Annotated in this window: 56 protein-coding genes and 1 tRNA gene (2 of these 57 only partly in view); 30 read left to right on the top strand and 27 right to left on the bottom strand. The window is 43.6% G+C overall.

Annotation, left to right across the window (positions count from 1 at the left end; genetic code table 11):
- The 13 genes from ABIC84_RS09635 to ABIC84_RS09575 all read left to right on the top strand — a co-directional run.
- Window positions 1–898, top strand: partial view of a glycosyltransferase family 2 protein gene (locus tag ABIC84_RS09635; protein ID WP_426584503.1) — the 3' portion only. Its footprint begins 23 nt before the window's first position; only the last 898 of its 921 coding nucleotides appear in the window; its start codon lies off the left edge, out of view; the stop codon is at window positions 896–898.
- 7 nt (window positions 899–905) lie between these two features.
- Window positions 906–2,066, top strand: a complete 1,161-nt coding sequence (locus ABIC84_RS09630) for a glycosyltransferase family protein (protein ID WP_426584501.1) — start codon at window positions 906–908, stop codon at window positions 2,064–2,066.
- Window positions 2,067–2,102: 36 nt separating this feature from the next.
- Entirely contained in the window at window positions 2,103–3,131 is a 1,029-nt protein-coding gene (locus ABIC84_RS09625) for a glycosyltransferase family 4 protein (protein ID WP_426584499.1), read from the top strand.
- Window positions 3,128–4,345 (top strand): hypothetical protein, encoded by a 1,218-nt coding sequence (locus tag ABIC84_RS09620; protein WP_426584497.1) that lies wholly within the window; start codon window positions 3,128–3,130, stop codon window positions 4,343–4,345. Before ABIC84_RS09625 ends, ABIC84_RS09620 begins: the two co-directional genes overlap by 4 nt.
- Window positions 4,346–4,348: 3 nt before the next feature.
- Window positions 4,349–5,632, top strand: a complete 1,284-nt coding sequence (locus tag ABIC84_RS09615; RefSeq protein ID WP_429263448.1) for a glycosyltransferase — start codon at window positions 4,349–4,351, stop codon at window positions 5,630–5,632.
- Window positions 5,619–6,509, top strand: a complete 891-nt coding sequence (locus ABIC84_RS09610) for an FkbM family methyltransferase (protein WP_426584493.1) — start codon at window positions 5,619–5,621, stop codon at window positions 6,507–6,509. Before ABIC84_RS09615 ends, ABIC84_RS09610 begins: the two co-directional genes overlap by 14 nt.
- A complete protein-coding gene (locus tag ABIC84_RS09605; protein WP_426584491.1) occupies window positions 6,510–7,664 on the top strand; it encodes a glycosyltransferase family 4 protein in 1,155 nt (384 codons plus the stop codon).
- A 102-nt stretch (window positions 7,665–7,766) separates the two neighbouring features.
- Entirely contained in the window at window positions 7,767–9,176 is a 1,410-nt protein-coding gene (locus ABIC84_RS09600) for an exosortase Y-associated Wzy-like protein (protein ID WP_426584489.1), read from the top strand.
- 81 nt (window positions 9,177–9,257) lie between these two features.
- On the top strand, window positions 9,258–9,881 hold the full coding sequence (locus tag ABIC84_RS09595) for a class I SAM-dependent methyltransferase (RefSeq protein ID WP_429263447.1): 624 nt from the start codon (window positions 9,258–9,260) through the stop codon (window positions 9,879–9,881).
- A complete protein-coding gene (locus ABIC84_RS09590) occupies window positions 9,878–10,741 on the top strand; it encodes a glycosyltransferase family 2 protein (protein ID WP_429263446.1) in 864 nt (287 codons plus the stop codon). Before ABIC84_RS09595 ends, ABIC84_RS09590 begins: the two co-directional genes overlap by 4 nt.
- On the top strand, window positions 10,738–11,304 hold the full coding sequence (xrtY, locus tag ABIC84_RS09585; protein ID WP_429263445.1) for an exosortase Y: 567 nt from the start codon (window positions 10,738–10,740) through the stop codon (window positions 11,302–11,304). The genes ABIC84_RS09590 and xrtY overlap by 4 nt, the downstream gene beginning before the upstream one ends.
- On the top strand, window positions 11,270–11,842 hold the full coding sequence (locus ABIC84_RS09580) for a WcaF family extracellular polysaccharide biosynthesis acetyltransferase (protein WP_429263444.1): 573 nt from the start codon (window positions 11,270–11,272) through the stop codon (window positions 11,840–11,842). Before xrtY ends, ABIC84_RS09580 begins: the two co-directional genes overlap by 35 nt.
- Window positions 11,843–11,873: 31 nt before the next feature.
- A complete protein-coding gene (locus ABIC84_RS09575) occupies window positions 11,874–13,445 on the top strand; it encodes a hypothetical protein (RefSeq protein ID WP_429263443.1) in 1,572 nt (523 codons plus the stop codon).
- Here ABIC84_RS09575 and obgE read toward each other — a convergent pair.
- The 4 genes from obgE to ABIC84_RS09555 all read right to left on the bottom strand — a co-directional run bounded on the left by obgE (window position 13,438) and on the right by ABIC84_RS09555 (window position 15,829).
- The gene (gene obgE, locus ABIC84_RS09570) at window positions 13,438–14,445 is read right to left on the bottom strand and encodes a GTPase ObgE (RefSeq protein WP_429263442.1); all 1,008 of its coding nucleotides are present in this window, start codon (window positions 14,443–14,445) and stop codon (window positions 13,438–13,440) included. The two genes, ABIC84_RS09575 and obgE, sit on opposite strands and share 8 nt — an antisense overlap.
- Before the next feature lie 115 nt (window positions 14,446–14,560).
- Window positions 14,561–15,136, bottom strand: coding sequence for an adenylate kinase (locus ABIC84_RS09565; protein ID WP_429263441.1), 576 nt, complete (start codon window positions 15,134–15,136; stop codon window positions 14,561–14,563).
- A gap of 98 nt (window positions 15,137–15,234) precedes the next feature.
- Window positions 15,235–15,308: transfer RNA gene (locus ABIC84_RS09560), tRNA-Arg, on the bottom strand.
- Window positions 15,309–15,367: 59 nt separating this feature from the next.
- Window positions 15,368–15,829, bottom strand: coding sequence for a redoxin domain-containing protein (locus ABIC84_RS09555; RefSeq protein ID WP_429263440.1), 462 nt, complete (start codon window positions 15,827–15,829; stop codon window positions 15,368–15,370).
- Between the two features lie 178 nt (window positions 15,830–16,007).
- On the opposite strand from ABIC84_RS09555, the gene ABIC84_RS09550 reads away from it, so the two are divergent.
- The 13 genes from ABIC84_RS09550 (at window position 16,008) to leuB (ending at window position 32,139) form a co-directional block, all read left to right on the top strand.
- Entirely contained in the window at window positions 16,008–18,410 is a 2,403-nt protein-coding gene (locus tag ABIC84_RS09550; RefSeq protein WP_429263439.1) for an ABC transporter permease, read from the top strand.
- 178 nt (window positions 18,411–18,588) lie between these two features.
- Complete coding sequence (locus tag ABIC84_RS09545; RefSeq protein WP_429263438.1) at window positions 18,589–19,575, top strand: NAD(P)H-quinone oxidoreductase; 987 nt, start codon at window positions 18,589–18,591, stop codon at window positions 19,573–19,575.
- 174 nt (window positions 19,576–19,749) lie between these two features.
- On the top strand, window positions 19,750–21,255 hold the full coding sequence (gene atpD / locus ABIC84_RS09540; protein ID WP_429263437.1) for a F0F1 ATP synthase subunit beta: 1,506 nt from the start codon (window positions 19,750–19,752) through the stop codon (window positions 21,253–21,255).
- 83 nt (window positions 21,256–21,338) lie between these two features.
- The gene (gene atpC, locus ABIC84_RS09535) at window positions 21,339–21,590 is read left to right on the top strand and encodes an ATP synthase F1 subunit epsilon (RefSeq protein ID WP_091174059.1); all 252 of its coding nucleotides are present in this window, start codon (window positions 21,339–21,341) and stop codon (window positions 21,588–21,590) included.
- Between the two features lie 454 nt (window positions 21,591–22,044).
- Window positions 22,045–23,751: a dihydroxy-acid dehydratase gene (gene ilvD / locus ABIC84_RS09530; RefSeq protein ID WP_429263436.1), complete on the top strand. Its 1,707-nt coding sequence runs from the start codon at window positions 22,045–22,047 to the stop codon at window positions 23,749–23,751.
- Between the two features lie 142 nt (window positions 23,752–23,893).
- Window positions 23,894–25,630, top strand: a complete 1,737-nt coding sequence (gene ilvB / locus ABIC84_RS09525; RefSeq protein WP_429263435.1) for a biosynthetic-type acetolactate synthase large subunit — start codon at window positions 23,894–23,896, stop codon at window positions 25,628–25,630.
- 21 nt (window positions 25,631–25,651) lie between these two features.
- Window positions 25,652–26,254, top strand: coding sequence for an acetolactate synthase small subunit (ilvN, locus tag ABIC84_RS09520; RefSeq protein WP_426584463.1), 603 nt, complete (start codon window positions 25,652–25,654; stop codon window positions 26,252–26,254).
- A 207-nt stretch (window positions 26,255–26,461) separates the two neighbouring features.
- On the top strand, window positions 26,462–27,520 hold the full coding sequence (gene ilvC, locus ABIC84_RS09515; protein ID WP_090531289.1) for a ketol-acid reductoisomerase: 1,059 nt from the start codon (window positions 26,462–26,464) through the stop codon (window positions 27,518–27,520).
- Window positions 27,521–27,695: 175 nt separating this feature from the next.
- Entirely contained in the window at window positions 27,696–29,111 is a 1,416-nt protein-coding gene (leuC, locus tag ABIC84_RS09510; RefSeq protein WP_426584460.1) for a 3-isopropylmalate dehydratase large subunit, read from the top strand.
- Between the two features lie 91 nt (window positions 29,112–29,202).
- Window positions 29,203–29,493: an antibiotic biosynthesis monooxygenase family protein gene (locus tag ABIC84_RS09505; protein ID WP_429263434.1), complete on the top strand. Its 291-nt coding sequence runs from the start codon at window positions 29,203–29,205 to the stop codon at window positions 29,491–29,493.
- A 50-nt stretch (window positions 29,494–29,543) separates the two neighbouring features.
- On the top strand, window positions 29,544–30,134 hold the full coding sequence (leuD, locus tag ABIC84_RS09500) for a 3-isopropylmalate dehydratase small subunit (protein ID WP_426584456.1): 591 nt from the start codon (window positions 29,544–29,546) through the stop codon (window positions 30,132–30,134).
- A gap of 79 nt (window positions 30,135–30,213) precedes the next feature.
- Complete coding sequence (locus tag ABIC84_RS09495) at window positions 30,214–31,011, top strand: methyltransferase domain-containing protein (protein ID WP_426584454.1); 798 nt, start codon at window positions 30,214–30,216, stop codon at window positions 31,009–31,011.
- Window positions 31,012–31,068: 57 nt separating this feature from the next.
- The gene (gene leuB, locus ABIC84_RS09490) at window positions 31,069–32,139 is read left to right on the top strand and encodes a 3-isopropylmalate dehydrogenase (protein ID WP_426589773.1); all 1,071 of its coding nucleotides are present in this window, start codon (window positions 31,069–31,071) and stop codon (window positions 32,137–32,139) included.
- A 1-nt stretch (window position 32,140) separates the two neighbouring features.
- Here the strand turns inward: leuB and ABIC84_RS09485 are convergent, their stop codons facing one another.
- The gene (locus tag ABIC84_RS09485) at window positions 32,141–32,389 is read right to left on the bottom strand and encodes a hypothetical protein (protein WP_429263433.1); all 249 of its coding nucleotides are present in this window, start codon (window positions 32,387–32,389) and stop codon (window positions 32,141–32,143) included.
- Between the two features lie 165 nt (window positions 32,390–32,554).
- Between ABIC84_RS09485 and ABIC84_RS09480 the strand changes: the two genes are divergently transcribed.
- From ABIC84_RS09480 to ilvA, 4 genes are all read left to right on the top strand, one after another.
- Entirely contained in the window at window positions 32,555–32,935 is a 381-nt protein-coding gene (locus ABIC84_RS09480) for a hypothetical protein (RefSeq protein WP_426584450.1), read from the top strand.
- Window positions 32,936–33,188: 253 nt separating this feature from the next.
- Window positions 33,189–33,944 (top strand): class I SAM-dependent methyltransferase, encoded by a 756-nt coding sequence (locus tag ABIC84_RS09475; RefSeq protein WP_426584448.1) that lies wholly within the window; start codon window positions 33,189–33,191, stop codon window positions 33,942–33,944.
- A 213-nt stretch (window positions 33,945–34,157) separates the two neighbouring features.
- Window positions 34,158–35,324: a 2-isopropylmalate synthase gene (locus ABIC84_RS09470; RefSeq protein ID WP_110585567.1), complete on the top strand. Its 1,167-nt coding sequence runs from the start codon at window positions 34,158–34,160 to the stop codon at window positions 35,322–35,324.
- A 2-nt stretch (window positions 35,325–35,326) separates the two neighbouring features.
- Entirely contained in the window at window positions 35,327–36,577 is a 1,251-nt protein-coding gene (ilvA, locus tag ABIC84_RS09465) for a threonine ammonia-lyase IlvA (RefSeq protein WP_426584445.1), read from the top strand.
- Between the two features lie 118 nt (window positions 36,578–36,695).
- Here the strand turns inward: ilvA and ftcD are convergent, their stop codons facing one another.
- The 22 genes from ftcD to nrfD all read right to left on the bottom strand — a co-directional run.
- Window positions 36,696–38,384 (bottom strand): glutamate formimidoyltransferase, encoded by a 1,689-nt coding sequence (gene ftcD, locus ABIC84_RS09460; RefSeq protein WP_426584443.1) that lies wholly within the window; start codon window positions 38,382–38,384, stop codon window positions 36,696–36,698.
- Between the two features lie 74 nt (window positions 38,385–38,458).
- On the bottom strand, window positions 38,459–39,679 hold the full coding sequence (gene hutI, locus ABIC84_RS09455) for an imidazolonepropionase (protein WP_426584441.1): 1,221 nt from the start codon (window positions 39,677–39,679) through the stop codon (window positions 38,459–38,461).
- A 190-nt stretch (window positions 39,680–39,869) separates the two neighbouring features.
- Window positions 39,870–41,543, bottom strand: a complete 1,674-nt coding sequence (gene hutU, locus ABIC84_RS09450) for a urocanate hydratase (RefSeq protein ID WP_426584439.1) — start codon at window positions 41,541–41,543, stop codon at window positions 39,870–39,872.
- Complete coding sequence (hutH, locus tag ABIC84_RS09445) at window positions 41,521–43,080, bottom strand: histidine ammonia-lyase (RefSeq protein ID WP_429263432.1); 1,560 nt, start codon at window positions 43,078–43,080, stop codon at window positions 41,521–41,523. The genes hutU and hutH overlap by 23 nt, the downstream gene beginning before the upstream one ends.
- On the bottom strand, window positions 43,073–43,582 hold the full coding sequence (locus tag ABIC84_RS09440) for a MarR family winged helix-turn-helix transcriptional regulator (RefSeq protein WP_426584435.1): 510 nt from the start codon (window positions 43,580–43,582) through the stop codon (window positions 43,073–43,075). The genes hutH and ABIC84_RS09440 overlap by 8 nt, the downstream gene beginning before the upstream one ends.
- Window positions 43,583–43,698: 116 nt before the next feature.
- Window positions 43,699–44,526, bottom strand: coding sequence for an OmpA family protein (locus tag ABIC84_RS09435; protein ID WP_229701752.1), 828 nt, complete (start codon window positions 44,524–44,526; stop codon window positions 43,699–43,701).
- A 24-nt stretch (window positions 44,527–44,550) separates the two neighbouring features.
- Entirely contained in the window at window positions 44,551–45,213 is a 663-nt protein-coding gene (locus ABIC84_RS09430) for a DUF2461 domain-containing protein (RefSeq protein ID WP_429263431.1), read from the bottom strand.
- On the bottom strand, window positions 45,191–45,595 hold the full coding sequence (locus ABIC84_RS09425) for a DUF983 domain-containing protein (protein WP_176844416.1): 405 nt from the start codon (window positions 45,593–45,595) through the stop codon (window positions 45,191–45,193). Before ABIC84_RS09425 ends, ABIC84_RS09430 begins: the two co-directional genes overlap by 23 nt.
- A gap of 53 nt (window positions 45,596–45,648) precedes the next feature.
- On the bottom strand, window positions 45,649–45,927 hold the full coding sequence (locus ABIC84_RS09420; RefSeq protein WP_091165046.1) for a hypothetical protein: 279 nt from the start codon (window positions 45,925–45,927) through the stop codon (window positions 45,649–45,651).
- 25 nt (window positions 45,928–45,952) lie between these two features.
- Window positions 45,953–46,528 (bottom strand): DUF420 domain-containing protein, encoded by a 576-nt coding sequence (locus ABIC84_RS09415; protein ID WP_429263430.1) that lies wholly within the window; start codon window positions 46,526–46,528, stop codon window positions 45,953–45,955.
- A 6-nt stretch (window positions 46,529–46,534) separates the two neighbouring features.
- Window positions 46,535–47,233, bottom strand: coding sequence for an SCO family protein (locus ABIC84_RS09410; RefSeq protein WP_429263429.1), 699 nt, complete (start codon window positions 47,231–47,233; stop codon window positions 46,535–46,537).
- The gene (locus ABIC84_RS09405) at window positions 47,233–47,571 is read right to left on the bottom strand and encodes a cytochrome C oxidase subunit IV family protein (RefSeq protein WP_090530131.1); all 339 of its coding nucleotides are present in this window, start codon (window positions 47,569–47,571) and stop codon (window positions 47,233–47,235) included. The genes ABIC84_RS09410 and ABIC84_RS09405 overlap by 1 nt, the downstream gene beginning before the upstream one ends.
- A gap of 13 nt (window positions 47,572–47,584) precedes the next feature.
- Window positions 47,585–48,304, bottom strand: coding sequence for a cytochrome c oxidase subunit 3 (locus ABIC84_RS09400; protein ID WP_090530134.1), 720 nt, complete (start codon window positions 48,302–48,304; stop codon window positions 47,585–47,587).
- A 21-nt stretch (window positions 48,305–48,325) separates the two neighbouring features.
- A complete protein-coding gene (locus ABIC84_RS09395; protein ID WP_426584423.1) occupies window positions 48,326–48,910 on the bottom strand; it encodes a cytochrome c oxidase subunit 3 in 585 nt (194 codons plus the stop codon).
- A 1-nt stretch (window position 48,911) separates the two neighbouring features.
- A complete protein-coding gene (gene cyoE / locus ABIC84_RS09390) occupies window positions 48,912–49,775 on the bottom strand; it encodes a heme o synthase (protein ID WP_429263428.1) in 864 nt (287 codons plus the stop codon).
- Entirely contained in the window at window positions 49,772–50,830 is a 1,059-nt protein-coding gene (locus ABIC84_RS09385; protein WP_429263427.1) for a COX15/CtaA family protein, read from the bottom strand. Before ABIC84_RS09385 ends, cyoE begins: the two co-directional genes overlap by 4 nt.
- Before the next feature lie 136 nt (window positions 50,831–50,966).
- On the bottom strand, window positions 50,967–52,856 hold the full coding sequence (locus ABIC84_RS09380; RefSeq protein WP_321555514.1) for a cytochrome c oxidase subunit I: 1,890 nt from the start codon (window positions 52,854–52,856) through the stop codon (window positions 50,967–50,969).
- Window positions 52,857–52,876: 20 nt separating this feature from the next.
- Entirely contained in the window at window positions 52,877–54,067 is a 1,191-nt protein-coding gene (locus tag ABIC84_RS09375; protein WP_426584416.1) for a cytochrome c oxidase subunit II, read from the bottom strand.
- Window positions 54,068–54,116: 49 nt separating this feature from the next.
- Window positions 54,117–55,385: a quinol:cytochrome C oxidoreductase gene (locus tag ABIC84_RS09370; protein ID WP_426584414.1), complete on the bottom strand. Its 1,269-nt coding sequence runs from the start codon at window positions 55,383–55,385 to the stop codon at window positions 54,117–54,119.
- Between the two features lie 13 nt (window positions 55,386–55,398).
- Window positions 55,399–55,983 carry a c-type cytochrome gene (locus ABIC84_RS09365; protein ID WP_090530154.1) on the bottom strand — a complete coding sequence of 195 codons (585 nt, stop codon included), beginning with the start codon at window positions 55,981–55,983 and terminating at the stop codon, window positions 55,399–55,401.
- Window positions 55,967–56,503, bottom strand: coding sequence for a DUF3341 domain-containing protein (locus ABIC84_RS09360; protein WP_321555517.1), 537 nt, complete (start codon window positions 56,501–56,503; stop codon window positions 55,967–55,969). Before ABIC84_RS09360 ends, ABIC84_RS09365 begins: the two co-directional genes overlap by 17 nt.
- A gap of 5 nt (window positions 56,504–56,508) precedes the next feature.
- On the bottom strand, window positions 56,509–57,671 hold the 3' portion of the coding sequence (gene nrfD, locus ABIC84_RS09355; protein ID WP_426584410.1) for an NrfD/PsrC family molybdoenzyme membrane anchor subunit. The gene runs 310 nt beyond the window's last position; only the last 1,163 of its 1,473 coding nucleotides appear in the window; the start codon falls outside the window, past its right edge — the gene reads right to left on this strand; it ends in the stop codon at window positions 56,509–56,511.

Raw genomic sequence — 57,671 nt, 5'->3', positions numbered from 1 at the left:
ATATATTGCCGAAGCCGTTCGGTCTATAGCCGAACAAACCTACACTAATTGGGAGCTTATTATTGTTAACGATGGTTCTACAGATGATACATCCTTTGTACTCAAGCAACTTACAAATCCCCGCATCGGCATTTACCACCAGGAAAACAACGGGCAATGCGCGGCTGCGAATAAAGCCTTCAGCCTTTCAAAAGGCAGGCTTATTAAGTTTATGGATGCTGATGATGTTATCTCGCCCGGTTATATTGCAGAACAGGTTAAACGGATTGGAGATAATGATGATGTAGTAGCTTCAGCTGCCTGGGGCCGTTTTTATCACAATGACGTTAGCACCTTTAAAGTAAATGAAGATCTCATTAGGGGGGATTGTAAACCCATTGACTGGCTGGTATCGTCCATGGATGGCAAACAAGCCATGATGCAATGCGCTCTGTGGCTAATTCCAAGGGCCGTGCTTGAAAAATCGGGTTTATGGGACGAACGGTTAAGCCTTGTAAATGATTTTGAATTTATTACACGCGTGTTGTTACAAGCAAGTGAGATTCGCTTTGCTCAAAACGCCGTGTTGCATTACCGGAGCGGTATAAGCAATTCGTTGTCTGCGTTAACTTCCAGGCCAGGAATTGAGTCGGCCTTTACTTCTATTTATGAAGGTACAACATACATGCTTAAGCATGAAAATAGCCCAAGAGTAAGAACTGCCGTTGCCGATTGCCTGCAAAACTTTGTTTATGCGTATTATCCTCATTATCCCGATATTATAAACAAAGCCCAACAACGTATTGATGAGTTAGGCGGTTCAGCAGCTAAATATCCGGCAGGCGGTTACACAAAAATGCTAAACCGGATTATCGGCTGGAAATTAACACAAAAATTTAAAGCCTTACTTGGCCGATAGTTTTTCCATGCGCATACTTCTTTCATTTTTACAGGATCAAGTAAGCAAGCCCCACCCCGTGCCCTCCTACCGTTTTTGGCAGCATTACATTAAAAACGGTATTGCTGAGGCAGGGATGAGCTATATTGAAGTACCGGAGGTTGACTGGGCCGAAGGACTGGTTTATGAGGAAGGTTCGGTTGCTTTGCAAAACTGGCAGGAACGGAGCTGGCAGGCAACAATCAATTATATCAAAGTCAACCGGCAAAATATAGACATTTTTTTAAGCTACCTGTATCCCAAACAAATACTTGCAAAAGCAATAGAACAAATCAGGAAAATGGGCATTCCATGTGTTAATTTTTATTGCGATAGCGTGCGGGAATTTAAAACAGTACCGGCAAAGTTCAGGATCTTTGATCTGATCTGGGTGCCTGAGTATGAGGCTTTACCTCTGTACAGGAAGGCAAGGGTCAAACATATCAACTTACCGATGCCGATGTGGGTTGAACCCCAATTAAGATGTCGTACCCTGCTTCATGAAATACCAGGGGTATCATTTATCGGTTCAAAAGACATCCTGCGGGAAAACCTGTTAGGCCAGGCCATTCAAAAAGGTTTGCCGGTAAGCGTTCGTGGAGCCGGATGGTTAGCACAGAGTGCAGCTCCGGTATTTGTTCCTGGTTCTGCTTATCAAAAACTTATTAACCAGGTTAACTTTGTAAAACAGCAGGGGGTTTCCGCATTGGCAATTAAAGGTCTTCAGCAATTAAATAAACTTCCGTTTATCCCGGTTAACGACGATCATATATTCCTGAGCCCGGATTTTGATGAGTACATCAACATCACTCAACATAGTATGGTTACTTTAGGTATTAATCGGGTACCAACGTTTAAACGTACACATAATAACCCACTAACCTACTCACGCTTGCGGGATATAGAAGCGCCCATGCTTGGCGCCTGCTACCTTACCGAATATTGCGAAGGCATTGAGCAGCTTTATGATACCGAGAACGAAATTAACGTTTACCGCACGGTTGATGAACTGGTACAAAAAGGTACAGAGCTGCTCGGCAATAAAGAAAAAAGGGATAAACTAAGGATCAACGGGCAGCAAAGAGTCTTGAACGACCACGCCATTCCGTCATCGCTAAAAAAAATAAAGAAGGCCATTTTTGGCACCTAAGCTTACAGTTAGGTCGGTGTACCCAACAAATTGAAATTGAAAATAGCCGTTATAGTAAATCCGCTGATCCCTGTGCCTCCCGAGCAATACGGCGGCATCGAACGCATTGTTTTTATGCTGATCCAGGAGCTTAAAAAAAAAGGCCACGATATTACCCTGTATGCCAATGAACATTCGCAGCCGGGCTGTAAACTCATCGGTTACCGTGAATCGGCTCATTATGGCGTAAAAGATCTGGTAAAAATTAACCGGCTTACGTCAAAAATTGCTTTTCAGCATTTTGATATTGTACATACCTTCGGTCGTATGAGCAATATTGCTTTGTTGATGCTAAGCCGTATTCCAAAAATCGTATCTTACCAGTTGCCCCCTACCGTATCGCAGGTAAAAAAAGCAGTAAGCATCGCTCATAAAAGCTCGTTGCGGTTTACGGCATGTAGCAATTACATAGCCAATCAAATCAATGCGTTTGCTGATGTAACTACTATTTATAACGGTGTTGATATTAACGATTATCATTTCAACGCTAATGTTGCCGATGACGCCCCTCTTACTTTTTTAGGCCGAATTCAACAGGAAAAAGGGACAGCTATTGCCATACACACTGCAAAACAAACAAATCAAAAACTGGTGATAGCAGGTAATGTACCCAACGAGCCAATACACCAGCAATATTTTAATGAACAGGTAAAACCCCATATTGATGGCAAGCAGATCAAATACATAGGCCCGGTTAATAACAGTCAGAAAAATCACTTGCTCCGTAACTCAAAAGCTTTCCTGATGCCGGTAACCTGGGATGAGCCCTTTGGTATTGTAATGGCCGAAGCCCTGGCCTGCGGTACACCCGTTATCGGTTTTAATCGCGGCGCCATACCTGAGATAGTCATTGACGGGTCAAATGGCTTTGTATGCGCCACAGAAGCCGACATGATAACGGCGATTAACAGCATTGACTCAATCAGCAGGGCCATCTGCCGGAAGGTAGCGGAACAAAAATTTAGTGCCGGTGTACTGGCCAAACAATACGAAGAATTATACCAACTGGCACGGGACAAAGATTGAAGAACGTTACTTTTATAACTACCGGCCAGCCAACTACTAACCCTCGCCTCGTGAAGGAAGCCGAAACTTTGCACAAGCTTGGTTATAGTGTTAAAGTGATCTGCTGTTTTTACCAGCAATGGGCCCAAAAAGCCGATGAAGCTTTAACGGGCAAATATCCCGGTATGTACATTTATTGCGGTGGTGATCCGGTGATACAAAAAGCAACTTACCTTAAAACCCGCATTCGCCAAAAGTTAAGTACGCTGCTGTTTAAATATACCCGGCATTTCGATATACCTGAGAACGCTATCAGCCGCACACATACCGAAGCATTGTCTATAGCTAAAAAAATAAAAACAGATCTTTATATCGCCCATAACCTCGGCGCCTTGCCCGCAGCCATACAGGCAGCAAAACATTACAACGTAAAAGTTGGCTACGATGCGGAAGATTTGCATTCGGGACAGTTTGCATCAACTCATAATGAAGGGTACAAGCTCAATAAATACATTGAAGAAAAATACTTTCCCCATGTTGATTATTTTACTGCCGCCAGCCCGCTCATTGCAGAATTTTATCAACGCGAATACCGCTATCTAAAACCTGTTGTAATAAACAACGTGTTTCCTAAAACAGCGCTGCAAATCAGCCCTAATTATAGGGCTCACGAACCATTAAAACTGTTTTGGTTTTCGCAAACGGTAGGCCCCAAACGAGGATTGGAAGATGTAATTAAAGTCATGGCTGCTACCAATGGGCATGTTCGGTTACACTTGTTAGGCAGTAGCAATGAAACTTACAGATCTGCATTGTTGAACCTCGCCAAAGAATTTAAATTAAATGCAGATCAGCTTTGGTTTCATGAGCCTATTGGTGCAGGCGAGATTTTCGATTTCGCGAACCAGTTTGATATTGGCATAGCTACTGAAACAGGCATTCCTTTAAACAGGGACATCTGCCTTACCAATAAGATCTTTACCTATATACAATGCGGTCTGGCAATGATTGTGAGCGATACGCAGGCGCAAACGCTGTTTATGGAACAGTACCCGGATACCGGAAAATTATACAAAAAAAATAACCTGCAATCGCTAACGGATTGCATCAGCTTTTATCTTCAAAACCCGAATGCTTTATATCAGACCCGCTTACAAAATTACCATCTTGGCCAAACAGCATTAAACTGGGAAACCGAAAGCCGTACCTTTTTAAGTCTTGTTCAAAAAGTATAACAATTGAATAAAAAGCTGCTCATTATTTCACCATACTTCCCACCGGTAAATGCAGCGGATATGCAGCGTGTGAGGATGAGCCTCCCATACTTTGCAGCCTGCGGCTGGGATGCCGAAGTGGTGACCATTGATGACCAGTATGTCGACCTGGCAAAAGACGAATTGCTGTTGCAAACTCTCCCTCCGGGCATTAAAGTTCACAAAGTAAAAGCGCTCAGCAAGGCACTCACTTCAAAAATTGGATTGGGCAGTATTGCCATCCGCTCGTTATGGTATTACCGCAAAACAGTTAACCGCCTGGTTAAACACAATAAATTCGATCTCATTTATTTTTCAACCACGCAGTTCCCGGTTTGTATACTGGGGGCCTACTGGGAAAAACGCTTCGGAATCCCCTACGTCATTGACATGCAGGATCCCTGGCATTCCGATTATTATATCAAAAAACCTAAAAGTGAGCAGCCACCAAAATATTGGTTTGCCTACCGTTTAAATAAATACCTGGAGCCCATCGCCATAAAAAATGCAGCGGGGTTGATCAGCGTATCTGCCGGTTACATTGATGAACTCCAATCTCGCTATCCCGTAATTCAAAAGCTTCCGGCCGCTACTATAACCTTCGGAGCATTTGAACCCGACCTGCAAATAGCTAAAACTAACCAAAAGCTTTTTGCAGCGTTGCTTGACGACGGCTTTATCAATGTGGTATATATCGGCCGCGGCGGGAAGGACCTTCACAAAGCCATTAGCCCGGTGTTCGAGGCATTACGAACCGGCTTGAATACAAATAAAAAGCAGTTTGATAAAATCAAACTCTACTTCATCGGTACCAGTTATGCCCCTGCCGGGCAGGGGATCACTACTATACTTCCTCTGGCAAAACAATATAATGTGGAAGAACATATTGTTGAAATTGCCGACCGCATCAGTTACTATCAAACTTTGTTCACACTGCAGCAGGCTAATGCGCTTTTTATACCTGGGTCAGATGATCCTAAATACACAGCATCAAAAATATTCCCCTACCTGCTCACAGAAAAGCCCGTTTTGGCCGTATTTAATGCCGCAAGCTCTGCTATACCCATCATGCAGCAGTACGGTGTAGAACACGTTTATAACTATGATGACGTTACCTCCGAAAACCTATTTATATTTTTTGAGCAATTAATTAAGGGTAATTTCCAGGCTGTTGAATATAATGCTGAAACCGTGAAAAAATATTCGGCACATGAAATGACACTGGCGCAGTGCCGGTTATTTGATAAAATTCTTTATGCACGCCATTAAACGAACTGTCGGCTTTATTTTAAAACACCCGTTGGGAAAAAAGCATCCGGCAAAAGCCTTATGGCGGTTTGCCTGGTGGCAGGTACAGTCAAGGCTTTCAAGGTCGAAGTTCATTATAAAACCTTTTGTTGGTGATGTTAAGTTTTATGCAACAAAGGGCATGAGCGGTATTACCGGTAATATATACACCGGTTTACATGAATTTAATGACATGGCCTTTCTGCTTCATTTTTTAACGCCGGACGATACCTTTTTTGACATTGGCGCGAATGTAGGTTCATATACGCTGCTGGCTTCCGGTATAGCCAAAGCCAATAGTGTTACACTTGAACCTGTTAAAGCAACTTTTGATATTTTAAATAGCAATATCGGACTTAATTATTTGCAGAACAAGGTAACGCTTATTAATGCCGGCGCCGGTGCAACAACTGGCGAAATCAGGTTTTCGGCCGATGAAGATACCGGGAACCATGTTATTACTAAATATGAGAAAGGCAAAAACACTATTATCGTACCTATAATCACTATTGATTCATTATTGGAAACATACAAACCCGCTCTTATCAAGATAGACGTGGAAGGGTTTGAGACCGAAGTGCTTAAAGGCATGGGATCTACCCTTGATTCGCCCCTGCTGAAGGCCATTATCATTGAGCTTAACGGTAGCGGCGGCCGGTACGGTTTTAGCGATCATGATATTCACAAGTTATTACTGTCAAAAGGTTTTAAGGCCGTCGCCTATGATCCTTTCAAACGCGTTTTAACCGGGTTGGATACTTTCGGAGCATATAATACTATTTACTGCAGAGACATTGAATTGATAAACTATCGCCTTAAAAATGCAAAAAGTGTTAATATAATGGGCGAGGCCATCTGAATGAAAAATTTAGCCATAGTTATCACTCATCCCATACAGTATTACGCACCGGTATTTAAGTTGCTGTATGAACGGCAAAAAATAAACGTCATGGTATTTTATACCTGGGGCGAGGGCGGTGCGCAAAAATTTGATCCAGGCTTTGGTAAAACTATCACTTGGAACCTTCCGCTTCTTGAGGGTTATCCTTATGAGTGGGTAAAAAACATTTCGGCCGATCCCGGCTCGCATCATTCAAAAGGGATCGACAATCCTGATCTTATCAGTCAAATAAATAGCTGGCAACCCGACGTCATTATGGTGTACGGCTGGTTTTACAAAAGCCATCGCAAAATCCTCAAATATTTTAAAGGCAGGGTACCTGTTATTTTCCGGGGCGATTCAACTTTACTTGATGATACAGGTGGTATCAAATCCGTATTGCGAAGCATGTTCTTAAAGCGGATCTACCGCCGTATTGATTATGCGCTGTATACCGGATCAAACAATAAGGCTTATTTTAAAAAATGTGGTTTAAAAGAAACGCAGTTGTTTTTTGCGCCTCATGCGGTAGATAACAGTCGCTTCGCTATCAACAGGACAGATGAGGCCCAAGCGTTGCGCAAACAGTTAGGAATAGCTAATGATGAAAAGCTACTGCTTTTTGCAGGCAAATTTGAAAGTAAAAAAGATCCGCTATTACTGCTTAATGTTTTTATTGACGTAAACCAGCCAGGCACCCACCTGCTGTTTGCAGGAAATGGTATTTTGGAGATAGAACTGAAAAATAAAGCAAGCCGGCATAAAAACATCCACTTTATTGATTTCCAAAACCAGCTTTATATGCCAGTGGTTTATCAGGCATGTGACATTTTTTGCCTCCCTTCAAAAGGCCCCGGTGAAACCTGGGGGCTGGCCGTAAACGAAGCTATGGTCTGTAGCAAGGCCATATTGATATCAAGCAAAGTGGGCGCGGGCACCGATCTGGTAAAAGACAAAAAAAACGGTTTGATCTTTAATGCCGGTGATAATACCGATCTTAAAAGCAAATTAAAAACATTGCTTCTACATAATAAAACCGCTTTATTTACAATGGGGCAACATTCCAAACAGATAATTGAGGAGTGGAGCTTTGTCAAACAGGTTGAAGCAATAGAACAATTGGTGTTAAGTTAATAGTATCATGTCGGAAGTCATGAGTGAGGTTTCTTTCTCCATTTATTGATAACTGACTAAAAACTAAGGCCAATTTATAAAAAACACAACATTAGTTAATAAATGCAAAACAGCAAATCGATAGAACGGTATATTGTGTTGTTTATACCATGGCTGCTGGCATTGGCATGTAAAAGTGATAATGTGTTATCCTATTTTATTGCATGGGGAGGCTCATTTTTTATATTCCTGATCACACTTACCGGTTGGGTACGTCCGATCCCCAACGACCGCCCCATGGCCGAACAGTTGATGAGACCCTTATTTATTATCCAGATAATTTTTGCGGGGTATATGTGCAGCACGTCCATCTTTTATTTTATGAATACCCTCGGCTATGAAAATTTCAAGCAAGTGTTTATTCATACGTTAAATGATAAAGATGCCCTTGGCTTAATTGCCCAATGCCAGCGCTATTATTGCCTTGGGCATGCTTCATTTGTGATGGGCATACTTATTTTCATGAATTATCCGGTAACTAAAAAATACCATATCGAAACCGAAAGGCTGGCGAATCTGCTCATGACATCGGCAATTATCAGTTTCCCGCTTTCGTTGTTATTTCTTAAGATACCTGGTCTTTCCCAATTTTATTACCAGTTTAGCTCATTGAGCTTTATTGCAGGTACATTAGCACTGGCCTTTGCCATACCACTAAAAAAAGGGGCTAATACGCTTATCTGCCTGTTATTATATGCCTTTAACTTTTACCAGGCGCTTACATCAGGGTTTAAAGAACCTATTATTATCAGCATACTGGTTTTAGGGATTTTCTTATATCCTACCTATAAAAAATTAGTAACCATTACTTTTGTACCTATCATCGTTTTATTATTTACGGTTTTACCAACATATAACCATATTTTCCGGGCCAATGCATGGAATGGAGATGCCGATAGCGACGAAGCTTCACAACTGGCCCTTGACGCAGCATTAAATAGTGATAACAGCGATGTTGACGAAACTAACTGGGATTTTTTGGTATACCGCCTAAGCGAGATCGATATGTTCACCCGCTTTGTGCAGTCGACACCTAAAAATGTGGATTTTTATGGATTGGATATTGTTAAACAATCGGCTATTGCTTTGGTGCCGCGGGTCTTCTGGCCTTCCAAACCAATTACCGAAGCCATGATCATGCAGCGCGTTTATGATGCCGGGGTGGTTAACCGTAACTCTACCGTATCAGCCAAACCCGCCTACATCGTTGATGCGTATCTTTCAGGAGGTGATTGGGGTATCTTTATTTTCCTTTTCGCTTATGGCGCCCTCGCACAGCTAATAGCTGTTAAAGCCGAAAAACTTTTTGGGGGATATATATTAGGCACAGCACTTATATTTTCAGGCCTGTTTCAGATCATGTGGCGCGGCATCAGTTTTGAGTTCCTGTTCAATACCATCTTCTGGAGCTATATCAGTATGCTGCTCATTCATAAGGCATTGTTAAGTTCTAAAATTTTAAAAGAGATTTGAATTACGCAGCCGATCAATATGATTTTGAAAGAGTTGCCTTAATGAAAAATACAAAAATATGGATCCGCAAATAACCACCGCATGAGCGCTTATAAAGATTACGATTATCCCGATGCAAGCCCTTGCCATGTATTTAAGGAGCTCGAGAAACCGCTTATGTCGTTATTAAATAAGGATACTAACAGCAGCATTCTCGACCTTGGTTGCGGCAACGGTCACCTGGTAAATTATTTATTGGCAAGAGGGTTTAACGCTTATGGTATCGATGCATCCAAACCAGGCATTGCCATTGCCGATAAAATGAATCCCGGCAGGTTTTTCGTTCATGATCTTTCGGTTGAAGGGTTACCGGAGCCATTACGAGATATGCAGTTTAATACCATTATATCAACTGAGGTTATTGAGCACTTGTACGACCCCTATGCGTTTACACGCCTTTGCCGGGACGTTTTAAGCAAATCAAAAGGCGAGCTCATCATCTCAACGCCTTATCATGGTTATTTAAAAAATCTGTTTTTGAGTATTTTAAATAAATGGGATAACCATATCAGCCCTTTGTGGCAGGGCGGGCATATCAAATTCTGGTCGGTTAAAACGCTTACGCAAATTCTTAACGAACATGGATTTGAGGTAACGGCATTCAGGGGCTGCGGCAGGTTCCCTTATTTTTGGATGAGCATGATCATTAAAGCCAAACTCAAGTGAGCGAGAGCCTGGATATCATTATCTTAACTTTTAACGAGGAAAAGAACATTGGTGACTGCCTGCAAAGCGCGGCGGCGCTAAAAGCCAATGTCTATATTGTTGATTCAGGTTCAACGGATACCACGCTAACCATTTGCCAAAGGTATACGCAAAACATCTTCAGCCATCCGTTTGAAAATTATGCAACCCAGCGTAACTGGGCACTGGACAATCTTCCTTTAACCGGCACCTGGATTCTTAATCTTGATGCCGATCACCGGGTAACACCAGAGCTTGCCGCGCAATTGAACAATATTTTCAGCACGTCTGTAGATTCGGAAGTTAATGGTTTCCTGATTAGCCGCCGTACTATGTTTATGGGCAAATGGATCAAACATGGCGGCCACTATCCAACATACCACGCCAACCTGTTCAGGCGCGGCTTCGGGCATTGCGAAGAAAAATTGTATGATCAGCATTTTAAAGTTACCGGTAAAACGCAGGTACTTAAAACTGATATCATTGACGTAATAACCGATTCGCTTACCAGTTTCATTGCCCGGCATAATCATTGGGCAACGCTGGAGGCGCAATACCTTGTTAGGCAGCAAAACGCCCCGGTTATTGACGATAATGGTAAGCTGGTACACCCACAGTTATTTGGTAATCCGATGGAGCGCCGCCGGTATATGAAAAAACGATACGAGGCGTTTCCTTTATTCGTAAGGCCTGTAATTTACTTTACCATAAGATACTTTATAAAATTGGGGTTTTTAGATGGAAAAACCGGACTAGTATTCCATTTTTTACAAGGTTTTTGGTTCAGGTTTTTGATTGATGCCAAAATTTATGAGTTACGAAAGGAGAGCAAAAAACAATGAAACTACCTGCTTTTTTAAATAACCCGGCGATACGGTTCGTGCTGTTGTTTGTATTGCTGTTTGCCATATTTTACAGCTTTAACATTTTCTTTTTCGGCATTACTAATCCCGGCGGGAATTATAACGCTTTTTTGGCCGAACACCTGAATTATATTGCGGCTTTAAGACAGGTTTTATTAGATTGCAGTGTAGTGATATTAAAGTGGTTGGGCTATGTAGCTATAGATAACAACTACGAATTACTGGTTGCGGGCAAAGGAACACTGGCCATAGTTTACAGCTGCCTGGGTTTAGGATTGATCAGCTTTTTTTCCGCCTTTGTGCTGGCCTATCCGTCTCCGTTGCGATCAAAATTGATATTCCTGATTTCAGGCATTTTAGTCATCGAATTTTTAAACGTGATTCGTTTTGTTTTGCTGGCCATCTTTTGGTCAAAAAAGGCAAACCGGATAGTTGATCACCATACCATTTTTAACATACTTCTTTACATTATTATAGCGTTTAGCCTGTATATTTGGATTAAACGTAATGATAAGCTTACCGGCGCTGATGTTCAGAACTGACCTTTCAACTTATAATAATTATCCTTATCATCCGGGCGGCAACGTTTTAAAACGCATTTTGTGGTACTACTGTAATGCCATATTCTTTAAAACAAGCATTATACCCTCAAGTGCGTTCAAAGTATTTTTGCTGAAGCTATTTAGCGCCAAGGTGGGTAAAAATGTAACTGTTAAGCCTTGTGTAAACATCAAATATCCATGGAACCTGAATATCGGCGATGAAAGCTGGATAGGTGAAAATGTATGGATAGACAGTTTAGTGCTCATTCAAATCGGCGCGCATGTTTGCCTGTCGCAGGGGGCTGTGCTGTTAACGGGTAGCCACAATTACAAAAAAACATCCTTTGATTTGATAACCAAAGGCATAATTTTGGAAGACGGCGTGTGGATCTGTGCCGGGGCAATGGTAAATCCGGGCGTAAGGGTCGCGTCGCACGCTGTATTGACCAGTGGTTCTATCGCTACAAAAAACATGGACGCGTACAGCATCTATCAAGGCAACCCGGCGGTAAAGATCAGAGAACGGGAAATCAGTTAAAACTTAAACATCATCTGCTTAAAATAATTATATGCTGAAACAGAAACTACAAACCCACCAAATCATTTTATTGGTTATTAGCGGGATTGTTTTCATTATGGGCATTATGCTGATCATAGCCCCAGCCGCCATTTACCCCGACCCCAGCAAGGGTTTCCAGGTAATGCGTTCAATGGAACAGGGTTCAGCATTTAATGTCATGGTTAAACCAGATCAAAATGATATCAGCAAAAACACGTCAGAATTTCTTGCCTGGTGGTCTCCGGGGCAATACCTGTTACCTTACTTTTTCAAACTGATTTTTGGCGTCAATACAGGTCGCGCTTCTTCAATAGTAACCCTGCTATTTTCGTTATCGGGCATTTTCGGCTTTTATTACTTCTTTAAAAAGGCTGGCTTTACGCCAATGATCTCGGTTTTAAGCGTACTGTTCATCGTAATTCAGTTGTCCTTTTTTACGCCGTATGTATTTTACAATGGCGGCGAGGTACTGCTTTTCGGCTACACCGGCTGGTTTTTATACGGATGCATAGCCATTGAAAAAACTAACTGGAAACTGGCTGTATTCCTCTTTATAGGTGGAATATTAGGCTTCATTTGCAAATCGTCATTTTTATGGATGTATGCCGCCACTTGCTGTTTTTTATGGCTCAGGTTTTCTATGGGAACAAAAGACATCATGGGGTGGATAAAAAATGGTATATGGATAGGAGTCCCCGCGGTATTATCCTTATTTATGGTCTATCATTTTTATCTTTCAAAAGGTGCTAACCCCTCATCGATAACCGGAAGTATGAAGCTGGTTTGGGAAACTTTTGGCTTTCCTTTGGCCTCGCCAATATTAACCGCTTTTTCGATAGATGACCTTACAAACGGCCTTTTGTTTCATGATGACCCTCCCTTGTTTACTTACTTTTGGGGGGTGATAATTGTGCTGATCTGTGCTGCATTAAGTATTTTACTCATGTGGTTTACTGTAAAAAAGGTGCCTCACAAAAATTATGCGCTGCTACTGGTGGTTTTTTATGTGGTATCGGTATTATTTTTCGGACAGTCGTTTTTGAGACAGGCCAATATTTCATATGAAGCAAGGCATTTGAGGCTCATCGGGCTTATCGCTGCACCCGGCATCGTTTACCTGGTAAGCAGATTGCAATCTGGTTATAAATACCTGTTTTATTTTATATGTTTTGTAATAGCTTACTCCAGCTACAAATACTTTGTGCCAAGCTACTTTCAAAATAAAAATATCGGCGCAAGGGGATATTCGGGGATATCACAGTTATTTATTGATCAGCCATCGCTAAACTATATCCGCAACCTGGATAAGCAAAACAACAACGCCATTTTTGTATTTAACAGCCCTGATCTAAGCCTGGAAATTGAACGCAACCGCACTATAACCGTTGAAACCATTGGCGCTGAAGTGGCTATCGATTACGATGACTACGTATATAATGGGCACGCCGGACCACTGTACATAGTTTTGCCCGCCGATTACATCGGTCCAAAATCAACTATTATGCGCAAATGTTTTCCTGGCTATACCGGCTTTAAAATGACGATGCTTAGTAATGACTACATTTTGTGGGAGGCTAAATAACGCTGGCGTTGATCTCTTTCCAGAGCAGGTCTTTTAGCTGATCGATATTTTTCTGGGCTACAGATGATATAAATATAGAGGGAATCCCATCGGGGATCTCCTTTTTCATTTCAGCCTGGAGTTCGTCGTCGAGCATATCGGTTTTGGTTATGGCCAATACACGAGGCTTGTGCATCAGTTCCGGATTATATTCTTCCAGTTCATGCAGCAGGATGCTGTATTCTTCTTTTATACTGCGCGATGTATCGGCAGGCACCATAAATAGCAATACTGAATTGCGTTCAATATGTCTCAAAAACCTAAATCCTAAACCTTTGCCCTGTGATGCTCCTTCAATAATGCCCGGAATATCGGCCATTACAAATGAACGGCCACCACGGTATGATACGATACCTAAATTAGGCACCAGCGTGGTAAAAGCGTAATCGGCAATTTCGGGCTTGGCAGCCGATACCACCGAAAGCAGGGTGGATTTACCCGCGTTAGGGAAACCTACCAAACCAACATCAGCCAGCACTTTTAGTTCCAGGATATTCCAGTCCTCACGGCCATCTTCCCCGGGTTGGGCAAAGCGAGGGGTTTGTTGGGTTGATGTTTTAAAATGCCAGTTACCCAAACCACCGCGGCCACCGGGAGTAAGGATCCTGGTTTCGCCATCTTTGGTTATTTCAAAAAGTACTTCACCGGTTTCAGCATTTTTCACGGTAGTACCAAGGGGCACTTCCAATATTTCGTCGCGCCCGGTTTTGCCTGTACGCAAAGAACTGCCGCCCGAATCACCATCGCCGGCAATAACGTGTTTACGGTATTTAAGGTGTAGCATGGTCCACAGCTGGGCGTTACCTTTTACAATAACATGGCCTCCCCTGCCGCCGTCACCGCCGTCGGGACCGCCTTTTGAAGTTAATATATCACGATGCAAATGGGCAGAACCAGCACCTCCGTGGCCTGAACGGCAACAGATCTTCACATAATCAACAAAATTAGAACCCTGTGACATAATTTTTTATTTAGACTAAAAGTCCGGAAGTCAGTAAAGTCCGCAGGTTAAGAATTTTAATCTTCCTAACCTGCGGACTTTACTGACTTCCGGACTAAAGACTTCGGACGGACTATTAGTTATATGATTCGTTTACACCGACTATAGCGTCGAAGATCTCATCAACCGAGCCCACACCATTAATGCTTGTAAACTTATCTTGCTGCTGATAAAAACCTGCTACCGGAGCAGTTTTATCATTGTATTCTTTAATGCGTTTGCGGATCACCTCGGGGTTGGCATCATCCGGTCTTCCAGATTCTTTACCTCGCTCTAATAAACGGCGCTCCAGTTCATCATCACCAACTTCAAGGGCGATCATGCCCGAAATTGCCGATTGTTTTGATTCAAGTAACTGATCCAAAGCTTCGGCTTGTGCAACTGTGCGTGGAAAACCATCGAAAATAAAACCTTTGGCATCTTTGTTGGCATCAAGCTTATTACTGATCATGCCGATTACTACTTCATCAGGAACCAGTTTACCGTCATCCATCAGCTTTTTAGCTTCCAAACCGAGGGCTGTACCCTGCGAAATTTCACCACGTAACAAATCTCCGGTTGAAAGGTGGATCAAATCGTATTTCTCAATAAGTTTTTTCGACTGAGTACCTTTCCCGGCTCCCGGAGGGCCAAACAAAACCAGATTTAGCATGCTCTTGATAAATTAAAAGCCTTTCGGTAATACAACAGAAAGGCTTACAGTTAATTTGCACCAGCGGTGGAAAAATTCCGGACTGCAGTGCTTTGTTGTGCACTCGAAGGGAGTCGAACCCCTAACCTTCTGATCCGTAGTCAGATGCTCTATCCAATTGAGCTACGAGTGCTTTCCGAAATGGAATGCAAAGATAGATTTTTAAACTTTCGCTGCAAACTTTTATTCAAATTATTTTACAATTTCGGCAATAGCTTCAAAATTTGGCAGTTGGCCGGCATCTTCAAGTACCTCCGCATAAATGATATTCTGCTCTTCGTCAATTACAAAGGCTGCACGCTTTGAAACACCCTTAAGCCCCATAACAAACTGATCATAAATAGCACCATAAGCCGTAGATACTTCTTTGTTAAAATCAGAAAGCAGATCGAACTGATAATTGTTCTCTTCTTTAAACCTAGCTAAAGTAAAAGGCGAATCGACAGAGATGCCTAAAATCGTCGCGTTTAAGCCGTCATAATAGCCAAAGCTGTCGCGCATGGTGCAAAGCTGCGTGGTACAAACGCCTGTAAAAGCTAAAGGAAAAAAGTGAATAACCACTTTACGGCCTTTAAAATCGGCTAATGAAACGCTTTTTAAGGCCGATGATATTAAAATGAACTGAGGAGCCGGCTGGCCAATCTGTATTGACATACGTATTTGTTTTAGGCAAATGAATAAAAATAAAAGGAGTAAATATAATTCTCTTTCTTTTTTAACATTGAGATGTTTAAAGAATACTATCCAATAATTATTAAACTAAAAAATTAGTTAATCTTCCCTTTATAACTAAAAACTTAGTTTTAACTTTATGGCATAAACCTTTTATGCTATGATCCGGAATTACTTTAAAACCGCCTTGCGAAGTCTATTAAAAAACAAAGGCTTTACTTTCATTAATATTTTAGGCCTGGCATTAGGGCTGGCCATTTGCCTGCTCATTACATTTTATGTAATTGATGAGCTAAGCTATGATCGGTACAATATCAAACATGAAAGGGTTTACCGGGTAAACACCGTCCTGAAATATAGCGGCACACTTACTGAATATGCCACTGCTGCCATTCCGGTTGCCAACGTTTTAAAAACGGAGTTTCCTGAAGTTGAAACGGCAGTTCGTATAAGCCCGGCCCTAAACATCCGCTTTAAAAAAGGCGATGAAATTGTGCGCGAAGACGGCACAACTTTTTACAGTGAACCCAATGTTTTTGATGTATTTACATTGCCCCTGCTTTCGGGCGATACAAAAACGGCTTTAAAGGAATCAAACTCGGTGGTAATTGCCGAATCAATGGCAAAAAAATATTTTAACCGCATCAATGTGGTTGGCCAAACTTTGTTTTTAGTAACGAGCGGCACATCGCTTAAGATAACAGGAGTAATGAAGGACATGCCCCCTCAATCACATTTTAGGGCTAACTTTTTACTGGCAAGAGACCACCCAATCAATAACGCCGCCGCATGGAACCAGTTAACCCCCTTTGCCACCTATGCGCTGCTTAAAACTAACGCAAGTATCAGCCAGCTCGAAACTAAACTTAACACCGATATGCAAAACGGCCTTAAAAGCTCAAGCACAATGAATTATAGCAAATTCGCAGCAGGTGGCAATTATTTCAAGCTAAGCCTGATGCCGGTAACTGATATTCACCTCAAATCAAACCGGGTTATGGAACTGGGCGCCAACGGCAATGGCCAATATGTTTACATTTTTACAGCGGTGGCAGTTTTCATCCTGCTGCTGGCTTGCATTAATTTCATGAACCTGTCTACGGCGCGTTCGGCCAACCGGGCCCGTGAGGTTGGGGTGCGTAAAGTATTGGGCTCATCCCGTAGTCACCTTATTTTTCAGTTCCTGGCTGAATCACTGATCGTAACCTTCGTGGCAGCCATTATAGCCGTACTGGCAGCATGGGCTTTGCTGCCATTGTTCAATCATCTGTCAAATAAACAATTAGCCATCAATGGGCAAACATTAATCTGGCTGTTTCCGGCTTTGTTAAGTATCGTTATGGTGGTAGGGATTTTAGCTGGCTCCTACCCTGCTTTCTTTTTATCGGCTTTTCAGCCCATTAATGTGTTAAAAGGAAAAGTTTCAACCGGTTTTAAAGGCGCCGCTTTCCGTAGCACGTTGGTGGTTTTTCAGTTTTCTATTTCGATATTTTTAGTGATAGGCACCCTGGTAATTTACAATCAGCTTAATTATATTCAAAATAAAGATCTGGGCTTTAACCGCAACCAGGTGCTCATCCTCAATAACGTAAACACACTTGAGCACCCGGAACTACTGAAACAGGAGATTAAAAAGTTACCCGGCGTTGTTAATGCCACGCTTACCAGCTTTTTGCCTACCGCCAATAACAAAGTTTTAAACTACGTGTCGCCCGGCGGCAAAGAGGGCCAGTCAACCCAGTTCTGGAAAATAGATGAAGATTACATTAGTACGATGGGGATGCAGATGAAGACCGGTCGCGGATTTTCCGGGGAGTTTAGAACCGATTCTACAGCCATGGTTATTAATGAAACAGCGGCGAAGGTATTCGGCTACGACAATGATGCCATTGGCAAAACAATAACCACAGGTGCCGCAACCAACCTAAAAAAATATCATGTAATAGGCGTGGTAAAAGATTTCAATTTCAGTTCGCTGCGCGATAATGTGACCCCATTGGTCATGACTTTAGACAACGATTGGCTGGCGCGTTTAAGCGTCCGGGTAAATACGCATAATCTGCCGTCTCTAATGACCCGGTTAGAAAAGACATGGAAAACCATCGCTCCAAATGAACACTTCGATTATTCGTTTATGGATGCCGATTTTGATGCCCTATACCGTACAGAACAGCGAATGGGGCAGCTTTTCATTCTGTTTACCGGCCTCGCTATAGCCATTGCTTGCCTTGGCTTGTTTGGTCTTGCCGCTTATGCCGCCGAGCAGCGCAACCGGGAGATAGGCATTAGGAAAGTGCTTGGAGCAAGTATCACTGCCATTGTAACCATGTTGTCGAAAGATTTTGTAAGGCTGGTAATCATATCATTTGCAATAGCCGCCCCCTTAGCCTGGCTTACCATGAATAAATGGCTTCAGGGCTTTGCCTACCGCCAAAATATCCAATGGTGGGTGGTGATGTTGGCCGGTTCGGGGGCTGTATTTATTGCCTTAGCTACTATCAGTTTACAATCATTCAGGGCCGCCGCGGCCAACCCGGTTGAGAGTTTGAGGGATGGTGATTAGTTTTATTAGGTTAAAGGCGAAAGGTAAAAGGATAAAGGTCAAAAATATCGACTGGCGCAAGTATGAGGAGCGGGAAGAGGGCAATGGCTACTTGTGATATTTCTGCTTGTATCGTTGAAGAACGAAAACTTTCCGGGCAAACATTTTAGCGCTAACTTAGCTTTCAACTACACAATCTATGAAAGCAATAGTGATCACCCAACCCGGCGGGCCCGAAGTTTTGCAGCTAACCGATAGGCCAAAACCCGTTATCGCCAACGATGAAGTGCTGATAAAAGTAATAGCCGCGGGTATTAACCGACCTGATGTTTTTCAACGCAAAGGAAACTATCCGCCGCCGGCAGGTGCGCCGGCGGATATCCTTGGCCTGGAAGTGGCCGGTACTGTTATTGAAGTTGGCAAAGCCGTTACCCGCTGGAAACCCGGCGACAGGGTTTGCGCTTTGGTTGCCGGCGGTGGTTATGCCGAATATTGTAAAGCGCCCGAGGGCCAGTGCCTGCCTGTTCCTGCCAGTTTAAGTTTCCCCGAAGCAGCTTCGCTCCCTGAAACTTTTTTTACCGTTTGGAGCAATGTTTTTGATCGCGGCAGCCTTCAACCCGGCGAATCATTATTGGTACACGGTGGCTCAAGCGGCATTGGCGTTGCAGCTATTCAAATGGCCAAAGCTTTAGGCAGTACCGTTTACACAACGGCTGGTTCCGACGATAAATGCAGCTTTTGTGAGCAGCTTGGAGCTAATAAAGCCATTAACTATAAAAACGCTGATTTTAAAGAAGAGATCAAAGCACTCACCAATGGCGCTGGTGTTAATGTGATATTGGATATGATAGGCGGCGATTACATGCCTGGCAATATTGATTCGCTGGCTGTTGAGGGGCGGCTGGTCATGATCAACGCAATGAATGGCCGCGAAGTACAGCTTGATTTGGGCAAAGTAATGGCAAAAAGACTGATCATTACCGGATCGATGCTACGCAGTAGGGACACAGCTTTCAAAGCAGCCATCGCCCAAAACCTTGAACAAAAAATTTGGCCACTGTTATCGTCAGGAAAAATCAGGCCCATAGTGTACAAAACTTTTGATGCCAGCGAGGCCGTCGAAGCTCATAAGCTTATGGAAAGCAGTACTCATACAGGCAAAATTGTATTGACTTTCGTGCAATAAAAGCAAACAATTAGCAATGTTGAAATTATCCTCCAAAAATCTTAAAACACTATGTAAATATTTCGATAGAAATCTTAACTTTGCGCCTCTGAAATAGCATCTTATACATTCCTGTTACAAATGATGTATGTTGCTGTTCAGTAAAAGTATTTTTTAAAAAACACCAGGTTATATATGCCAAACATTGGAAAAATTTCAAGGATCATTGGTCCGGTAGTTGACGTAAGTTTCGCTGATGACGCTCATCTTCCTAAAATTTATGACGCGTTAGAGATCACGAAAGACAATGGCCAAAAAGTTATTTTAGAGGTTCAGCAGCACTTAGGCGAAGACCGTGTACGTGCTATCGCGATGGACTCGACCGACGGCTTATTACGCGGTATGAAAGTTTTAGATACCGAAGCTGCTATCAAAATGCCTGTAGGCGATAATATTAAAGGCCGTGTATTTAATGTGGTAGGTGACGCTATCGATGGTATCCCTAACCTTGATAAAGTAAATGGCCGCCCTATTCACGCTACCCCTCCAAGGTTTGAAGACCTATCTACCGAAACTGAAGTACTTTTTACAGGTATTAAAGTTATCGACCTTTTAGAGCCTTATGCAAAAGGTGGTAAAATTGGTTTGTTTGGTGGTGCCGGTGTAGGTAAAACTGTATTAATTCAGGAACTGATCAACAACATCGCAAAAGCTTATGCAGGTTTATCTGTATTTGCCGGTGTTGGTGAGCGTACACGTGAAGGTAATGACCTTTTACGTGAGATGCTTGAATCAGGCATTATAAAATACGGCGACGCTTTCATGCATTCAATGGAAGAAGGCGGCTGGGACCTGTCTAAAGTAGATACCGAAGCCATGAAAGATTCAAAAGCAACCTTCGTGTTCGGTCAGATGAACGAGCCGCCGGGTGCACGTGCACGTGTGGCCCTTTCAGGCTTAACTATTGCCGAGTACTTCCGTGACGGTGATGAAGATGGTAAAGGCCGTGATATCCTTTTCTTTATCGATAACATCTTCCGTTTTACACAGGCAGGTTCAGAAGTATCAGCGCTTTTAGGTCGTATGCCATCAGCAGTAGGTTACCAGCCAACGCTGGCAACTGAGATGGGTACTATGCAGGAGCGTATCACTTCAACTAAACGTGGTTCAATCACTTCAGTACAGGCCGTTTACGTACCTGCGGATGACTTGACTGACCCGGCGCCGGCTACAACCTTCGCCCACTTAGATGCTACTACCGTACTTTCACGTAAAATTGCCGAGCTTGGTATTTATCCTGCGGTGGATCCATTGGATTCAACCTCACGTATCCTTAGCCCAGCTGTTTTAGGTGATGAGCACTACAATACAGCTCAACGCGTTAAAGAGACTTTACAACGCTACAAAGAGCTTCAGGATATCATTGCCATCCTTGGTATGGACGAACTTTCTGAAGAAGATAAGTTAGTTGTATCACGCGCCCGTCGTGTTCAGCGTTTCTTGTCACAACCATTCCACGTTGCTGAGCAGTTCACCGGCTTAAAAGGTGTACTGGTTGACATTAAAGATACCATCAAAGGTTTCAACATGATCATGGACGGTGAAGTTGACGAATACCCTGAAGCAGCTTTCAACTTAGTTGGTAACATCGACGACGCTATTGAAAAAGGCAAAAAGCTGTTGGCTGAAGCTAACGCTTAATAAGAAGCAAGAAAATAAGATTCAAGAATCAAGAACAGGAAAAACCCTGGCTCTTGGTTCTTAAATCTTGAATCTCAAAAAGCATGACATTAGAAATTCTTACTCCCGATAAAAAAGTTTACGAAGGCGAGGCCACCTCGGTAACCTTACCTGGTGCTTTGGGATTATTTGAAATACTGAACAACCACGCTCCTATTATTTCCACCCTTCAGGATGGCAAACTTACCGTACGCGGTGGCGCAGCTAAAGAAGAAGTATTTTTTATAAAAGGTGGTGTTGTTGAAGCATTAAACAATAAAGTAACTGTTTTAGCTGAAGGTATTCAGCATAAATAGGCGCTACTTTATAAATTTACATAAAGCGCCCGGGTAGTTTATCCGGGCGCTTTTTTTGTGGGGTGATTTTAATTGCAGACACAGGTTTAAGCGTCCAGTCTTAATGGTGTACACACCTTTATAAATGGGCCTCTATTTTCAATCGTAATCGACCTTCCACCCATTTCAGGCAGAAAATCGGCAACTTACTATGCATGCATAAAAAACATACCGAATACCGTTTTAAACTTTGGTCTATTTTGTAAAATATTTTATATCTTTGTAAATAAATATTACAGAATTTAATTCTAACAAATATAATAAATCAAAATAAAATACTTATTTCAAAAAATCAGCAATGACTATTGCTATTGCCTGATGCGATGGCTACCTTACATATATTGATTTTCGATACCAAGTAAACCAGTATCATCAACAAAAATTAATTACTAAAACTGTCTACATATCTAATAAAATGAGTTCATCATCAGATACCACCAACGCTATAGAATTGAACAAGTATAGCAAAACATTTACCCAGGACCCAACGCAGCCTGCCGCGCAGGCCATGCTTTACGGAATTGGCTTAACCGACGACGATATGCGTAAAGCACAGGTCGGCGTCGCCAGCATGGGTTACGATGGCAATACTTGTAACATGCACTTGAACGATCTGGCAAAGCTGGTTAAACAGGGTATCTGGGACGAAGATATGGTGGGCCTGATATTCCACACGATTGGCGTAAGCGATGGCATGAGCAACGGTACCGAAGGTATGCGTTATTCATTAGTAAGCCGTGATATCATTGCCGATTCAATTGAAGCTGTAACCGGTGCTCAGTATTATGATGGCCTGATCACCCTGCCGGGTTGCGATAAAAATATGCCGGGCTCTATCATGGCAATGGGCCGTTTAAACCGCCCTTCTATCATGATTTACGGTGGTACTATTAAACCTGGCCACTGGAAAGGTGAAGATTTGAACATAGTATCAGCATTTGAGGCGTTGGGCAAAAAGATTGCCGGCCAGATAGATGATGTTGATTTCATGGGTGTTATTAAAAATGCCTGCCCAAGCGCCGGTGCCTGCGGTGGTATCTATACAGCTAATACTATGGCTGCCGCTATTGAGGCATTGGGTATGAGTTTGCCATATTCGTCGTCAAACCCCGCATTGAGTGAAGATAAAAAAGCCGAATGCCTTGCAGCCGGTAAAGCCATCAAGGTACTGTTAGAAAAAGATATTAAACCTTCAGACATCATGACCCGCGAGGCATTTGAAAATGCTATCGTCGTGATCATGGTATTAGGAGGCTCAACCAACGCGGTATTACACCTGATTGCAATGGCAAAAAGCGTTGACGTTAAGTTAACCCAGGATGATTTCCAGGCGGTAAGTAACCGGATCCCGGTGCTGGCCGATATGAAACCAAGCGGTAAATACATGATGGAAGACCTGCATAACATTGGCGGTGTTCCGGCTGTAATGAAATACTGTTTGGAGCAGGGCTGGCTGCATGGCGATTGCCTTACAGTTACCGGTAAAACCATAGCCGAAAACCTTGCGGATGTACCTGCGCTGGAGTTTGAAAATCAAAAGATCATCAAACCTGTTGAAAACCCCATTAAAGTTACCGGTCACCTGCAAATTTTGTACGGAAACCTTGCCGAAGGCGGCAGTGTTGCTAAGATCACCGGTAAAGAAGGTGAGCGTTTCACCGGCCCTGCCCGTGTGTTCGATGGCGAGTTTGAACTGATTGCAGGGATCCAGAGCGGCCGTGTTAAAAAAGGTGATGTTGTGGTGATCCGCAATGTAGGCCCTAAAGGCGCGCCAGGCATGCCGGAGATGCTAAAACCAACCTCAGCCATATTCGGTGCCGGTTTGGGTAGTTCAGTTGCATTAATTACAGATGGACGCTTTAGCGGCGGTACGCATGGCTTCGTCGTCGGTCACATCACACCCGAGGCTTACGATGGCGGGTTTATAGCGATGGTAAAAGATGATGATATCATTAATATTGATGCTGTTGCCAATACTATAAACGTTTCGCTGCCGCAAGAAGAAATAGCCGCACGCCGTGCCGCATGGCAAAAACCGGCGCTGAAGGTTACCAAGGGTGTGTTATACCGTTACGCTAAAAACGTAACTACCGCTGCCGAAGGCTGCGTTACCGACGAATAATTAATGAACAAAATGGCTTGTTAAAAAAAGCCATGAATAAAGTGAACACAAGCTAAGTATGTTCATTTTAGCAAATTAGAGACAGATAGAGTAAAATCAGTTTAGCACCCCGAAAAGTGCTATAAATATAAAAAATACAGGTATGGAAACTGCACAAGAAACCTTAACCGCGCCAGCCGCCACCGAAACCGTAAACGTTTCAGGATCGGTAGCATTATTAGAAGCATTGATAGCCGAAGGTACCGATACCATTTTTGGTTACCCGGGCGGCGCCATCATGCCCATTTATGATGCTTTGTTTGATTACAATGATAAACTGAACCACATATTGGTGCGCCATGAACAGGGCGGCATTCACGCCGGCCAGGGTTACGCGCGTACATCGGGCAAAGTGGGTGTGGTATTCGCTACCAGCGGTCCGGGTGCTACTAACCTGGTAACAGGTTTGGCCGACGCCCAGATTGACAGTACTCCACTGGTTTGTATCACCGGCCAGGTTTTCGCTCACCTTTTAGGTACCGATGCTTTCCAGGAAACCGATGTGATCAACATTACCACTCCGGTTACCAAATGGAACTACCAGATAACTGACGCTACCGAAATTCCTGAAGTTATTGCCAAAGCATTTTACATTGCCCGCAGCGGCAGGCCAGGCCCGGTATTAATCGACATCACTAAAAACGCGCAGATCCAGCTGTTTGATTTTGCAGGCTACAAACCTTGTGATCATATCCGCAGCTACAGGCCGAAACCAATTGTTCGCCCGCAATATATTGAGCAAGCTGCCGAATTGATCAATAGCGCTCAAAAACCTTTCATCCTGTTTGGTCAGGGTGTTATTTTGGGCAGCGCCGAGCAGGAATTTAAAGCCTTTGTTGAAAAAAGTGGCATCCCTGCAGCATGGACAGTACTTGGCGCAGGCGCTATCCCTTCAGATCACCCGTTGAACGTAGGTATGTTGGGCATGCACGGCAACTACGGCCCTAACGTGTTAACCAACGAGTGCGATGTTTTGATCGCCATAGGTATGCGTTTTGACGACCGTGTAACCGGTCGCCTGGATAAATATGCTAAACAGGCCAAAGTTATTCACCTGGATATTGATCCTGCTGAGATCGATAAAAACGTAAAATCAACCGTACCGGTTTGGGGCGATTGCAAGGAAACCCTTCCATTGTTGACCAAAGCCATCGAAAAGAAAGAGTATCCTGAATGGGTGGCTAAATTTAACGATTATACCCGCCAGGAAGTTGAAGCGGTTATCCATAACGAGCTTAATCCAACCACCCCTGAAATGACCATGGGCGAGGTGATCAAACAGCTTAACGAGATCACCAAAGGCGAAGCTGTTATTGTTACAGATGTAGGCCAGCACCAGATGGTAGCCTGCCGTTACGCGCAGTTCAATAACACCCGCAGCAACGTAACCAGCGGCGGTTTAGGTACCATGGGCTTTGCACTTCCGGCTGCTATAGGTGCTAAATTTGGTGCACCAAACCGCACTGTGGTAGCTATTATTGGCGATGGCGGCTTCCAGATGACCTGCCAGGAACTGGGTACCATTATGCAAAGCGGTGTTGACGTAAAAATCGTGATCCTTAATAACCGTTTCCTGGGCATGGTAAGGCAGTGGCAGGAACTGTTCAATTCACGCCGTTACTCATTTGTTGATATTCAAAGCCCGGATTTTGTAGCATTAGCTGCGGCATACCGTATCCCCGGCAAACTGGTTGATGACCGCGCCGATTTAAATGCAGCATTAAATGAAATGCTGAACACTCCGGGATCATTCCTTTTAGAAGTAATGGTTACCAAAGAGAACAACGTGTTCCCAATGGTACCACAGGGATGCAGTGTAAGCGAAATCAGGTTAAAGTAAGCCTTCTAAAAAAACAAAATCATGAGCGAAGCAGAAAAAAAACAGGAATTTAACATTACCATATATACCGAAAACCAAATTGGTTTATTAAGCAGGATAGCTATTATATTTACACGCCGTAAAATCAATATCGATAGCCTGAACACTTCTCCGTCGGAGATTGAAAGCATTCACCGCTTCAATATTGTAATTAACGAGTATGAAGAAGTAGTGCGTAAACTAACCCGCCAGATTGAAAAACAGGTTGAGGTATTAAAAGCATACTATCATACCAATGAAGATGTGATTTGGCAGGAATTAGCGTTATATAAGGTATCAACCGATGTAATTGCAGAGAAGGTTAGTGTAGAACGTTTATTGCGCGAAAATGGTGCACGCGCGGTAGTGATCCGTAAAGATTACACTGTGTTTGAAACCACCGGTCATCGCGAGGAAACCGATAACCTGATCAATATATTACAACCCTACGGCCTGATAGAGTTTGTGCGCAGCGCCCGTGTTGCTATCATTAAAGACAGCGAGGGCTTTAACAGCAAACTGCGTGAGTTTGAAAGGCTTGAACCAGGCGAAGATGTGATTGAAAATGAATATCTGAACCAGGGCGAGAAGGTGTTTACGATGTAGAGCACAGAGCTTAAGGCTTAAGGCTGAAAGCCGAAAGCTAAAAAAAAACGTCATTGCGAGGTACAAAGCAACCCCAAACTATACAGGGGATTGCTTTGTACCTCGCAATGACGGGATTAATAAAGAGAACAAAAACTTAAATTACTCAATACAAATAAAATCGGTGAGATCACCAATGTTCGGTGAAATCACAAAAATCAAAAAACAATGGCAAAACTAAATTTCGGCGGCACTGAAGAAAACGTAGTAACCCGCGAAGAGTTCCCTTTATCAAAAGCTCAGGAAGTATTAAAAGATGAAGTAGTAGCGGTAATTGGCTACGGTGTACAAGGTCCGGGCCAGGCCCTGAACCAAAAAGACAATGGTATCAACGTAATTGTTGGTCAGCGTAAAGGCACTAAAACTTGGGATAAAGCTATCAGCGATGGTTTTGTACCCGGCGAAACACTTTTTGAAATTGAAGAAGCCTTGCAAAGGGGAACTGTGATTTGCTACTTATTGAGCGATGCAGCCCAGATTGCGTTATGGCCAACTGTTAAAAAACACTTAACCCCAGGCAAAGCTTTATATTTCTCTCATGGCTTTGGTATCACTTTCAACGAGCAAACTGGCATCGTACCTCCTGCTGATGTTGACGTGTTCCTGGTTGCTCCTAAAGGTTCAGGTACTTCATTACGCCGTATGTTCCTGCAAGGCCGTGGCTTAAACTCAAGCTATGCCATCTTCCAGGATGCTACAGGTAAAGCTTTTGATCGTGTTATCGCATTAGGTATCGCTGTAGGTAGCGGTTACTTATTCGAAACTAACTTCAAAAAAGAAGTATACAGCGATTTAACCGGCGAGCGAGGTACTTTGATGGGTTGCGTTCAGGGTATCTTTGCTGCTCAGTACGATGTATTGCGTAGCCATGGTCACTCTCCATCTGAAGCATTTAACGAAACCGTTGAAGAGTTAACTCAATCATTAATGCCGCTTGTTGCTGAAAACGGTATGGACTGGATGTATGCAAACTGTTCAACTACCGCTCAACGTGGTGCCCTTGACTGGTGGAAAAAATTCCGTGATGCTACTAAACCGGTATTTGAAGAGCTTTACGAAAGCGTTGCTACCGGTAAAGAGTCACAACGTTCTATCGATTCAAACAGCCAGCCAGATTACCGCGAAAAACTGGATGCCGAACTGAAAGAATTACGCGAAAGCGAATTATGGCAAGCAGGCAAAACCGTACGCAGCTTACGCCCTGAAAACCAGGTTGTAGAAGCTTAATATTAGTGGTAGTAGCAGTTTTTAGTGGCAGTTAAGCTGCTGTGATTGGCTACTGTTTACTTTTAATATATTAGTGGCAGGAGCAGTAAAACACTGCTGCTACTGCCACTTAAAACTAAGGGCAAGCAGCGAATCAAAAACTGCAACTGCTACTGCCACTTAAAACTTTAATAAAATGGGACAAACATTATTTGATAAGATCTGGGATGCGCACGTCGTCAGCAGCAGCGAGGGGTTCCCGGATATTTTGTATATCGATACACATTTCATTCACGAGGTAACCAGTCCGCAGGCATTTGATGGTTTGCGTCAGCGAGGCTTACCCGTTTTCAGGCCAAAACAAACTGTGGCCACTGCCGATCACAACGTTCCAACCATTGATCAGCACTTACCCATTAAAGAAGAACTTTCACGCTATCAGGTAGATATGCTCACCAAAAACTGTAAAGAGTTTGGTATTGAGCTATATGGCTTAGGCCACCCGTACCAGGGTATCGTTCACGTTATAGGCCCCGAGCTGGGCATCACCCGTCCGGGTGGTACTTATGTTTGCGGCGACAGCCATACTTCAACCCACGGCGCTTTTGGTGCTATTGCCTTTGGTATAGGCACATCGCAGGTTGAGCAGGTGTTGGCTACCCAGTGCTTACTTCAGTCGCGTCCAAAACGCATGAAAATTGAAGTGAACGGTAAATTACAAAAAGGCGTTGGTGCCAAAGATATTATCCTTTACATCATTGCGCAGATCTCAGCTGCCGGTGGTACCGGTTATGCTGTTGAATATGCCGGCGATACCATCCGCTCACTGAGCATGGAGGGCCGCATGACCATCTGTAATATGAGTATTGAGATGGGTGCCCGTTGCGGACTGATCGCTCCCGACGAAACCACCATCAACTACGTAAAAGGCCGCGAATTTGCGCCTAAAGGCGAAGACTGGGATAAAGCGGTTGCTTACTGGAAAACTTTATACTCGGATGCTGATGCATCTTTTGACGAAGTATTATCCTTTAAAGCCGAAGATATTGAACCGATGATCACCTACGGAACCAATCCGGGTATGGGCATCGGTGTTACACAACATGTTCCTGAAACTGCTTCATTTGAAGCCAAAGAGCAGGGATCATATAAAAAAGCCCTTGATTACATGGGTCTGCACGATGATGAAACGCTATTGGGCAAACCAATTGATTATGTATTCATCGGCAGCTGCACCAACTCTCGCATTGAAGACCTCCGTCAGGTTGCCGAGTTTGTAAAAGGCAAACACAAAGCCGATAATGTTACTGTATGGGTAGTTCCCGGCTCAAAACAAGTACAGCAGCAGGCTATTGCCGAAGGACTGGACAAAATATTTGATGCCGCAGGCTTCCCGCTTCGCGAACCGGGCTGCAGCGCATGCCTTGGTATGAACGAGGACAAGATCCCGGCAGGTAAATACTGCGTATCAACCTCAAACCGCAACTTTGAAGGAAGACAAGGACCAAACAGCCGTACATTCCTTGCAAGCCCGCTTACCGCGGCAGCAAGTGCTATAACGGGTGTGGTTACGGATATACGCGAGTTTTTGAAGGAAGAGGAATTGGTTTAATTAGATATAAGACGTGAGATTTGAGATATGAGACAAAGCCTCAATCACGCTCTCTCATATCTCACTTCTAACAGCTCAAGTCTATAAATAAATGATACTCGAAGTAGCCGTACTTAATGTGATCGCCGGAAAGGAAGATGCTTTCATCGAAGCATTTTCAAAAGCACAGGGCATCATATCAAAAATGAAAGACTACATTTCGCACCAGTTAAAAACGTGTATAGAAAATACAAGCCAGTTTGTTTTATTGGTTGAGTGGGAAAAACTTACCGACCATACAGAAGGCTTCAGAGGATCAAAAGAATACGAGGAATGGAAAGGTTTATTACATCATTTTTATGATCCTTTCCCAACTGTTGAACATTATACTGATATTGAGTAGGGAGATACAAGATCTCACATCTCATATCTAACATCTCAAATCTAAAAAAGATGGCAACTAAAATATTTAAACACATTCAAACCACTGTAGTGCCTTTGCCTATCGAGAACATCGATACTGATCAAATCATCCCTGCAAGGTTTTTGAAGGCTACTACCCGCGATGGTTTTGGCAATAACTTATTCCGCGATTGGCGTTATGATGGCGACGGCGCTCCTAAAGCTGATTTCGTGCTTAATGATCCAAACTTTAGCGGTAAAGTGCTGGTAGCCGGTAAAAACTTTGGCTGCGGCAGCAGCCGTGAGCACGCTGCCTGGGCCATCTCTGATTATGGTTTTGATGCTGTAGTCAGCAGTTTTTTTGCCGATATTTTTAAAGGCAACGCGCTTAACAACGGTTTGTTACCGGTACAGGTGAGCGATGATTTCCTGAAAAAGATCTTTGACGAGGTTTACGGTGATAATAAAGCAGAAATTGAGATCGATCTGGAGAGTCAGACCATCAAAATTTCATCTACCGGCGAATCCGAGACTTTCGAGATCAACCCCTACAAAAAGGCCTGCCTGATAAACGGCTACGATGATATTGATTATATCCTGAGCCAGAAAGGCAAAATTGAGGAGTTCGAATCTGCGAAGTAAAAGGTTAAAGGCGAAAGGTGGAAGGTCAAAAAAATGACTCAATGACCTAATGACAGCGGAGCTTAATAAACCAAAGCAAATGAACCAACAAAAACATATTCAGCGAGAAGGTAAAGGTACCGCCAAATTATTCGACGAACGGAGTTTAGCGAATGATTATGCTACCCTTGCCCCCCTGCTCAGGCCTGGCTTGAAGGTGCTGGATGTGGGTTGTGGGACCGGCGCTATTTCTAAGGATATTGCCGCATTGGTTGGTGAAAGCGGTCATGTTACGGGCATTGATAATACAGAGTATTTTATCCAGAGCGGTAAGGAAACTTACGCTTCGGTTCAAAATATGGAGCTCATCTATACCGATCTGTTCAGCTTTGAACCCGGAGAAAAGTATGACCTGATTGTATCCGCCCGCGTTTTACAATGGCTGAGCAATCCGGTTGAGGCTTTGAAGAAAATGTATTCGTTGTTAAAACCTGGTGGTACAGTATCCATTTTGGATTATAACCACGAGGCTTTGCAATGGCAGCCGCAGCCGCCGGCAAGTATGCAACGCTTTTATGCTACCTTTTTAAGGTGGCGGGGAGATGCGGGCATGAACAATCATATCGCCGAAGATCTGCCCGAATATTTGCAGGAAGCCGGTTTTACCAATATCGAAGTATTTAATGCCGATGAGGTTTACCAAAAAGGCGAATATAACTTTGAAGGCAAAGCAGGCATTTGGGCAAAAGTAGCTCAATCAAAGCAAATGGTTGAGGAAGGCTACATCGACGATGAATCGCGCTTGCAGGCCATTGACGAGTATACCCACTGGGTAGAAAACGAGGCCGAGCAAATGGTGATGAAACTAAAAGAAGTACGCGGTATAAAACCCGAATGAAATAAAAATCTATAAAACAAAAAACCGCTGCCACAGGCAGAGATTAGGGTTATGGGAATTAAAAAACACATATTAGTAATACCCGGCGACGGGATAGGCCCGGAGGTTACTACCTGGGGTAAAGCAGTTTTAGAAAAAATCGGTCAGGATTTTGGCCACGAATTTACGTTCGACGAAGCCCTGATGGGCCACGCCGGCATCGAGGCAACCGGCAATCCGCTACCCGATGAAACATTGGCTAAAGCTAAAGCAAGCGACGCTATCCTGTTTGGCGCTATCGGTCACATCAAATATGATAATGATCCGTCGGCTAAAGTACGCCCGGAGCAGGGATTATTAAAGATCCGTAAGGAACTTGGTTTATACGCCAACCTGCGCCCTATTATGCTGTTTGATGAGCTTCTGGATGCATCAAGCCTTAAGCCTGAAATTCTGAAAGGTACCGATATCCTTTTCTTCCGCGAACTAACCGGCGACGTTTATTTCGGCGAGAAAAAACGTAGTGAAGACCGCAATACAGCTTCCGACCTGATGATCTACTCACGTTATGAAGTTGAGCGTATCGCTATCAAAGCTTACGAAGCAGCCCGTGTACGTGGTAAAAGGTTATGCTCTGTTGATAAAGCAAACGTGCTTGAGGCTTCACGCTTATGGCGCGAGGTTGTACAGGAAATTGCCAAACAATATCCCGATGTTGAAACCGAACACATGTTTATCGACAACGCGGCCATGCAGTTGGTTAAAAACCCTAAAAAGTTTGATGTGGTATTAACCGCCAACTTATTCGGTGATATCCTTACCGACGAAGCATCGCAAATTGCAGGTTCAATGGGTATGCTGGCTTCTGCTTCGGTAGGTGATGGTACCGGATTTTTTGAACCCATCCACGGTTCGGCACACGATATTGCCGGTCAGGATAAAGCAAATCCGCTGGCCTCTATCCTATCTGTTGCGCTGATGCTTGAAATAAGCTTCGGTCTGAAAGAGGAAGCTAAAAAGATAACAGACGCTATTGATAAAGCGCTGAAAGACGGTTACCGCACCGGCGATATTGCTGATGCCCATACCGACAAAGCCAAAATTTTAGGTACTACGGCAATGGGCCAAAAAGTGCTTGAATATTTATAGATTAGTACATGGCCAGGTTAAAGATAGTCATCATGATATTGTTCCTGTTCTGCATGTTTGCAGCGGGGCATAGTGGTGGCCCTTTTATAATGGCAGAGCTAATAATAGCACCTTTTGTAGGAGCTTTAGACAAGGAGATTTTGTTGATGTTACCGATAATCGCTTTACACATAACGGGCTTTATAGCTATAAGGCGATCTCTTAATAAGCTAACGCTTTGGGTAACCATTTTGCTGAGTTTAGTAGTCATAGCGGCAACAATTATGTCGCGCGGGGCACTAAGCCTTGTAATCTGGACAAATGGAACTTTCTTGGTGATGGCCGTCATTTATGTGGTGAGGTATCTTAAACAAGTGAAAGAACGAAAAATTGAGTTTAACGTGAAATCCGATAACCTCAATTAACAATTGATATCATGATGACTAAGTTTAGCATCTTCATGATGATATTGTTCCTCTTCTGCGGCTATGGAGCCAATAACGGAGGAGGGACATTCGCTTTCATTGAGGTGCTGATGGCCATGAGCATGGATGATAACGAAAAGCTTGAAAACCTGGTTTTATTATTTGCGATAACAGGTCAGATAGCCGGGGTTTATGCCATCATCCGCTCAAACAGCAGGCTGATGTTATGGGTGATTATAGCCCTCAGCCTGGTAGTAATAGTTGTTACCGCAGCTTCGGCAGATGCCATTGGCAAGGTGATTTGGGTTAATGGCTTTTTCCTTGCAGCTGCAGTGGCTTACGTGATTACGTACTTTAAAAACAAGATAAAAGTGCAGGAAGGCATTAGATAAGCCTTTTTAAGTTCCCCTATTGAGAGGGGGCGCGGAGGAAACGAGCGAGAGCAGGGGTGTGTTATACAAGGGATAAGCAAAAAGTAGAAACACACCCCTCCCCCCTCTCAAGAGGGGAATCGCACAATTCCAACGCTTTTAAAGTTGAAGTTTATCCAAGAAAAAAATCGGTGAAATCATCTACTAATCGGTGTAATCAAAAAAAAATAAAATCGGTGTAATCAAAAAATCATCGGTGTAATCAAAGAAAAAAATGAAATGGAACGCTGATTTATACGACCAAAAGCATGCCTTCGTATTCAAATACGGAGAGGATGTGCTGGAGTTTCTGGATGTGAAACAAGGTGAGCGCATCCTTGACCTGGGTTGTGGCACAGGCCATTTAACTAAACAAATACAAGATAAAGGAGCCATTGTAAAAGGCACAGATTACTCGCCCGAAATGATAGCCCAGGCTAAACAGCTTTATCCTGATGTTGATTTCGCGGTAGAAAATGCAGCTGATTTTCACACGGTAGAAAAGTACGATGCTGTGTTTTCAAATGCGGCCCTGCATTGGGTGCTTGATGCCAACGGAGCTATTCACAGCGTAGCCAACAGCCTTAAAAAAGGAGGCCGGTTTGTTGCCGAAATGGGCGGCAAGGATAATGTTGAACGTTTGATTGAGGCTACCAAACTTGTACTGCATAACCATGGTTATAATGAACAGGCAGATAGTAAAATATGGTATTTTCCATCAGTTGGCGAGTATGCTACCAAACTGGAAGAGCATGGTTTCAGAGTGACCTACATGATTCATTATGATCGCAGAACCGAACTGCAGGACGGTGAACAGGGTGTAGCCAAATGGATTACCATGTTTGGCGCACAGTTTTTAGAAGGCATTCCCGAGGATGAGAAAGATCAAATTCTGGCCGAGATCACTAAAAAGCTTGAACCTTTTTACAATGACAACGGCCAATGGTACGCCGATTACAAAAGGTTAAGATTTATTGCGATAAAAAAGTAGATAGGAGACGTGAGATTTGAGATATGAGATTTTTTTCTCTAACTTGAATACTCGCTTCTTCAAAGAGATATGAGACGTGAGATTTGAGATATGAGATTCTTTATATCTCAAATTATACCTCTAACAAAAAATAAAAGAAACAAAAAATAACAATATAGATGATTAGGCATGAGCCTCAAATCTCATATCTAACATCTCAAATCTAAAAAAGATATGTTACACGATCCCAACCGCGTTTATGTTTTTGATACCACGCTCCGCGATGGCGAGCAGGTACCGGGTTGCCAGTTAACAACCCCCGAAAAGATTGAGATAGCTAAGGAACTGGAACTACTGGGCGTGGATATTATTGAAGCAGGTTTCCCGGTTTCAAGTCCGGGCGACTTCCAAAGCGTTGTTGAAATTTCAAAAGCTGTTAAAGAACCTACCGTTTGCGCGCTTACCCGTGCCAACAAAGGCGATATTGACGCCGCTGTAGCATCTCTGCAGTATGCTAAACGTCCGCGGATCCATACAGGTATCGGTTCGTCTGACATGCATATCAAGCATAAATTCAACAGCACCCGCGAAGAGATTTTGGAGCGCGCTGTTGAAGCCGTTAAATACGCAAAAAAATCGGTTGAGGATATCGAGTTTTACGCCGAAGATGCAGGCAGGGCCGATGTAGTTTACCTGGCTCAAATGGTTGAGGCTGTTATCGCAGCCGGTGCAACTGTGGTGAACATTCCGGACACCAACGGTTACTGCTTACCAGACCAATACGGTGCTAAGATCAAGTTTTTGAAAGAAAACGTTAAAAATATTGATAAAGCTATCATTTCAGTACATTGCCATAACGACCTTGGCCTGGCTACTGCCAACTCAATAGCCGGTTTACAGAACGGTGCCCGCCAAATTGAAGGTACCATCAACGGTATCGGCGAGCGTGCAGGTAATACTTCTATTGAAGAAGTGGTGATGATCCTGAAAACACACCATACCCTGGGCCTGCATACTCAAATCGACTCTAAAAAATTCTATGAATTGAGCCAGATGATCCGTACGCAAATGCGTATGCCGGTACAGCCTAATAAAGCTATTGTAGGTGCCAATGCCTTTGCACACAGCTCAGGTATTCACCAGGACGGCTTCCTGAAAATGCGTGAAAATTACGAGATAATTCGCCCTGAAGATGTAGGCTTTCCGAGCGCCACAATAGTGCTAACCGCGCGCAGCGGCAGGCATGCTCTGAAATTCCATCTGGAGCGTTTAGGATATACGCTGGATAAGGAAGAACTTGCTTTTGTTTACAATAACTTTTTAACGCTTGCCGATAGCAAGCTTGACATAAATGACCAGGATTTGCAAGGCCTTATGGCGCACCGACTGGTAAAAAATTAACAATGGAAACTGATACAAAAAGCCAGCTTGATTTTGAAGCGGCATACCAGCGGATAAAGGACGTTGTGAAACGTACTCCGCTGCAATATAACGCCGGTCTTTCGGCAAAATACGAGTGTGAGGTTTATTTAAAACGCGAAGACCTGCAGGTTGTTCGCTCCTATAAGTTGCGCGGCGCATACAACATGATCAGTCAGTTAAATGATGATGAGTTGAGCCGCGGCGTGGTTTGCGCCAGTGCAGGCAACCATGCCCAGGGCGTAGCCTTTTCGTGCAATAAAAAGAATATTAAGGGCGTAATTTTTATGCCGGAGATTACCCCCAAACAAAAGGTTAAACAAACGGCCATGTTTGGCAACGGTAATATAGAGATTGTACTCACCGGTGATACTTTTGACGATTGCCTGGCCGAAGCCCTTGCCTACACCGAAAAAAATCAAATGACCTTCATCCCTCCTTTCGATGACTACCGCGTTATTGAAGGCCAGGGAACCGTAGGCGTTGAAATACTACAGGACCTGCCCGATGTTGAAGTGGCTATTATGCCCATCGGTGGCGGTGGCTTTGCATCTGGAACGGGCACTTATCTTAAAAACAACAATCCTGATATCCACCTGATAGGCGTTGAGCCTGAAGGTGCCCCATCAATGCTGGGTGCCATCAATCACGGCAAACCCATTACGTTAGATGAGATAGACCGATTTGTTGACGGTGCCGCCGTTAAACGTGTTGGGGCCTTAACTTACAACATCTGTAAAGAGATCCTGAATGATATGTTATTGGTGCCAGAAGGTAAAATCTGCACTACCATACTCAAACTTTACAACGAGGATGCCATTGTGGTTGAACCCGCAGGTGCCCTGTCAGTAGCCGCGCTTGATGCCTGCAAAGAGCAGATCAAAGGCAAAAAAGTAGTTTGCATCATCAGTGGTGGTAATAACGATATTGCCCGCATGCAGGAGATCAAAGAAAAATCGCTGCTGTATGAAGGCCTGAAACATTACTTCATAGTACGTTTCCCGCAACGTCCGGGAGCTTTGAAACTGTTTGTGAATAGCGTATTAGGCCCTGGTGATGATATTACCCGTTTCGAATTCATCAAAAAGAATGAAAAAGAAAACGGCCCGGCACTGGTAGGTATCGAACTAAAGAATGCAGAAGATTATCCGGCTTTGTTGCAACGAATGCACGCGCACCGTTTTAATGTTATCGAACTGAATAAAGACCAGACTTTGTTTGAGTATTTGGTGTGATCGCAAATCTCAAACTACCGTCATTGCGAGGTACGAAGCAATCCCCGATTAGCAGGTTCGCCCTGTAAAGCTCGCGATTGCTTCGTTCCTCGCAATGACGTTTTGGAAGCAGCTTCGACTACTTCAACCCTATTTTCTCATTCACCAACTCAATGATCTCCGCTTCCAGCGCAATCGCTTTCCGCTCAATTTCATTGCCACGATAAATAACGTCAACTACATAGCTTTTATCTTTATAACCCGAAGCATTGATCTTTACATTCATGAATGCACCTAATACCGCAGTACGGGCGCAAAGGGCGGCCACTCCTGCATCGGTTATGGAATTGGGGTTACCTGTTAGTGTCATTGCTTTAATCACCTCCATGCTGTCTAAAGCTGCCTCCATTACTTTAAAAGGAATTTCAATAGCATAGCGGGTAGCATCCTGTATGGCTTTATCACGAACTGCCTTTTCCTCATCGTTTGATTTTGGCAGAGAGAACGCCTGCATGATCTGGTTAAAGGCTGTGGTATCCTGGTCAACCAATGCTAACAGCTCATTTTTAAATTGCTGGCCTTTTTGCGCCCAGTCGCTAAACTCCTGCCAGCGGTTGTCCCATCCTTTTTTATGCGAGCTCAGGTTAGCCACCATAGTAGCCAGCGACGCTCCTAAAGCACCAACAACTGCCGAGATTGAGCCACCACCCGGTGCCGGGCTTTCGCTGGCAGTTTCATCGGCCAGATCGGTAAGGCTCATGTTAATAAGTTTGCTGTCGGCTTTATCTTTCAGCAAATATTCAATGATCCGTTGTTCGGGTTTAAAGGGTGAAAGTTCATCAAGCCCCATTGATTTGATGGCTATCCTGATAAGTTCTTTTTCGCTTACTCCTGTAGATCGCTGCTGTTTCTCTAAAAAGTATTTGCCTGCATCAAGCATCGCTTTCAATGGGATCAATCCCACCAGCTCACTGCCGGTTACCCTGATGCCGCGTGCAGCAGCTTTATCGCACACTTCGTCAAAAGCTTTATGAACCGGGGTAACATTGATATTGGTCAAATTCATCGAGATCTGGGCAACGCCATATTCCTCAATGTACCAGCCGATAGCTTTTACAGATTTCAACGAACCCGGAATGGTTTTGGCTTTGCCATGTTCGTCATATACTATTTTACCATTGATTGGGTCCCCCTCGCGCAGGGTACGGCCGGCTTCACGCACGTCAAAAGCGATAGAATTTGCCCTGCGGACGGATGTAGTATTCAGGTTAACATTATAGGCTACCAAAAAATCACGGGCACCAATTACAGTTGCCCCGCGCTTAACATCGTTCTCCGCCGGACCGAAATCGGGTGCCCATTCCGGTTGTTTGATCTTCTTAAAAAAGCCCTCATACTCACCTGCACGGATCACCGATAGGTTGCTCCGGCTTTTGTTAGGCTGCGCAGCCTCATACAAATAAACCGGGATCTGTAACTCCTCGCCAACGCGTTTGGCAAGCTGCGTTGCATATTCAGCAGTTTCCTCCATGGTGATATTACTAATCGGGATCAGCGGACAAACATCCGTTGCGCCCATCCTTGGGTGCTCGCCTTTTTGCCTGCTCATATCAATCAGCTCGCCGGCTTTTTTTATGGCGCGATAAGCGGCTTCAATCACTTTCTCCGGTTCGCCTACGAAGGTCACTACAGTTCGGTTAGTGGCCTTTCCCGGATCAACATTAAGCAGGCTTACTCCCTCAACAGATTCAACTGCGTCTGTTATTTGTTTAATGATATCGAGGTTAACACCTTCGCTAAAATTGGGTACGCATTCTATTAATTTCATTTGAGAGATTGGAGGTTAGAGATCAGAGGTTAGTTTTTAGTGTTCTTGAGTAATCAGCAAAAATAATTTTTATATCAATGGTTGGCTGTCCATACATGATTCGGTTTTAGTTTTCCCTGTTGGTATAAGATCTCACGGTAATCATTACATGGATAGGCCTGCATATCGGCAAGCTTACCTTTGGTTAATACACCGCGATCATTTAGTTTTAATGCCTGTGCCGCGCGATAAGTTAAACCCGCGAAAACTTCGGCCGTGCTTAACTTTTCAGCTGCCGCCATTACCGATGCCTGCATCAGCAGATCGCCCATTGGGGCCGATCCAGGGTTCCAATCGCTGGCGATGGCAAGGCAGGCTCCGGCATCAAGCAGCTTACGGGCAGGGGCATATCCCATTCCCAAACCAAGCGATGCACCGGGTAAAGTTACAGCAACAGTATCTGAATTGGCTAATAATTTTATCTCATAATCGCCACTCGCTTCCAGATGATCGGCCGAAGCAGCTCTGGCTTTAACAGCTACTTCGCTGCCACCTGTTGTAAACTGATCGGCATGAACGGTAGCCTCAAAACCCATTTGCTTGGCCCTGCTTAAATAAAACAGCGCATCGCTGGTATTAAAAGCGCTTTGCTCAATAAAAATGTCAACACGGTTTGCCAAATCCTGTTGCTTTATCTTCGGTAACAGATCATTCAGCAAATATTTCAGGTATTCATTTCCGTCACCATCAAAATCTTTGGGTTTAATGTGCGCGGCAAGGCAGGTTGGTATAATATGAGCGCGAGTTTTGTTAGCAGCCTGATGAATGGCTTTAAGTTGTTTTAGTTCCTCTGCCACAGACAAACCGTAACCGCTTTTTATCTCAATAGTCGTTACCCCTTCTGCTAAATGCCGGGCTATCCGTTTCGACAGTAAATTGCTTAATTCGATTTCAGTGGCCGAACGGGTTTGCCTAACAGAATCCCAGATACCACCTCCCGATGCTGCGATTTCCAAATAACTTTTGCCTGCGTTGCGCATGGCATAATCCTTTGCCCTGCTTCCTGCAAAACAGATGTGCGTATGGCAATCTATAAAACCAGGTAACAGGATATGATCGCCGCTAATTTCTTCTATTTGCGCCGATGGATAGCTTTTGCGGAGCTTCTCAAAATCATCAACCGCCAATATAACGCCGTCTTCAATCAGCATACCGCCATTGGTAATAATGTGCAATTGCTCATCTTTCAGGGCACCTTTAAGCGATAAGCCTGTTAAAGGCAGTATTTGTGTAAACGGACCTGTTAGTTTTTTCATTTTATTCTTCCGTCCGTCATTGCGAGGGACGAAGCAATCCCCGATCAGCAGAGCTGCCATACAAATCCCTCTGTACAGTTCGGGATTGCTTCGTACCTCGCAATGACGCGTTTTTTATGTATTACGTCCCATCAGGGTCCTCTGCGAGAGACCCTGATGGGACGGTGATGACGCTTTTATATTTTATGCTTTACCACACTCTCAACCCAAACTTATCCGCCCATTCCGCAGCTTTATCATATCCCGCATCAGTATGCCTAAAGATACCCATAGCCGGGTCATTATACAGTACCCGTTTCAGGCAGGTTGCCGCGCGATGGCTGCCGTCGGCGAGTACCACCATGCCCGCGTGCTGGGAATACCCCATACCTACCCCGCCGCCATGATGAAACGAGATCCAGGTTGCACCACCTGATGCATTGGCCATCAGGTTGAGCAGCGGCCAGTCGGATACGGCATCCGAGCCATCTAACATGGCTTCAGTTTCGCGGTTGGGCGATGCTACTGAACCGCAGTCCAGGTGGTCGCGACCGATCACTATTGGGCCTTTTACTTTGCCGGATGCCACCAGTTCGTTAAATATCAGTCCGGCTTTTTCACGTTCGCCCATCCCAAGCCAGCAGATGCGGGCAGGCAGGCCCTGAAAAGCAATTTTCTCCCGAGCTTTTTTAAGCCAGGTAATTAATGGTTTATTTTCGGGGAACGCCTCGATCAAGGCTTGATCGGTAGCGTAAATATCCTCCGGATCCCCGGATAGTGCTACCCATCTGAACGGTCCTTTACCCTCGCAAAACAGCGGACGGATATAAGCCGGCGTAAAACCCGGAAAATTAAAAGCATCAGCTTCGCCACCCTGCCGCGCAAACTCGCGCAAGTTGTTGCCATAATCAAATGTTATGGCACCTCTTTTTTGTAGTTCCAGCATCAAGCTCACATGCCTTGCCATACTTTTTAGCGAAAGTCGTTTATATTCAACCGCATCGCTTTTTCTCAAAGCAGCAGCTTCATTTAATGAGAGATCATTTGGAATATAACCATTCAATGGATCATGTGCCGAAGTTTGGTCGGTAAGCATATCAGGGATGATATTATCTTTCAATAGTTTTTCGAGCAAATCACCGGCATCGCTTACTAATCCCACCGAAAGCGGCTCCTTTTTGGCGATGGCTTCTTTTACCCAGGCGATAGCTTCATGATACGAATCCGTCATCCTGTCGATATATTTCGTATCAACCCGCTTTTGGATCCGTGACGCATCCACATCGGCGCCTAAAAACACGGCACCGGCCATGGTTGCAGCCAATGGCTGAGCGCCGCCCATTCCTCCTAAACCGGCACTTACAATGAGTTTTCCGGCCAGGTCACCATTGAAATGCTGATTGCCGCATTCTACAAAAGTTTCATAGGTGCCCTGCAAAATGCCTTGCGTACCAATATAGATCCAGCTGCCGGCTGTCATTTGACCATACATCATCAATCCTTTTTCGCGCAGCTCATTAAAATGCTCCCAGTTGGCCCAGGCAGGAACCAGGTTACTATTGGCAATCAAAACCCTCGGCGCTTCCGGGTGGCTACGGATAATACCAACCGGCTTGCCCGACTGGATAAGCAACGAGTGATATTCGTCCAACTCCAGCAGCAACTCAATAATTTTACGAAGCGCATCAGGATTGCGGGCGGCCTGGCCAATGCCACCGTAAACTACCAACTCGCCAGGATTTTCAGCTACCTGGCCGTCAAGGTTGTTAAGCAGCATCCTGAGCGGGGCCTCGGTTTGCCAGCTTTTGGCATGAAGCTGCATACCACGCGGCGCTTTGTATACCGGGTGGTTGGCGTAGGTTTTAATAAATTCCGAACTCGTCATGACTTAAATCTATTTGGTGAGCAATAGCAGCATCACCTGCAGTTTTCAGCAGGGAGCCATCCGTAATCAGTTTGTGAAGACTGTTAATATCAATAGCAAAAACGCGGTCATCCTGTATAAAATCAACATGTTGCCTTACCAACAGATGGCAAGCTTCAATAACCGGGGTTGATTTTAACGGCCTGCGGAAATCCATAGCCTGGGCTGCGTAAAGCAACTCAATAGCCTGGATGTATTCAATATTATCTATCACCTGGTGTAACTTGCGCCCGCTAATAGAGCCCATAGACACATGGTCTTCCTGTCCAAGCGAGGTTGGCACACTATCGGCACTGGCCGGGAAACACAGGGTTTTATTTTCGGTAACGAGGGCGGCGGTGGTATACTGCGGGATCATTAAGCCCGAATTAAGCCCGGCATCATGCGTAAGCAGTTTGGGCAAACCGTAACGGCCTTCGCTCATCAGGTAGCAGCGCCTGTCGGCAATGTTACCAGTTTCGGCCGCTGCTGTGGTTGCATAATCAAGCGGCAAAGCCAGTGGTTGCCCATGGAAATTCCCCCCGCTAATGGTATCGTCGGCGTTGAAAATAACCGGGTTATCGGTAACCGAATTGAGCTCAATTTCAGTAAGCTCTTTCAGGTGCAGCCATGCATTGCGCGATGCACCATGCACCTGCGGCATACAACGTAACGAATATGGGTCCTGTACCCTATCGCAGTTTATGTGCGACGAATTGATTTCTGACCCATCAAGCAAAGTAAACAAGCGATGTGCTACCATCCTTGTGCCCTTAAAAGGCCTGATCTGGTGCAATCGCTTATCAAAAGGGCGGATAGAGCCCATCAATCCCTCTAACGACATGGCTCCGATCAGGTCTGCGCGGTTCAGGGCATCATCCAGCCGCTGTACAGCTTTAACAGCAAAGGCCAGGATAAACTGTGTGCCATTGATGAGGGCAAGCCCTTCTTTAGGGCCAAGCGATAATGGCTGTAAACCGTGCTTGTTTAAAAGCTTTCCAGCAGGCACCCTTTCACCATTTTCAAACACCTCTCCCAAACCAATTAATGGTAAAAACAGGTGCGATAAAGGCGCCAGATCACCGGAAGCTCCTACCGAACCTTTTTCCGGAACTACCGGAATGATATCGTTGTCGATATGCCAGATGATCCGCTCAAGCGTTGTAAGTGCGATGCCCGAATAGCCTTGTGCCAAAGCCTGCACTTTGGTAATCATCATCAATTTAGCAATTTCCTGTGGGATAGGTTTCCCTACGCCTACGCTGTGACTTTTGAGGATATTGCTTTGCAGCAAACTGGTATCTTCTTCCGAGATCCGGGTATCACAAAGCGGGCCGAATCCGGTATTAATCCCGTAAACCGGATGGTGGCTATGCACAATCTTTTCAACCTCGCGCCAAGAAGATTTGATCATGTCCGCAGCTTCATTATTAATGATACCTTTGGTTTTACCTGCTGCTATATCAAGGCAGATACCTATAGTAAGGTGGTCGGTGCCGTAATTAAATATTTTAATCATTGCCGGCTGGTTTTAAATTGGTATTCAGTTTTTCAACGATATTATCGGCCAGTTTAGTTTGCCTGAAAGTGCTTTCAAGTGCGCTTATTGCCGGCAGTAATTGTTTTGCTGTTTCGTCTTTGGCAACGAGTTCAGCCATCGACAGGCTGATGGCATCCCAAACAGGTATAACCTGCTTCAGCAACTCACGCCCATCCGCAGTGAGTGTAACCAGTTGCCGTCTGCCGTCGTCGGTACAGGTATCGGTGCTTACAAGTCCACGTTTTTTCAGGTTAGTGATCAGCTGACTGGCAGCCGGATGTGATACCTCTATCTGTTCGCTTAATTCCTTAATGGATAGCGCATCATTTTTTGACAGCAGATAAAATACGGGAAACCAGCTGGCATCAAAATCGATACCTGCAGTTTGATAAGCACGATTAATTTCAGACAAAAAAGCTTCGCTCAGCCGCCTCAAACGGCTACCCAAAACCAAATGACCGAGACTTTGATATAAATTCATTATGCAATTTATATAAGCGCTTATATAATTGCAAATTTTATTTTATTCATTTGCCCCCGGAGGGAATCCACTTAAAACAAAAAAGCTCCCGGCGGTTATCCGGGAGCTTTCATTTATTACTTAGTGATCAGGTTGTATAACTCATCGAGCTTAGGGGTAAGCACGATCTCTATTCGCCTGTTCTTTGCGCGGGCTTCATCAGTACCGGAGGCATCTATCGGCTGGAACTCGCTCTTACCTGTCGCGGTAAGCCTGTGCGGGTCAACACCTTCAGTTTCGGTGAGGTAACGGGTTACCGAGGTAGCACGTAGAACGCTTAAATCCCAGTTATCCTTGATCTGGCCAAGGTTCTTTACTTTCTTATCATCTGTATGGCCTTCAACCGCCATATTGATATCTGCTTCCTTGTTAACTACTACGGCAAGTTGTTTCAATGCCGCCTTACCCTTCTCGTCAATAATAATACTGCCCGAAGGGAACAATAACTTATCAGCTAACGATACATAAACCTTGCCATTTCTGATATCTACCGTTAAACCGCTTTGTTGAAAGCCTAATAATGCCTTTTGCAATTTATCTTTCAATGCGTTGGTAGCCTCATCACGTTTCTTTAAAATATCTTCTACTTCCTTTAAACGAGCCTCACGTTTTTTCAAATCAGCGGCCAGTCTTGAGGTTTGGGCGGCCAATTCGTTAGCTTTTGATGATGTTGCATCCAGGTTGCTGTTTAATACACTGTTGTTTTTGCGCAGATCGGCAAGTTGGTTGTGCAGGCGGGCTGTATCTGCCTGCAGCTGTGCAAGCTCTCCTTCAAGGTTTGTTGTGCGGTTAGCTAAAGAGTCACGTTCGGCAACAAGGGTTTTGTATGCTTTTGGGGACATTACCTTGCACGAGTACATTGTGAAACATACAGCAGCGGCTAAAAATGCATATCTAATTTTCATAGTTATTAAGGGGTTTATATCGAATTAAGAAAGGGCGTTCTTCAAAAATACATTAAGCGGATGGATCATAGCGCACACATCAGTAACCAGCTTTTCAGCACCAGCCGTTGTAAGTTCTCTATCTTCCAGCTTATGCCAGGCCACAAAGCTTTTAAGCTTCAGCAGATCGATATTTTCATTGTCGGGTTCATATCCTTTAGGCACAGATTTAAGCTGCTCCTGCTTCCTGAAATCGCCGAATAGCTTAACAAACGCCTTATCATCGATGATCTTTTTCAGATCGGCAGCATTATAATCAATTTCCTGACGAATGGCTTTCAGATGCGGAGCTTCAGGCATCCAGTATCCGCCGCCGATAAATGAATTGCCGGGCTGGATATGCAGGTAATACTCAACACCTCCACCTTTTAAACCCGAGGTTGGCAAGCTTACCCCAAAGTTATTTTTATAGGGCGCTTTATTTTTACTGAAGCGAATGTCGCGGTAAATGCGCATCACACATTTTTTGGCATCAAGGTTCTCGTCCATGCCTGCTTCTATTTTGCGTACGCTATCAAGTACTTTCGTTGTAAAATCAATTACATTTTCGCGGGCTTTATCGTAGCGCTCTTTATTGGCGGCAAACCATTCGCGGTTATTATTTTCGGCGAGATCTTTTAAAAAATCAATACTTTCCTGGTATATCATCGGTATCTAAATAGCTTTGGTAATGTATCTTGGGTGATAACCAATACAACAAAAACACACGCGAATATCTGAAATTTACAGGAGCAAGTACAAAACAGCCCAAAATTATAGCGCCAAGATATAACCACGGCGAATCCTGGTTATGGGTAACCAAATAAGTAAGCCACGCAATGCCGAGGGCCTCGCCAACATTCAGTGCATAGCTAACGTACATGGCGGCATAAAAATAGCCAGGCTCTATCTCAAAAAAGAGGTTGCAATGAGGGCAGTTAAGATTTATTTTATTGGAGAAACTGTAAGGGCTACCCTTAAACATATCGCCGCGCCTGCAGCGCGGACATTTACATTTAAGCATAGCCCATGACTTTGGTGTTTGCGACACGATAAGTATCTTATAAGGTTACAAAAGCGACAAATAATACCCGCATTTGCTTATTAATTCAGATTAAGTTTTTCGCCGCGCATCTCAAGCTTAACATCTTTACGACGGTATTTTTTATACCAGATGTACCCCCCCAATGCTACAGCAAAATAAGGAGCGCCCAATAAAAACAGGATCCCGTTATTTAAACCCCTTGTTTTTGAACTACCGCTTTGAGCGTTGGTTTCAACAGTAGCAGCGCACTGTGCGCACTGAGCTTTTACTGGTTCGCGTGCAATCAGCATAAGGCCAAGGGCCATTACAAAAAGGATAACTTTAAAACCTTGTTTCATAAGTACAAATTTAACCAATTATAAATTAAAAATGATAAAACGGGCGGATCATTAAGTAAACCACCACACCGCTCGCGGTAACGTACAGCCATATCGGGAATGCCCAGCGCACCAGCTTACGGTGCTTTTCAACCTGCATTTGCAGCCCGCGGTAAAAACTCAATAATATTAACGGTAAAACAGCTGCTGCAAGTATAATATGAGGCGTCAAAATGGTTAAGTATATAGTCCTCAAAAAACCGGCAGATACCCTTTCTGCTGCTGACAACTGCCCATCGCCGTTGAGATCTCCGTAAACGATCTCGTTACGCATCAGGTAATGAAACAGGATATACGATACAAGGAATAACGACGATAAACAGAACGTAACAATGTTAAGTCGTTTATGTAGTGTTATATTCCCTTGTTTAATTTGATATAACGACAAAAGAAGCAATAAGGTACAAGTGCCGTTAAGTACAGCATTAAGCATCGGCAGGTAGGGTGTAAAAGCGGGAGCTACAGCCGGACCCGGTATCAGGTGCCTGTTTAACAAAACAACTACTGCAATTACAAATATGGTAACACCCGCAACAAAGCGGATTATAAATTTATCACTCATGGCAAATTAATATAACGGCTTATCAACTTTACGAAGCTCTTCGGCTATCAACACTTTTATCTCATCGTTAAGGCGGTTTACCTCTGGTGTTACCGCTGCTTTGTAATATCCACGAATCCGGTGTTCCTGATCAACCAGTACAAAGTCATCGCTGTAAACAAAGTCGCTACCGGCTTTTGCAGCATTTACAAACAGCCCATTACGGGCAAAGCTGTAAACCGATGAAGTATCGCCACTGCACATCAGCCAACGGTTTGATTCGGGCTTAAAGGTTTGCAGGTATTTGTTTAGCACATCCTGGGTATCATGTTCCGGATCAACTGTGATGGTTAAAAAGTAAACCATCTTGTTTTTGTAATACGTACCTACCAGCCAGCTCATATTTTTGTTGATAGTCTGGCAAACTGTAGGGCAATTTTTATAAAAGAAGTTTATTACAAAAATCTTTCCTTTCAGGGTAGCCAGGGTAACCGGCTTTCCTTCCTGATCGGTCAATTTAAAATCAGGAATGGTGTGGTAGATGGTATCAGGAATGTACTTGCCGTGAAATTTATGCCCTGTTTTGGCAACCACCTTTGGCCCAAAAACAGCGAGGGGCTTATACCTGTTTTTACCTTTAGCGGTAAGTAAATAATATAAAAATCCTGGTACTGCTAAGATGAGCACCAGGATCAGGATCTTTTTTAATATAGAAGCCTTGTTCATTACCTCAGGTCAACCCAGTGGTGGCTTTCGTTTGTAAGTACCAGGATTAAACCGATTATAAATATTACCGGAATTGCTATTGACAATATGAGACCCATTTTCTCAAACTTCAAGTGCATGAAATATGCAACTATATAAAATGCTTTAAGCAAGGTTAAAACGATATATACAGGGTTGGCATACTGTATTGGAAGAATTCCTTTAGGCACACATACAAGCGCGATAAAGAATTCGATACAGGTAATAACAGTTAAGATACCTGCAACCTGCCATATCCGCTTTCTGCTCATGGTTTCATGATCACCATCGTGATGAATTTCGTGCGATTCTGCTGACATATTATAAATATTTTTAAACTAAGTAAAAGAATGTAAATACGAATACCCAAACAAGGTCTACAAAGTGCCAGTACAAACCAACCTTTTCAACCATTAAATAACTGCCGCGTTTTTCGTATGTGCCCATTAACACGTTTACTGTAATAATAATGTTGATAATAACACCTGTAAATACGTGGAAACCGTGGAAACCTGTGATGGTAAAGAACAAGTTAGCAAACTCCTGCGAAGTCATATGTTGCACGGCTTCGGTACCGCCGGTAAATAACTTTTTAAGTTCTTCGGCAGGCGGAACACTTCCCCACCAGAAACCTTCATGGTGTAAATGTCCCCATTCCAAAGCCTGGCAACCAAGGAACATGAAACCACCTATAACAGTAGCTATCATCCAGCCTACAACCTCTTTTTTAGCATTACGATGGCCCGCCTCTACAGCCAATACCATAGTAACAGAACTTGCAATGAGGATGAAGGTCATTAAACCCACAAACACCAATGGTGCGCCGTGATCAACTAATCCGGGAACTGATTGGAAAACTTTATCCGCACCTGGCCATACGCTTGCGCTGAAACGCAATGAACCGTAAGCTATCAATAATGATGAAAAGGTAAATGCATCCGAAAGGAGGAAAAACCACATCATTATTTTTCCGTACTCCACGTTGAACGGGGATCTTCCTCCCGACCAGGGCGAAGTTTTTACTTCGTCAATTTGTGAAACTGTTGTACTCATCTGTACTAATCTATGGGTGTATTAATTATGATTCAAAAGTAAAAAAACATAGAGATAAATCCATATAATATCGAGAAAATGCCAGAAAATGGAAGTTAATTCCATCTTAAACATATTCCTTACCTGGGGGATATTACGGTATGTACCTATAAGTGTATTTATTAGCAATAACAGCGCCGCAAAAATGTGTACCAAATGCGCGCCAACAAAAACATAAACAAAGGAGCGCGAAGCATTAGGATCAACAAAATAGATCTGCATTTTGAAGGTTAACACATAGCAGGCATAAATTTGCAAGGCAAAAAATGCTAAACCCAGGCCCAATGTGATCCATAAATACAGCTTCTGTTTGTCAAACTGCAATGCTTTAGCAGCTTTCGACGCCAAAAACAATGTGCCGCTGCTTAATACTATAACAATAGTGCTATACAAAAACGACTGAGGCATGATCACGTTTAAACCGTGCCCGCTACCTCCCGAATAAACGATAAAGCCGCTGGTAAAAGCCGCAAAAAGCATAAATGATGTGAATATAAAGATCCACATATTAAACTTTTTGGCACCAAGGTTAAGCCTGTCGTTATCTTGTTCTATCCTTGCCATCATCTCACTTAACTATAAAATCTACTAAAAACATTATCTGAACTACCGGCAGGTAAAAAAACGAGCCGAACATTAACTTACGTGCCTCTGGTATTTGACGGGTACGCAACAGCATAAATGACTGGTATAAAAATATCAGGCTGCATATCAGTGATACACCGCCTACCCAGTAACCGCCATAACCATAAAAAGTTGGTAATAAACTTACAGGGACTAAAACAACTGCAAATATAAAGGTAATTACCGCACTTGTTAAATCTCTTTTGCCCGATGGCAATAACCTAAAACCTGCAAGCTTATAATCATCATCCAAAACCCAGGCAATAGCCCAGAAATGAACAAACTGCCAGATAAACTGGATTGAAAATAAGATTATCGCTATCTCGTCTATCCTGCCATGCACCTGTGCAGCCACATACCCAATAAGCGGTGGTAAAGCACCCGGAATCGCACCAACAAATACTGCAATAGGCGATTTACGCTTTAAAGGTGTATAGGCAAACGCATACAATAAAATTGAGAACACGGACAACAACCCTGTTAACAGGTTTAAACTGCCTAACAAATAAGTCCCTGCCATACCCATGCCCAAACCCAATACCAATGCCTGCCCGGTAGTCATCTTACCTGAAGGAATCGGCCTGTCCATTGTACGCTTCATTAGCTTATCAAGATCTTTTTCGATGATCTCGTTAAAAGCATTAGCTGCCGAAGTCACCAGGAAACCACCAACGATTAGTTTTACCCAATCAATCCAGATGATATGGCCATTGGCGCGGCTTCCTATTAAAAATGATATGGATGCCGAAAACACTACCAATGAGGTAAGTCTCGTTTTAATCAGTTTTGAAAAATCAGCCCATTTCATCTGCTTACCTCCCTACCCTTAACACCTTGAAATAAATTCAAAAGCAAATAAAATTGTGCCCCAAATATTAAACTCGCCAATACGATGTGTGCTGCCTGGGCAACCGGTGGTAAAGCGAGATATGATAATAAGATCCCGGTAACTATCTGCATCGTGATCATCAAAAACGTAAAACTCATCAACTGCTGCTGAATAGAGTGCCTGCTAAAGCCTTTACGGATCAAAGCAAATAAAGCAACGTTCAACACCAGCACCAAAATAGCAATGTCCCTGTGATGCTGAAATATTTCGCCGGCATTGGTGATCCAATCTTTACGATAACCTCCTTGAAAGTGGTTGGCAACCGCATCTATCTTCTCCCTTACCTCGGTTCCGAAAGCAATTTGCAGAATACTTACAAACAGTGCAGCAAGCGTTATAACGTAAACCAAAGGTGACGACCCTGAAGTACTTCTACCCGAAATCCGCGCTACGTGATAAGTATAAATACAAATAGCTAAGATAGCCAGCGCTAAAAGCATGTGTACGGTAACAATCCAGGCAATCAAATTGGTAGATACCACGATTGAGCCTAACCACGCCTGAAACCCCACAAGCACCAGATTAAAAATACTCAAGATTGCTATCCTCTTATCCGTTTTCCAGTAGCTGAATGAAAAAACAACAGAAAGCAAAAGAAAAAAGCCAGATAAAGCACCAATAAGGCGGTTGATATACTCAGTCCATGTTTTGCCTGCATTAAACTCCTCAGGCACAAGGATAGAACGATCTTCGCGGATTCGTTTTGCCAGATCACTGTAACCAAACACATCAAGTGTTTTTGCAAAACGCTGGTTCTTTTCAACCCGTTTGGCTACGTATTTCTGTTTATAATCTTTAGGCAGATCACTGATATCAGTAGGCGGAATGTACCTTCCGAAACATTTTGGCCAGTCGGGACATCCCATGCCTGAACCTGAGCTACGCACAACACCACCGGCAAGAATCAAAACAAAGAGCAGAACAATGGTTGTAATATTGATCTTTTGAAACCTATTTTTTCCGGCTGTGCTCATCTAAATAGTTCTAAAAAATTAGGGTACCTTGTTAAGTCGGAAGTTCTAAGTTTCAAGTTCAAAGCTGCTCAACTTGGGACTCAAAACTTCCGACTTAAGACTTAACCGGTACCCTAAAAGATCAGATAAGTATTAATTATTTTACTTGTTCGTTTGCTTTCAGCGTACTTGTAAACTTATTAAGTTCTTCCAAACCTGCAGGATTATCTTCAAAATCGTGCGGAAGGTTTGAGCTCATAGTTTGCGAGTAAGGAACAGTTTGAGGGATATAATCCTCTTCCGCACCTGGTTTGCTGTAATCATATGGCCAACGGTAAACGGTTGGAATTTCACCCGGCCAGTTGCCGTGTAAGTGTTCAACAGGAGTAGTCCATTCAAGTGTGTTTGACTCCCATGGGTTTTGAGTTGCTTTTTGTCCTTTGAAGATTGATACAAAGAAGTTATAAAGGAAACCAAACTGGGTAAGTGCGGCGATAATAGCAGCCCAGGTAACAAATGTATTGATAGTTAACCATTTCTGCATTGAAGCAAATTCGGTGAACGCATAATACCTACGTGGCACGCCGTCAAGGCCCATAAAGTGCATAGGGAAAAATACCAGGTAAGCACAGATAAATGTTAACCAGAAGTGCAAGTAACCTAATTTCTCGTCCATCATACGACCGAACATTTTAGGGAACCAGTGGTAAACACCAGCAAGCATACCAAATATAGCTGCCGAACCCATTACAAGGTGGAAGTGAGCAACTACGAAGTAAGTATCATGTAAGTTGATATCCAAAGCAGCATTACCCAGGAAGATACCTGTCAAACCACCAGAGATAAAGAACGACACCATGCCGATAGCGAACAACATAGCAGGTGTAAACCTGATGTTACCACGCCAAAGTGTAGCTAACCAGTTAAATGTTTTTACCGCCGATGGTACCGCAATGATCAAAGTAGTAATCATAAACACACCACCAAGGAACGGATTCATACCGGTAACAAACATGTGGTGGCCCCAAACGATGAACGATAATACTGTGATACCGATCAGAGAGTAAACCATTGCATGGTAACCAAAGATTGGTTTACGTGAGTTTACCGACATTACTTCAGATGAGATACCCATCGCAGGCATAATAACGATATATACTTCCGGGTGACCAAGGAACCAGAATAAGTGCTGGAACAGGATCGGGCTACCACCTTCAAATGGTTGCTGTACGCCGTTTAAAACGATATCAGATAAATAGAAGCTTGTACCAACGCTACGGTCAAATATCAACAACACTACACCAGCAACTAAAACCGGGAAAGCAAGGATACCTAATATAGCAGTAAGGAATAAAGCCCAGATAGTTAAAGGCATTTTCCAAAGGTCCATACCTTTTGTACGCATGTTTAATACAGTACTTACGTAGTTGATACCACCCATTAACGATGATGCTACGAACAGTACCATACTGATCAGCCAAAGGGTCATACCTTCGCCAGAACCCGGCATTGCCTTTGGTAAGGCAGATAATGGAGGGTAGATTGTCCAACCACCGCTGGCGGGGCCTTTTTGTACAAAGAACGATGACAACATGATAACACTGGCCAAAAAGAAGAACCAGTATGAAAGCATGTTCATGAACGGCGAAGCCATATCACGTGCACCTACCTGCAATGGAATTAATAAGTTGGCAAAAGTACCGCTCAAGCCGGCAGTTAGTACGAAGAATACCATGATGGTACCGTGTATGGTAACCAAAGCAAGGTAAAAATCGGGGCTGATACGGCCGTTAGGTGCAAAGCGACCTAACAAAGTTGTTAACAGCGGGAATGTTTTATCAGGGTAAGCAAGCTGGATCCTAAACAGGATTGACAAAATCATTGCGATAACCGCCATCGTAATACCTGTGATCAGGAATTGCTTGGCAATCATCTTATGGTCCATGCTAAATACATATTTAGACAGGAATGATTGGTCATGATGGTGTTCGTGACCGTGTTCGTCGTGGTGGGCTCCTGCGTGGTCGTGAACTGCTAATGTTGACATATCTCTATTTCTTATCTTTATTAATTATTTAACGCTAACCTATTTGTTGAAGCACCGCTTTGCTCGTTGTTTGCTGCCGCAAAATGAAGCTCTTTTCTTAAAGCATCGTTGAGGTAAGGCTTTTGCCTTGACAGCCATGACTGATATTCGGCTTCAGAAACAACACGTACAACTTTTTGCATGTTGTAGTGGCTTCCACCGCATATTTTGTTACAGTAAAGGGTATATTCAAATTTAGGGTCGTCTAATTTGGTACGCATTTCTGCGGTAGTAATAGTCGGGGTAAATTTAAAGAAGGTGGGTAAACCAGGTACTGCGTTTAACTGAACCCTGAAGTGAGGCATATAAACACTATGGATCACGTCCTGTGCAAGGATATTCAGCCTGATTGATTTGTTAACCGGCAGATACATAGTATCAACCTTTAAGTCATCAAAACTACTTTTCTTTTTAAAGTTAACACCCAACAAGTTAGCGCCTGTAACCAAACGGAAATCTTTAGGACCTAATACACCATCTTTACCAGGGTAACGCAATTCCCAGGCAAACTGGTGACCGGTTACATCTATATTGATATCGTCTTTAAGATTTTCACTGTTCATGATTTTCTGCCAGGTAAAGAAACCAAACACAACCAGGATAGTCAGCACGATAGCAGGGGCAATTGTCCAAACTTTTTCGATGGTATTATTGTGTGGCAGGAAGTGCGCACGGCGTTTATCAGAATGACGGTATTGGAACAGGAATGTAAACAGCAGGATTTGGGTAACAAAAAATACTATCATTGTTAAAACAGTAGTGACGGTAAACATCTCATCTATTTTAACGCCATGAGCCGAAGCGGCTTCCGGCAATGTCATACTGCCCTGTTCGGTAAATGACCAGTAAGCGCCGTATAAACCTACTAAAAGGAAAACAATACAAATTACAGCCATCACGGTATTCCACTTAATGCCTTTTTTGCCTTGCATCTTTAAAGTAAGATCGTAGATCTTAAGGATTTTGCCAACGATAGCAACACCTAAGCAGATCAGGAAAAAGATAGCCACATAATATGCCACCCCGGTCCAGTCAACCTTAGGGGCCTCTTCCTGGCCCGGAGCCGCACCGGCGGCCTCAGTTTGCGCCATCAGCAGGTTTGTGCCCAAGAGCATAAACGCAGCGAAGAACGATAGTAATTTTTTAGAATTTATTAATTTTCTGAATCCCATTTTAGTAAGCTGTTTGGTATTCTGTATTTTGGTGCAAATGTAATAATTATTATATGTGATGATGAAGGCTTTCCTGCAAGAAAGGGTGTTTTTTAGGAACCAACGATTTGAACTTGGTTAAAGCAGTCATCGCGGTAAAGGTAAATAAACCTCCGAAACCTAAGAATACACCTATCTCGATCGGGCCAATCTCTGTTAACCATGATGAAGTTGGCCCAACTGTGCCGGGCATGATCATCATAAAGTAATCTAACCAGTGACCAACAATCAGGATAACACACATAATCTCAACTGTGCGGTAAACACGTTTAGAATCGCGAGACATGAATACCAATAATGGAGCAAGGAAGTTAACAACAATGTTAATCCAAAACCACGGTTTAAATTCAGGTTCCCAACGTTTAAAGAAGTAAACCGTTTCTTCAGGTATGTTAGCGTAGTAGATCAACAAGAACTGAGCAAACCAAACGTAAGTCCAGAAAATCGAGAACCCGAAAATGAACTTGGTTAGGCTATGCATATGGTCTTCAGTTACCCATTCAAAATAACCAATACGTTTTAAACGGATCAGTGTAAGGGTGATAACCGATAATCCGGCTACCCACATAGCAGCAAAGTTATACCAGCCAAACATGGTTGAAAACCACTCAGCTTCTAATGACATGATGGTATCAAAAGCATATATCGGCGTGGTGAACCCAAAGATCACCAGGAACAGGCATGACATATTGAAGCTTTTCTTGTAGTAGAACATACCACCAACTTCGTCTTCTGCTTCTGAATATTTGGCCAGTAACCGACCAAATATGCAATATGACCCAAGGAAACAAATCAACCGGATTATGAAACCAACCTTGTTCATATATCCCGCTTTACCTGCTATAACAGCATTGTAGTTTTCACTATGAGGGTCAGTAACACCAACAGCTGCCCAAATTTTATATAAATAAGGGGCAACCACTTGCTTACCTTCTTCGCTGGTAATTGTATGGGTTAATGAAAACCCGGCTATCACCACCACAATTAGCGTAATTGCAGCAATTGGCAAAACTTTACCAAAAGCCTGGGGGATCCTGATCATCGATGCAGACCAACCAGCTTGCGCTGCATATTGTACGGCACAAAAGAAAATACCGCACATACAAACCGCAGCAAAGTAATAGGTCATCAGCAACAGGTTGGCAAATGTACGCTCAGTGTAGCCAAGCGCAAAGCCACCAAGTATGGCAACCAAACCAATCACGATGCATATCAAGCTCCATGTTTTGGCTTTGCCGACAAATTCGTATTGCCCGTCAAAATTATTATGAGTCTTCATTAATATCTTTTTCTTATAAGGTTTGTAAATGGTGAACATACATGATCACTTTCCAGCGTTCTTCGGGAGCAAGCTGAGAAGCGTATGAACCCATAGCATTTACACCGTAAGTAATGGTATGATAAATTTTACCGTCTGTAAGGTCTTTCATGTTACCACCGCGTGATGACTGGCCTTTTGAATATGATGGAGGAGCCGGATAACCGTGCTGTACCACCAAGCCATCACCCTGGCCATTAACACCGTGGCAAGGAGAGCAAAAATGCTCAAACAAAATCTTACCTTCAGCATAGTTAGCCTGGGTTTGAGCCAAGACAGATTTAACCTCAACACTGGCTAATTCATAACCCTCTTTGGTATTTGGATAATCAAATTTGGTAAAGCCAACCGGGATAGTTCCGGCAGGTGGCAGCTGAGCTGTTTTACCATCTTTAAAGTTGTTATTTTTCTGATCCGGATCGTATGCCAAATGCTCGTACATATTAGGTGCATACTCCCAGCCGGTACTTCTCTTATCCTTGCACGACGTAAAAACTATCGAAGCAGCGATAATAGTAACAATTGTTCCTAATATTTTAATTTTATTCATAGCTAACATATTTTCTGTCGTTATGCTTAACTTCTGTAGCGCCCGCCTCTTTTAGTAAATTAGTTATATCGTCGTGAGGAATGTTTCCTTTAGCATTAATTGCAATTACAAATTTATCATCAGTCGCACGCAAGTCCATTACCCTTGGCGCGCGGCCCGGGAACAAGTGACTTGCAAAGAAGAAGGTAAATGTCATACCGAATGAGGTCCACAATACAGTCCACTCAAATGTAACCGGGATAAAATCGGGGATAGCAAAAAAGTTTTTACCACCGATGTTGATAGGCCAGTCATGAACCAGCATATAATAAACCATGCTGAACATAATGGTGCCGCCCAAACAACCGAACATAAATGCTGCATAACCTAAACGCGAATCCTTAATGTTCAATTTAGCCTCGATACCGTGGATAGGCATAGGCGTATAAACGTCATAAATAGGTACGCTGTTTTTTTGCAGCTTATCAATCCCATGCATCATATCATCGGGATCATCAAAAACGCCTAATATATATTTAGTGCTACTCATTAGTATTATGCTTTTAAGTATTCAGACTGTTCAACACTATCAAATTTCTCCAGCGAAGCGATGTAAAATTCTGCTTCGGCCGGTACAACATGGCCTTCGTCCATGAGTTTCTTCTTAGCCTGCTCGCTTGAGCTCTTCAACAGTAATTTAACCTCGGCCATAGCCACTGAAGGTAATACCCTGATGAACAACAGGAACATGGTAAAGAATACACCTATTGAACCGATGAACACGCTTACGTCAACCCAGGTTGGATAGAACATGGCCCAGCTTGATGGTATAAAGTCGCGGTGCAGTGAGGTAACGATAATTACGAAACGCTCAAACCACATACCGATGTTAACCACGATCGACAGTACCCATGACAACGGAATGTTGGTACGAATCTTTTTGAACCAGAACAACTGCGGGGTAATTACGTTACAGGTCATCATGCTCCAGTAAGCCCACCAGTACGGACCGGCGATACGGTTTGCAAAAGCATATTGCTCATACTCGTTTTGTGAGTAGAAAGCGATGAACAATTCTGTTAAATAAGCTACACCTACTATCGAACCGGTTAACATGATGATCTTGTTCATCGATTCGATGTGGAACATGGTAATGTAGTTTTCCAGGCCCAAAACCTTACGTGCAATAAGCAACAGGGTTTGTACCATGGCGAAACCTGAGAAGATCGCACCTGCAACGAAGTATGGAGGGAAGATGGTAGTGTGCCATCCTGGTTCCAGTGAAGTTGCGAAGTCCATTGATACGATGGTGTGTACCGAAAGTACCAGTGGGGTTGAAACACCTGCCAGAATCAATGATACTGTTTCAAAACGCTGCCAGGTTTTAACTGAACCCGTCCAACCGAATGACAATACCGAATAAATACGGCGGCGGATACCTTGTGCACGGTCACGGATGGTAGCGATATCAGGCAACAGCCCTGTATACCAGAACACCAGTGAAACCGAGAAGTAAGTTGAGATCGCAAATACGTCCCAAATAAGCGGTGAGTTCCAGTTTACCCATAATGAACCGTACTGGTTTGGCAATGGCAATGAATAAACAGCCATCCATGGGCGCCCCATGTGAGCCGCGATATAAGTAGCCGCGCAAATTACCGCGAAGATGGTCATCGCCTCGGCCGAGCGGTTGATTGAGTTACGCCAGTTTTGACGGA

The sequence above is a fragment of the Mucilaginibacter sp. 3215 genome (genome assembly GCF_050433785.1).
In the GTDB taxonomy this organism is placed as follows: domain Bacteria; phylum Bacteroidota; class Bacteroidia; order Sphingobacteriales; family Sphingobacteriaceae; genus Mucilaginibacter.
This window is presented reverse-complemented; position numbering and strand designations above follow the sequence as displayed.

What these genes read in the sequence shown, in the direction of transcription:
- ABIC84_RS09400 (WP_090530134.1), bottom strand. Translation starts at nt 48,304, where the DNA reads ATGAGTACAACAGTTTCACAAATTGACGAAGTAAAAACTTCGCCCTGG.
- atpC (WP_091174059.1), top strand. Translation starts at nt 21,339, where the DNA reads ATGACATTAGAAATTCTTACTCCCGATAAAAAAGTTTACGAAGGCGAG.
- ABIC84_RS09395 (WP_426584423.1), bottom strand. Translation starts at nt 48,910, where the DNA reads ATGATGGCAAGGATAGAACAAGATAACGACAGGCTTAACCTTGGTGCC.
- ABIC84_RS09550 (WP_429263439.1), top strand. Translation starts at nt 16,008, where the DNA reads ATGATCCGGAATTACTTTAAAACCGCCTTGCGAAGTCTATTAAAAAAC.
- ABIC84_RS09555 (WP_429263440.1), bottom strand. Translation starts at nt 15,829, where the DNA reads ATGTCAATACAGATTGGCCAGCCGGCTCCTCAGTTCATTTTAATATCA.
- obgE (WP_429263442.1), bottom strand. Translation starts at nt 14,445, where the DNA reads ATGTCACAGGGTTCTAATTTTGTTGATTATGTGAAGATCTGTTGCCGT.
- ABIC84_RS09405 (WP_090530131.1), bottom strand. Translation starts at nt 47,571, where the DNA reads ATGTCAGCAGAATCGCACGAAATTCATCACGATGGTGATCATGAAACC.
- leuD (WP_426584456.1), top strand. Translation starts at nt 29,544, where the DNA reads ATGGCAACTAAAATATTTAAACACATTCAAACCACTGTAGTGCCTTTG.
- leuC (WP_426584460.1), top strand. Translation starts at nt 27,696, where the DNA reads ATGGGACAAACATTATTTGATAAGATCTGGGATGCGCACGTCGTCAGC.
- ABIC84_RS09380 (WP_321555514.1), bottom strand. Translation starts at nt 52,856, where the DNA reads ATGTCAACATTAGCAGTTCACGACCACGCAGGAGCCCACCACGACGAA.
- atpD (WP_429263437.1), top strand. Translation starts at nt 19,750, where the DNA reads ATGCCAAACATTGGAAAAATTTCAAGGATCATTGGTCCGGTAGTTGAC.
- hutI (WP_426584441.1), bottom strand. Translation starts at nt 39,679, where the DNA reads ATGAAAAAACTAACAGGTCCGTTTACACAAATACTGCCTTTAACAGGC.
- ABIC84_RS09375 (WP_426584416.1), bottom strand. Translation starts at nt 54,067, where the DNA reads ATGGGATTCAGAAAATTAATAAATTCTAAAAAATTACTATCGTTCTTC.
- ABIC84_RS09605 (WP_426584491.1), top strand. Translation starts at nt 6,510, where the DNA reads ATGAAAAATTTAGCCATAGTTATCACTCATCCCATACAGTATTACGCA.
- ABIC84_RS09580 (WP_429263444.1), top strand. Translation starts at nt 11,270, where the DNA reads ATGATAAGCTTACCGGCGCTGATGTTCAGAACTGACCTTTCAACTTAT.
- ABIC84_RS09420 (WP_091165046.1), bottom strand. Translation starts at nt 45,927, where the DNA reads ATGAAACAAGGTTTTAAAGTTATCCTTTTTGTAATGGCCCTTGGCCTT.
- cyoE (WP_429263428.1), bottom strand. Translation starts at nt 49,775, where the DNA reads ATGAAATGGGCTGATTTTTCAAAACTGATTAAAACGAGACTTACCTCA.
- ABIC84_RS09470 (WP_110585567.1), top strand. Translation starts at nt 34,158, where the DNA reads ATGTTACACGATCCCAACCGCGTTTATGTTTTTGATACCACGCTCCGC.
- hutH (WP_429263432.1), bottom strand. Translation starts at nt 43,080, where the DNA reads ATGATTAAAATATTTAATTACGGCACCGACCACCTTACTATAGGTATC.
- ABIC84_RS09600 (WP_426584489.1), top strand. Translation starts at nt 7,767, where the DNA reads ATGCAAAACAGCAAATCGATAGAACGGTATATTGTGTTGTTTATACCA.
- ABIC84_RS09410 (WP_429263429.1), bottom strand. Translation starts at nt 47,233, where the DNA reads ATGAACAAGGCTTCTATATTAAAAAAGATCCTGATCCTGGTGCTCATC.
- ABIC84_RS09415 (WP_429263430.1), bottom strand. Translation starts at nt 46,528, where the DNA reads ATGAGTGATAAATTTATAATCCGCTTTGTTGCGGGTGTTACCATATTT.
- ABIC84_RS09360 (WP_321555517.1), bottom strand. Translation starts at nt 56,503, where the DNA reads ATGAGTAGCACTAAATATATATTAGGCGTTTTTGATGATCCCGATGAT.
- ABIC84_RS09565 (WP_429263441.1), bottom strand. Translation starts at nt 15,136, where the DNA reads ATGCTAAATCTGGTTTTGTTTGGCCCTCCGGGAGCCGGGAAAGGTACT.
- ABIC84_RS09440 (WP_426584435.1), bottom strand. Translation starts at nt 43,582, where the DNA reads ATGAATTTATATCAAAGTCTCGGTCATTTGGTTTTGGGTAGCCGTTTG.
- ABIC84_RS09505 (WP_429263434.1), top strand. Translation starts at nt 29,203, where the DNA reads ATGATACTCGAAGTAGCCGTACTTAATGTGATCGCCGGAAAGGAAGAT.
- ABIC84_RS09385 (WP_429263427.1), bottom strand. Translation starts at nt 50,830, where the DNA reads ATGAGCACAGCCGGAAAAAATAGGTTTCAAAAGATCAATATTACAACC.
- ABIC84_RS09575 (WP_429263443.1), top strand. Translation starts at nt 11,874, where the DNA reads ATGCTGAAACAGAAACTACAAACCCACCAAATCATTTTATTGGTTATT.
- ilvN (WP_426584463.1), top strand. Translation starts at nt 25,652, where the DNA reads ATGAGCGAAGCAGAAAAAAAACAGGAATTTAACATTACCATATATACC.
- ABIC84_RS09365 (WP_090530154.1), bottom strand. Translation starts at nt 55,983, where the DNA reads ATGTTAGCTATGAATAAAATTAAAATATTAGGAACAATTGTTACTATT.
- ilvB (WP_429263435.1), top strand. Translation starts at nt 23,894, where the DNA reads ATGGAAACTGCACAAGAAACCTTAACCGCGCCAGCCGCCACCGAAACC.
- ABIC84_RS09595 (WP_429263447.1), top strand. Translation starts at nt 9,258, where the DNA reads ATGAGCGCTTATAAAGATTACGATTATCCCGATGCAAGCCCTTGCCAT.
- ABIC84_RS09485 (WP_429263433.1), bottom strand. Translation starts at nt 32,389, where the DNA reads ATGACTACTAAACTCAGCAAAATGGTTACCCAAAGCGTTAGCTTATTA.
- ABIC84_RS09370 (WP_426584414.1), bottom strand. Translation starts at nt 55,385, where the DNA reads ATGAAGACTCATAATAATTTTGACGGGCAATACGAATTTGTCGGCAAA.
- ilvA (WP_426584445.1), top strand. Translation starts at nt 35,327, where the DNA reads ATGGAAACTGATACAAAAAGCCAGCTTGATTTTGAAGCGGCATACCAG.
- ilvD (WP_429263436.1), top strand. Translation starts at nt 22,045, where the DNA reads ATGAGTTCATCATCAGATACCACCAACGCTATAGAATTGAACAAGTAT.
- ftcD (WP_426584443.1), bottom strand. Translation starts at nt 38,384, where the DNA reads ATGAAATTAATAGAATGCGTACCCAATTTTAGCGAAGGTGTTAACCTC.
- ilvC (WP_090531289.1), top strand. Translation starts at nt 26,462, where the DNA reads ATGGCAAAACTAAATTTCGGCGGCACTGAAGAAAACGTAGTAACCCGC.
- ABIC84_RS09480 (WP_426584450.1), top strand. Translation starts at nt 32,555, where the DNA reads ATGATGACTAAGTTTAGCATCTTCATGATGATATTGTTCCTCTTCTGC.
- hutU (WP_426584439.1), bottom strand. Translation starts at nt 41,543, where the DNA reads ATGACGAGTTCGGAATTTATTAAAACCTACGCCAACCACCCGGTATAC.
- ABIC84_RS09610 (WP_426584493.1), top strand. Translation starts at nt 5,619, where the DNA reads ATGCACGCCATTAAACGAACTGTCGGCTTTATTTTAAAACACCCGTTG.
- ABIC84_RS09495 (WP_426584454.1), top strand. Translation starts at nt 30,214, where the DNA reads ATGAACCAACAAAAACATATTCAGCGAGAAGGTAAAGGTACCGCCAAA.
- xrtY (WP_429263445.1), top strand. Translation starts at nt 10,738, where the DNA reads ATGAAACTACCTGCTTTTTTAAATAACCCGGCGATACGGTTCGTGCTG.
- ABIC84_RS09430 (WP_429263431.1), bottom strand. Translation starts at nt 45,213, where the DNA reads ATGATATACCAGGAAAGTATTGATTTTTTAAAAGATCTCGCCGAAAAT.
- ABIC84_RS09545 (WP_429263438.1), top strand. Translation starts at nt 18,589, where the DNA reads ATGAAAGCAATAGTGATCACCCAACCCGGCGGGCCCGAAGTTTTGCAG.
- ABIC84_RS09435 (WP_229701752.1), bottom strand. Translation starts at nt 44,526, where the DNA reads ATGAAAATTAGATATGCATTTTTAGCCGCTGCTGTATGTTTCACAATG.
- ABIC84_RS09475 (WP_426584448.1), top strand. Translation starts at nt 33,189, where the DNA reads ATGAAATGGAACGCTGATTTATACGACCAAAAGCATGCCTTCGTATTC.
- ABIC84_RS09630 (WP_426584501.1), top strand. Translation starts at nt 906, where the DNA reads ATGCGCATACTTCTTTCATTTTTACAGGATCAAGTAAGCAAGCCCCAC.